Raw genomic sequence first — 57,671 nt, forward strand, 5'->3', positions numbered from 1 at the left:
GGGTTCCCCCCCCCCCGCACCGCCACATGAAGTCGCATTACGAGTTCTATCTGGACCTGCTGCGTGGCGACGACAGCGACGCCGAAGCGCATCGCCGCTTCTACGACGAATACAACGCCGTGCTGGACATGCCGGCCGAGTTCTACCTGGACACGATCCGCATGGTGTTCCAGGACTTCGCGCTGCCCAGCGGCACCTGGGAAGTCGACGGTCAGACCGTGCGACCGGCGGATATCAAGCAGGTGGCTCTCTTCACCATTGAAGGCGAGCTGGACGATATTTCGGGCCAGGGCCAGACTCGCGCGGCCATCAAGCTGTGCAAGAACATTCCGGCCGAGCGCAAGTCGCACTACACCGCGCCGAACTGCGGCCACTACGGGATTTTCTCGGGCCGCCGCTGGCGCGAAATGATCTGTCCTAAAATTGCCGAATTCATCCGGCAGTCGGCGTAGGCTTAGCCAAGCTCGAAGCCTGCCCGTGATCCTGATCTTGGGCCTCAAGCGCGCGTAATTCATCAGAGGGGTGGGTGCTGTGGCGGAAGTCGCCACGGTGCCTGCGCGGTTTGATGGGTTGCGCGCGTTGGGCTATTTGTTGGGTGTGTTGGTGCTGGGGCTAGTGTTGCCTTGGTGCCGGCGCTGCTTGATGGGTTGCGCGCGTTGGGAAGTTGGGTTCTTGCCTTGGTGGTGCCGCGCTCCACCCATCCTACGGGTGCCACGCTTCACCTATCCCACGGGTGCCACGCTTCACCTATCCCACCGGTGCCGCGCTTCACCTATCCCACGGGTGCCGCGCTTCACCTATACGGTGCCGCGTTGCAGCCATCGTACGTTTTTTTATTGCAGATTAATGAATTCTCGTTTGCTAGCGGACCGTGTTGACGCTTTGCTGCCTCAGACGCAATGTACCAAGTGCGGCTATGACGGTTGTCGGCCTTATGCCGAGGCCATCGCGGAAGGCTCGGCACCCATCAACCGCTGCCCGCCCGGCGGGGATGAGGGCATCGCCGCGCTGTCCGCGCTGTTGCAAACCCCTGCCCTGCCGCTGGATCTTGAGCGCGGCGAACCCGGTCCGCTGCTGGTCGCCCGCATCGATGAATCGCATTGCATCGGCTGTACGCTGTGCATCCAGGCCTGTCCCGTCGATGCCATCGTGGGCGCCAACAAACACATGCACACCGTGCTTGCCGATTGGTGCACCGGCTGCGACCTGTGCGTGGCGCCCTGTCCCGTGGACTGTATTCAAATGGTGCCCGCCGGACGCGCCTGGACCGCGCAGGACGCCACCATCAGCCGCCAGCGCCATCGCAACCATCTGGCCCGCGTTGAACGCCTGGCGGCCGACAATGCGCGCTTGATGGCGCCAGAAGCGCCCGCCGCCCCCAGCGCGCCCATTTCCGACGACGCGCAAAGCGAAGACCGCAAGCGCTCCGCCATTGAATCCGCGCTGGCCCGCGCCCGGGCTCGCCGCAATCCCACGCAGTCATGAACGCAGCCAAACGCCGTGAAATTTTCGCCCGCCTGCAAGCGGCCAACCCGCACCCCACCACTGAACTGGAATACGACACGCCGTTCCAGTTGCTGATCGCGGTGCTGCTGTCGGCGCAAGCCACCGACAAATCGGTCAACATCGCCACACGCAAGTTCTTCCCGCAATACGGCACGCCTGAAGCCTTGCTGGCGCTGGGCGAAGAAGGCCTGTCCGATTTCATCAAGACCATCGGGCTGTACCGCACCAAGGCCAAGAACACGATCGCCACCTGTCGGATCTTGCTTGAGCACCATGGCGGCGAAGTCCCGCAAACGCGCGAGGCGCTGGAATCGCTGCCCGGCGTGGGCCGCAAGACAGCCAACGTCGTGCTCAACACCGCGTTCGGCCAACCCACAATGGCGGTGGACACGCACATTTTCCGCGTGTCGAACCGCACCGGTATCGCACCGGGCAAGAACGTGCTGGAAGTTGAAGACAAGCTCGTCAAGTTCGTACCCCGCGAATACATCCAGGACGCGCATCACTGGCTGATTTTGCACGGCCGCTACATCTGCGTGGCACGTACGCCCAAGTGCCCGCAATGCGGGATTTCTGATTTGTGCGAATTCAAGCAGAAGACGGCGGCTTGATCTGGGATGTTTCGGGTGGATTCTTGATCATCGTAGGATGGGTGTAGCGCGCCACGACCTGCACCAAGAACAGTGACGCCGTTCGCGCGAAACCCATCACACGGACGTTGTGCCGTGGCTGAATTTGTTTAGGACTCCACCGCTGCTTGATGGGTTTCGCGCGCTATATATCAGGGTTCTTGCATAGGGCTCTGCGCGCTTCACCCATCCTACGTGCACGGCGCATTGATCGCGCTCACAGCGCTTTTGCTGCAACGCATTGCTTGTCAAAAAGGGTTTTCCCCGCCTTGCGGCGCACGTATTGTCGGCCTGCCGACAATTGCCCTTTCCGCACTGCAAAACCTATGTAAAACCCTCATGGAATTTTGATAAGGACGTCCGCATACTCGCCGGCAACTCATCGGAAAACTACTAGAGATTATTAGGATTTCCGCCCTTCGGGGGCTTGTCGCAATGACGGCAGGCAGAGACCATATAAATACAACGCTGGTGCAGCGGACATGGATGACACAATCCTGGAGACAAAAGGCCTCACCAAGGAATTCCGCGGATTCGTCGCGGTCAATGGGGTCGATTTGCGTATCAAGCGGGGCGAGATTCATGCCTTGATCGGGCCGAACGGCGCGGGCAAGACGACATGCTTCAACCTGCTTACCAAGTTTTTATCGCCTACGTCGGGAACCATCAAGTTCAACGGCGTCGACATTACCGGCGAACGTCCCGCGCAGATCGCGCGGCGCGGCATTATCCGTTCGTTCCAGATCTCGGCGGTGTTCCCTCACCTGACCGTGCTTGAGAACGTGCGCATCGGCCTGCAGCGCAAGACGGGGCTGTCGTTCCATTTCTGGCAAAGCGACAAGCGCCTGGCCAGCTTGAACGAGCCGGCCCGAGCGCTGCTCGAGCAGGTGGACCTGGGCGCCTTCGCGGACGAGACCACGGTGAACCTGCCTTACGGCCGCAAGCGCGCGCTGGAAATCGCCACGACGCTGGCGATGGAACCGGAACTGATGCTGCTTGACGAGCCCACGCAGGGCATGGGGCACGAAGACGTGCACCGCGTCACGCAACTGATCAAGCGCGTCAGCGCCGGGCGCACGATCCTGATGGTGGAACACAACATGAACGTCGTGTCCTCCATCGCCAACACCATCACCGTGCTGGCGCGCGGCTCGGTGCTGGCCGAAGGTTCGTACGCAGAAGTCTCGCGCCATCCCGCCGTGATGCAGGCCTACATGGGCACCACCGACGGCGAACTTCAAGGAGCGCACGCATGAGCACCCCGGCACTCGAAATTTCGGGCTTGCAAGCCTGGTACGGGGAATCCCATATCCTGCACGGCGTGGATATGCGCGTGGGGCAAGGCGAAGTCGTCACGCTGCTGGGGCGCAACGGCGCCGGCCGCACCACGACGCTGCGAGCCATCCTGGGGCTGACCGGGTCGCGCAAGGGTTCGGTGCGCATCCATGGCACCGAAGCCATCGACCTGCCCACCTACAAGATTGCACACCTGGGCGTGGGTTATTGCCCCGAAGAACGCGGCATCTTCGCCAGCCTGTCTTGCGAAGAAAACCTGCTGCTGCCGCCTGTGGTCGGTTCGCTGGGCGGCGGCATGTCGCTGGCCGAAATCTATGACATGTTCCCCAACCTGCAAGAGCGCCGGAATTCTCCGGGCACGCGCTTGTCAGGCGGCGAACAACAAATGCTGGCGGTGGCGCGCATCTTGCGCACCGGCGCCAACCTGCTGCTGCTGGACGAAATCTCGGAAGGCCTCGCGCCTGTCATCGTGCAGGCGCTGGCCCGCATGATCACGACCCTGAAGCAGCGTGGCTACACCATCGTCATGGTTGAGCAGAATTTCCGCTTCGCGGCGCCGCTGGCCGATCGCTTCTATGTCATGGAGCACGGACAGATCGTCGAACATTTCGAAGCCGCCGAACTTTCAGAAAAACAGGACACGCTCAACGAATTGCTGGGCGTCTAAAACAACCTGTCATCCGCCGGAACCCCGGCAACACTACACCGTAGGGAAGAGGAGTCATCCCATGAAGCTGCACACCATCACTGCTGCACTGGCCATGGCGGGCCTGGGATTTGCAGGGGCAACCGCCCACGCGCAAGGTATCTCCGACGATGTCATCCGCATCGGCTTCATCACCGACATGTCAGGTGTCTATTCCGACATCGACGGCAAGGCCGGTCTGGACGCGATCCGCATGGCGATCGACGAGATGGGCGGGACCATCAACGGCAAGAAGATCGAAGTCGTCTCCGCCGACCACCAGAACAAGGCGGACATCGCGTCCTCGCGCGCTCGCGAATGGTTCGACCAGCAGAAGGTCGATGTCATCATCGCCGGCACGAACTCGGCCACCAGCCTGGCCATGGCGGCCGTGGCCGCCGAGAAGAAAAAGCCGTTCATCGCCATCGGCGCCGGCGCTTCCGACCTGACGAACGCCCAATGTTCGCCCTACACCGTGCACTATGCCTACGACACCGTGGCGCTGGCGCGGGGCACGGGCTCCGCCGTGGTGAAAGACGGCGGCAAGAGCTGGTTCTTCCTGACCGCCGACTACGCTTTCGGCCACGCGCTTGAACGCGACACCATGAAGGTCGTCAAAGACGCCGGTGGCGACATCAAGGGCCAGGTGCGCGCCCCGCTGGGCACTGCCGACTTCTCCTCGTTCCTGCTGCAGGCCCAGGCCTCCAAGGCACAGATCCTGGGCCTGGCCAACGCGGGCGGCGACTTCAGCAATTCCGTCAAGGCCGCGAACGAATTCGGCGTCACGCAGACCATGAAAATGGCCGGCTTGCTCGTGTTCATCAACGACATCCACGCGCTGGGCCTGAAGACCACCCAGAACATGTACCTGACCACGGGCTGGTACTGGGACCTGAACGACGCTTCGCGCGCCTGGAGCAAGAAGTTCGAAAGCAAGGTCGGCCGCAAGCCGTCGATGCTGCAGGCCGGTGACTACTCCGCAGCCATGTTCTACCTGAACGGCGTGAAGGCCTCGGGCTCGGACGACGGCGACACCATCATGAAATGGATGAAGTCGAACAAGGTCAACGACTTCTTCGCACAAGGCGGCTTTGTGCGCGAAGACGGCCGCATGATCCACGACATGTACCTGATGCAGGTCAAGACGCCGGCTGAATCCAAGGCGCCGTGGGACTACTACAAGGTCGTGGCGACGCTGCCCGGCGACGAGGTCTACACCAAGTTGTCCGAATCCACCTGCAAGCTGGTCAAGAAGTAATTCCCGGCTCATGTGACCCCAAGGTGCGGCCCGGCCCAGGCCGCGACCGCACCTTGAATTTGCTCACTTCCATCCGTACGCGCAGGATTTTCAAAAGATGACTGACCTTTTTGGCATCCCTATACAGGCCTTGCTTGGCCAGCTATTACTGGGCCTGGTCAACGGTTCCTTCTATGCCATGCTGTCGCTCGGGCTTGCCGTGATCTTCGGGCTGCTGAACGTCATCAACTTCGCGCACGGCGCGCTCTACATGCTGGGCGCGTTCGTCGCCTGGATGGGGCTGTCGTACCTGGGGTTGAACTACTGGGTGATGCTGATTCTGGCCCCGCTGGTCGTCGGGCTGTTCGGCATACTCATTGAAAAACTATTGCTCAAGCACCTGTACAAGCTGGACCATCTTTACGGGCTGCTGATGACCTTCGGGCTGACCTTGCTGATCGAGGGGCTGTTCCGCAGCTTCTACGGCGTGTCGGGCCAACCCTACCCCACGCCCGCCGCGCTGCGCGGCGCGACCAACCTGGGCTTCATGATCTTGCCGAACTACCGTGGCTGGGTTGTGGTGGCATCGGTGGTGGTCTGCATGGCGACCTGGTACGTGATCGAACGCACCCGCTTGGGCGCCCTGCTGCGCGCCGGTACTGAAAACCCGCGTCTGGTCGAGGCCTTCGGCGTGAACGTGCCCCGCATGATCACGCTGACCTATGGCTTCGGCGTGGCGCTCGCGGGCTTTGCCGGCGTGCTGGCGGCGCCCGTTCTGCAGATTTCCCCGCTGATGGGGTCCAACCTCATCATCGTCGTGTTCGCCGTGGTCGTGATTGGCGGCATGGGGTCCATCATGGGCGCCATCGTCACCGGTCTGGGCCTGGGTGTGATTGAAGGACTGACGAAGGTGTTCTGGCCCGAAGCCTCCAGCACCGTCGTGTTCATCATCATGGCCATTGTTCTGTTGATCCGCCCGGCCGGGCTGTTCGGAAAAGAAAAATGAATCGTCAATTCCTGGGCTATGCGGTACTGGCCGTCGTGGTGGCCGCTCTTCCCTTTCTGGGGGTGTACCCGATCTTCGTCATGAAGATCATGTGCTACGCGCTTTTCGCGTGCGCGTTCAACTTGCTGCTGGGGTTTACCGGCCTGCTGTCGTTCGGGCATGCGGCTTTCCTGGGCAGCGCGGCCTACGCGGCCGGGCATGCGATGAAGGTCTGGGGCTTTCCCACCGAAATCGGCCTGCTGTTCGGCGTGGGCGTGGCGGCGCTGCTGGGGCTGGCGATGGGTGCGATCGCCATCCGGCGCAGCGGCATCTACTTCGCCATGATCACGCTGGCGCTGGCGCAAATGGTGTTCTTCTTCTTCCTGCAGGCCAAGTTCACGGGCGGCGAAGACGGTCTGCAAAGCGTGCCGCGCGGCACTCTGTTCGGGCTGATCGACCTGTCCAAGGACATCAACCTGTACTACCTGGTGATGGCCATCTTCGTCATCGGCTATTTCATCATCTGGCGCACCGTGCATTCGCCTTTTGGGCAAGTGCTGCAAGCGCTGCGCGAGAACGAACCGCGTGCCGTATCGCTGGGCTATGACGTCGATCGCTTCAAGCTGCTGGCCTTCGTGCTGTCGGCCGCGCTGGCCGGGCTGGCGGGCGCCACCAAGACGCTGGTGTTCGTGTCGGCCACCCTGTCGGACGCCACCTGGCAGATGTCCGGGCTGGTCATCCTGATGACGCTGATCGGCGGGCTGGGCACCTTGACCGGCCCCATACTGGGTGCCTTCATCGTGGTGCTGCTGGAGAACAAGGTGGGCGACTTCGGCCAGATGATGGCCAACCTGACCGGCGTGGAATGGTTCCTGCGGCTGGGCGAATCCGTCACCATCGTGATCGGCCTGATCTTCGTGATCTGCGTGCTGGCGTTCCGGCGCGGCATCGTGGGCGAGCTTGGCGCGTTTATCGACAGGCGCCGCGCCGCCCGCGCCTGAGGCGCGACGCGCTATCCCGACGGGGCCGCATCACGCGGCCCCGTTTGCATTTGACGCGGGCTTCCGCCCGTACAATAAAACGCACCCAACTCCACAGGTGCCTGACCATGCGAAACCCGCATCCGCTCGCCCCCGTTCTTGGCGCATTCGCGCTGGCCGCGGCGTTCATCGCCCCCACCGCCGCCGCCGCCCCCTCCTCCGCCGCCACTTGCGAAGTGGACCGCCCAGTCCGCTTTAGCGGCCTGAACTGGGAGTCCAACCTGGTGCTGGCGGGCATTGAACGCTATGTGCTGGAACACGGCTACGGCTGCAAGACCAGCGTTGAAATCGGTGAAACGCTGCCGATGCTGGCGGCGCTGCAACGCGGCGACGTGGACGTGACGCCGGAAGTCTGGCCCGGCCAGATCGAGGGCGCCTGGAAGAAGGCGCTGGCCAGCGGCAAAGTGCTGGGCGTGGGCCACGTGTACGACGCCGGCGAAGGCTGGTATATCCCGCGCTACACGGCCGAACGCCATCCCGACTTGAAGTCCGCATCCGACCTGACACGCTTCAAAGAGGTATTCATCGACCCCGAAGACCCGGGGCGCGGACGCATCTACGGCTGCCCCGCCGGCTGGGCCTGCGGCACACTGAACGACAACCTGCTGCGCGCACTGAAGCTGGACAAGGACTATTCGCTGTTTGCGCCCGGCGCGGGCGCGGCGCAGAAGGCCGCCATCGTATCGGCCTACAAGCGCAAGCGCGACATCGTCTTCTACTACTGGACGCCCACCTCGCTGGTTGGCGCGCTGGACCTGGTGAAGCTGGAACTGCCCGCCTTCGATCAGGCCGCCTACACCTGCATGACCGATCCCAAGTGCGCCAACCCTGTCGCCACGGAATTCAAACCCAACCCCGTGGTCACCGGCGTCAATGCGGCCTTTGCCAAGCAAGCGCCGAAGATCACCGAATTCCTGACCAAGCTGACGGTGCCCGATGACGCCATCGACGCCACGCTGGGCTGGCTGGAAAACGAGGGCAAGGAACCCGAGGACGCCGCGCGCTATTTCCTGAAGCAGTACGGCCCTGTCTGGCGGCAATGGATGCCCGCGGACGTCGCGGACCGCGTGCAGGCGGCACTGCAAAAGGAGTAGATTTTCCAGAGGCGGCCGGCCGCCAGCACCGGCCGCCTCCTGTATCCTGACGTTTCGGCGCCAAGGCGGCGCCCCCCGATTCAAGCGAAGGAAGATTCCAACATGGACGCCCTGTTTTGGCACGACGGTCACTGGACCACTGAAAACCCCAAATTGCTCGGCCCGGCCGACCACGCCTTCTGGATGGCCAGCATGGTTTTTGACGGTGCGCGAGCCTTCCGTGGCCTTACGCCCGACCTGGACCTGCACTGCCAGCGTGTCGTGCGTTCGGCCGAAAAAATGCTGATGAAGCCGCAGATCGGTTGGGAAGCCATCCAGAAGCTGTGCCTGGAAGCCGTAGCCAAATTCCCGGCCGGCACCGAGCTCTACATCAAGCCGATGTTCTATTGCGCCGACGGCTTCCTGCTGCCGGACGCCGACAAGACGCAATTCGTGCTGCACGTGTTCAAGGTGCCGATGCCGGGCGAGCTTGGCTTTTCGGCCTGCTTTTCCAGCTATGCCCGTTCGTGGCCGAACATGGCGCCTACCGACGCCAAGGCCTCGTGCCTGTATCCCAACGGCCAACGCGCCATCCGCGAAGCCGCCGAGAAAGGTTTCGACAACGCCATCATGCTGGACGGCGCGGGCAATATTGCCGAGTTCGCCACCAGCAACCTGTGGATCGCCAAGAATGGCGTGGTTTCCACGCCCGTGGACAACGGCACGTTCCTGAACGGCATCACGCGCCGCCGCGTGCTGGCCCTGCTGCAAGCCGATGGCGTCGAGGTGCAGGAGCGCAGCCTGACCCGCGCCGACATCGAAGACGCGGACGAAGTGTTCTCGTCCGGCAACTACGGCAAGGTGGTCCACGTGAACCGCGTGGAAGACCGCGAGCTGGAGTACGGGCCCATCGCACGCCGCGCGCACAAGCTGTATATGGACTACGCGGAAAGCACCGGCCGCAAGTAAGCGTAGGCCCCCCCGCAATACACGCGGGGTGAAAAAAATGCCGCGATCCGAATCCGGGTCGCGGCATTTTTGTTGGCCATCGAACTAGCCAGAAAGTTGGCTCAGGGTTTGGTTCAGTCCTTGTCGGCGCCCTTGCCCAAGCCCAGATAGCTTTCGATCACCTTCGGGTCGCCGGCCAGTTCGCGCGCCGGGCCATGCAGGATGACTTCACCGGTTTCCAGCACATAGCCGTAGTCCGCCACCTGCAGCGCAGCGCGGGCGTTTTGCTCGACCAGCAAGATGGCCACGCCGGTTTCGCGCAGGCGCGCAATGATGTGGAAGATCTCGCGCACGATGCGCGGCGCCAGGCCAAGACTGGGTTCGTCCAGCATCAGCAAGGTGGGCTTGGCCATCAGCGCGCGGCCCACGGCCAGCATCTGGCGTTCGCCACCCGACAAGGTGCCGGCCTGTTGCCCTCGGCGCTCGCGCAGGCGCGGAAACAGATCGAACACTTCATTGAGCGTGTCGCGCCAGCCGGCCTCGCGGGCGCGGTAGCGGCGAAATCCGCCCAGCAGCAGGTTGTCTTCGACGGACATGGTGCCGAACAATTCGCGGCGCTCGGGCACCAGCGACATGCCGGCCGCCACGCGGCGCTCGACCTGCCAGCCGGACACGTCGGTGCCCGCGTATTGCACGCTGCCGGCTGCATGGCCGGTTTGCGGCAAGGAACCCATCATTGCGTTCAACATGGTGGATTTGCCGGCGCCGTTGGCGCCGATCACGGTAACGATGCTGCCGGCCGGCACGGTCAACGACGCGCCGACCAGCGCGCCGACCTTGCCGTAACGCGCCGACAGGTTGCTGACTTCCAGCACGGGCGATTGCGTTGCGCTCATTGCACACCTCCTGCGGACACGGGCTTGGCCTGATCCGCTTCGGGCAGGTCGTCGTCGATGCCGCCCAAATAGGCTTCCAGCACCGCCGGGTTCTTTTGCACGTCGGCGGGCACGCCTTCGGCCAGCTTGGTGCCGAAGTCCATTACCACCAGGTGGTTGGTCAGGCGCATGACAAAATCCATATCGTGTTCGACCAGCAAGATGCTCATGCCTTCCGCGCGCAGTTGCTCCAGCACGCGAGCCAAGTCTTGCTTTTCTTTGTAGCGCAGGCCGGCGGCCGGCTCGTCCAGCAACAGCAGCACCGGATCAGACGCCAGGGCGCGCGCGATTTCCAGGATGCGTTGCTGGCCCAGCGCCAGGTTGCCCGCCTGTTCGTACAGGTATTCGCCCAGGCCCACGCGTTTGATCTGCTCGGCGGCCTCATGCAGCAGTTGCGCTTCACGGGCGCGATCCGAATGCAAGGCACCCGCCAGCACGCCCACGTCGGAACGCAAGTGCGCGCCCAACGCCACGTTTTCCAGCACGGTCATGCCCGGCAGCAACTGCACGTGTTGGAACGTACGGCCGACACCCAGCTTGGCGATCTCGCGCGCCGAGCGGTTGTCGATGCGCTGACCCATGAACGTGACCTTGCCGCGCGTCACCGGCAACACGCCGCTGATCAGGTTGAAGGTCGTGCTCTTGCCGGCGCCATTGGGGCCGATCAGACCCATGATTTCGCCCGAGCTGACTTTGAACGTGATGTCGTTGACGGCGACCAGCCCGCCGAATTCCTTGCGGATGGCGTCCACTTCCAACACCACCTGCCCGGCTTGGGGCCGCGCACGCGTCGGCAAAGCCGGCGCGGCAGCAGGCGGCGCAAGGTTGCGGCGCGAACCGTCAGCGCCGGTAATGCTGCCCCACCACCCTGCCAGAATGGGCCACAGGCCATTGCGTGCGTATTGCAGCATCAGGATCAGCAGCACGCCGAAGACGATCATCTCGAAGTTGGCGTTGGTGTCCAGCAGCTTGGGCAGCCAATTCTGCAACTGGTCCTTCAGCACCAGGATGACGCCGGAACCCAGCAAGGCGCCCCAGACGTAGCCCGCGCCGCCCACCACCGCCATGAACAGGTATTCGATGCCGTAGTTGATGCCGAACGGGCTGGGGCTGACGGCGCGCTGCATGTGCGCGTAGAGCCAGCCCGAAATGCAGGCCAGCAAGGCCGCCCAGACGAAGATCACGACCTTGTAGGCAGCGGTGTTCACGCCCATGGATTCAGCCATGCCCGCACCGCTCTTCAAGGCGCGGATGGCCCGGCCGGGACGCGAATTGAGCAGGTTGCGGGTGGCCCACAGCGCCAACAACACGAAGACCCAGATCAGGTAATAAATGTTGCGGCCGCTGGCCAGGGACAGGCCGAAGATACTGATGGGTTCAATGCCGGCAATCCCGTCGTGCTTACCCAACCAGTCGATATTGCCGAACAGGAAGTACAGCGACAGGCCCCATGCAATGGTGCCCAACGGCAGGTAGTGGCCGGACAGGCGCAGGGTAATCGCGCCCAGCAGGTAGGCGACGGCGGCGGTCAGCACCAGACCGACCGGCAGGGCCAGCCAGGGCGACACGTCGTACTGCGTGGTCAGGAAAGCCGTGGTGTAGGCGCCCAGGCCCACGAACGCGGCCTGGCCGAAGGACGTCAAGCCGCCCACGCCGGTCAGCAGCACCAGGCCCAGCACGATCAGGCTGGCCAAGCCGATGTAATTGAGTTGCGTCACCCAGAATTCGGGCGTGACCGGCAGCAACGGCAGGCCCGCCAGGACGACGATGAATACAGCAAGCAGAATGCGATTCATGGCGTTTATTCCTCTTCGTCCACGTGATGGGTGCTGAACGAACGCCAGACCAGAACCGGGATAATCAAGGTAAAGACGATCACTTCCTTGTAGGCGCTGGCCCAGAAGGACGAGAACGATTCCAGCACACCCACCAACAGCGAGCCGGCGGCGGCCACGGGGTAGCTGGCCAGGCCGCCGATGATGGCGCCCACGAAGCCCTTCAGGCCGATCAGGAAACCGGTGTCGTAATACACGGTGGTGATGGGCGCGATCAACATGCCGGACATGGCGCCGATGGCGGTCGCCAACGTGAACGTCAGGCTGCCGGACATGGTGGTGCTGATGCCCACCAGGCGTGCACCGCGACGGTTGACGGCGGTGGCGCGCAGCGCGCGGCCATACAGCGTCTTGCCGAAGAACAGCCACAGCGCGGTGATGAGCAGCCCGCAAGTGGCCACCACGAACAGGCTTTGCGCGGACCAGGTCATGAAGCCCAGGTCAACTTGCCCGCTGACGAACGGCGGCGTGCGCCAGCCTTCCGCGCCGAAGAACACCAGCGCCAGGCCGGTCAGCGCGAAGTGCACCGCGACCGAGACGATCAGCAGCACCAGCACCGTGGCTTCGGCCAGGGGTTGATAGACGATGCGATAGACCATCGGCCCCATCGGGATCACCAGCAACAGCGTCAGCAGCATGTTCAGCCACAACGAGTTGTCGGGCGCGGTGTAGGTCTTGGTCAGCCAGAACAGGGCCAAGGGCAGGACGAGGCTGATGAGGAAGGTCTTGGGCAGGCCGGCGAAGTTGCGGGTGCGCAGCGCGCGCACCAGCTCCATCGCCAGGCACAAGGCGCCCAGCAGCGGCAGCAGGTAGGCGGTGCCCGGCATTTTGCCGTCGACCAGCATGGCCAGGGTCAGGGCGCCGAACGCCACGAACTCACCCTGGGGAATGAAAATGACGCGCGTGACGGCGAAAACCAGCACTAGAGCCATGCCCAGGAGGGCATAGATAGCGCCGTTGACGACACCGTCTTGCAGCAGGATCAGCGCAATTGAGGAATCCATCTAACAACCTTATTGATTCTTGGTGTTCCGGCCCCGCCCGGAACACTGATACGACACACCGGCCGGAAAGGCCGGTGCGAAGCATTGCTCAGGCGCCGCAAGGTAAGCGCCAGCCACTGGCGCCCCCTTCGCGTTGCACATCCGTGGATCGGGCAATCCTGGGGAAATTACAGGTCGGGCTGATAGACCCACTTGCCGTTTTCGACCTTGACGATAACGCGTGAACGCTCGTCGAAGCCGGCGTGGGCGGTGGGCGACATATTGAACACGCCCTGCGACGCAGCCAGGTTCTTCACGCCTTCCAGCGCGTCGCGCATGGCGGCGCGGAATTCCGGCGTGCCGGGCTTGGCGCCCGTCTTCAGCGCGACCGGCACCGCGGCCACGACCAATTGGCCGGCATCCCACATGTGGCCGCCGAACGTGTTGGTGGAGTTGGCGCCGTTGGCCTTTTCGTAAGTCTCGACGTAAGCCAGGGCCGACTTCTTGACCGGGTTCGAATCAGGCAATTGGGCAGCGACCAGCAGCGGACCGGCCGGCAGGTACATGCCGTTGCAGTCCTTGCCGCAGACGCGCAGCACGTCGTTGTTGGCGGCGCCGTGCGTTTGGTAGATGGTGCCGCCGTAATTGCGGGCCTTCAATTCCTTTTGCGGCAGCGCCGACGGGGTGCCGGCGCCGGCGATCAGGATGGCGTCCGGCTTTGCGCCGACCAGCTTGAGCACCTGGCCCGTCACGCTGGTGTCGGTACGGCTGTATTTTTCGATGGCGACGATTTCAATGCCCTTGGCCTTGGCGGCCTTTTGCATCACGTCCAGCCAGCCGTCGCCGTAGGCGTCGGCAAAACCGATGAAGCCCAGGGTCTTGACCTTGGACTTGGCCATGGCGTCGGCCAGGGCGCCGGCCATCAGCGCGTCGTTTTGCGGGGTCTTGAAGACCCAGCGGCGCTTGTCGTCCACGGGTTCGACGATCTTGGCGCTGGCGGCCACGCTGATCATCGGCACCTTGGCTTCGGCGGCCACGTCAACCATGGCCAGCGAGCCCGGCGTCACGGACGTGCCGATCAGCACATCGACCTTGTCGTCGGTGGCCAGCTTGCGCGAGTTCTTGACGGCTTGAGTGGTATCGGTAGCGTCGTCCAGGACGATCCATTCGATCTTCTGGCCTGCCACTTCCTTGGGCAGCAGCGCCACGGTGTTGCGTTCGGGGATACCCAGCGAGGCGGCCGGACCGGTGCTGGACACCGTTACGCCTACCTTGATCTGCGCGCTCGCCAGGAGCGGCACGGCCAAGGCGAAAGCGGCAGCCGCCGCGGACAAGCCGAAGTGCTTGCGCATATTTTTGTCTCCTGTGGTGGCTCTTATGTGCCTCGATTGAGGCGAAGCGAGCCTAGTTAAAGTTATACAGAAAAAAATATTATAGGGTTAAAACAGTATCAGATGACGCCACGCAACTACGGTAAATCCCTGATGTGCTGCGGAAACATCGATTCAGCAAACGCATTCGTTAATGGCGAACTTGTACTAGAAAAACTTTCGGCGCGTCAGTTGGGGGATTCCCTTGGAAATCGCAGCATGCCCCAAAGCGCGCGGGCGCCGGGTTACGGTGCTGTCACCCCCGAGCGGCGGCCAAGAACCAACGCCTAACCGCTAACCGCCAACGGCTGACGACTAGCGACCCAACATCGGCCAGACGCGCTCGACCCGTGACGCCACCCACGCTGCAATGACGGCTTTGATGAGATCACCCGGCACGAACACCGCCACCGCCACCGCCGCCTTGGACAAGCCCATCTTGGTGACGGACGCCAGCCACGGCACTCCGAAGGCATACACGACCAAGATGCCGCCCACCACGCAAGCGACCACGTAGCCGCCCAGCTTCGCCCAATCCTGGGTTGCGCGCGCCGCCAACATGCGCGCCAGCCAGCCGATCACCAATGCGCCCACCACCATGCCCACCAGGAAACCGCCCGTCGGCCCAAGGAACGCGCCCAGTCCACCGCGCCCGCCGGGCAGCACAGGCAGCCCGATTGCCGCCAAACCCAGATAGAGCAGGCAAGCCAGCGCCCCACGCACCGGGCCCAGCATGGCGCCGGCCAGCATGGCGCCCAGCGTCTGCAAGGTGATCGGCACCGGAATGCCCGGCAAGGGTATGGGCGGAATCAGGCTCAGGACGACGATCAGCGCCGCGAACAGCGCGATCAGCACGGTGTTGTGGGATTTCATGGGCTTACCTTTATGGAATCAATACGGCGTGGAATCGCTACGGAGTGCAGGCAGCTCAGAGACTACGCGCATCGATGGCCTCCGCCACTTCCTGGGCGCGCTTCAAGGTCAGCACGATCAGCGGCACAATCAACGCCACGGGATGGGCCCCCAGACCACGGGCGGCCTGGGCTTCGCGGATCTCGTGAAAGTTGCGCCAGATTTCGGGTACGAAACGCAAGGCCAGCGCCAGGGCCAGCGCCACCTTGCCGGCGTCAACCAGTCCGATGCGCTCCAGCGGCATCAAGGCGCGTTCGCAGACGGCAATCAGGTCCGATGTGCGGGTCGCCAACGTTACCGCCAGTGCCAAGCCCACCATCGCGCCCACACGCAGCACCACCGCCAAGGCTTCCATCCAGCCTTGGAACAGGCCCGTGAACACGCCCACCGCCAGCAACACCCACAACAGCCCGCGCACCTGGCGCCAGACGGCAGCCGCCGAGACACCGGTCGACCACACCAGCAGGGCCGCCGCCGCGAACGCCACGCCCAGCCAGCGGGGGTCGCGCAGCACGAACAGCCCCGCCCCCGCCGCCACCAACGCGGCAAGCTTCAGCCAGGCGGGGAGCAGGTGCAGCGCCGAGCGGCCGGCAACGTAAAGCGGTTCGATCATGCGCAGTGCTCCCGGTACCAGCGCAGGGCCGCGGCGGGGGTGTCGTCGGCAGCGATCGTGCCGTCGCGCACCACCAGCACGCGGTCAAAATCTTCCAGTAATTCCAGATCGTGGCTGACGACAATCGCGTCGTGAGGCAGCGCGGCTATGGCATGGCGGACCCGGTTGCGGTTGCGCAGGTCCAATTGCGTGGTCGGTTCGTCAAAGACAATTAGCGCCGGCTCCATGACCAGCACCGCCGCCAGCGCCACCAGTTGACGCTCGCCGCCCGACAGCGTGTGGCTGCTGCGGTCGGCCAGGTGGCCCACGCCCAGCGCGTTCAATTGGCTGTCGATACGTGATTCGCGCCGCGCCTTGTCCGGTTCCAGGCGCTTCAGGCCAAACGCCAGGTCTTCGCGCACGATCGGAAACACGATCTGGTTTTCCGGGTTCTGGAATACAAAGCCCACTCGGCGGCGCACGTCTTTCAAGTCGTGCCGGGTATCCAGGCCGTCCACCCGCACGCTGCCCGCCGAAGGCACCACCAGGCCATTGACCAGGCGCGCCAGCGTGCTCTTGCCCGCGCCGTTGGGCCCGACGATACCGATGCGACGTTCGGCCAGGGTTACGCTCACCCCGCGCAACACTTCCGCCTGGGGCGTCGTCACTACCGCCTGGTCAAACTCGATTAACATGGGGCGGGATTATGCCCGAACCATTTCGGGCATCGGGACTCCAAGAGCTGATATGGAAAAAGTACGCAAATCCGACGCCGAATGGCGCGCACAACTTTCCCCCGAAGAATACGTGGTCACCCGTCAAAAAGGTACCGAACGCGCATTCACCGGGCGTTACTGGGATACGACCACGCCGGGCATCTACCGCTGCGTGGGCTGTGGCACGGCCCTGTTCGCATCCGACACCAAATTCGACGCCGGCTGTGGCTGGCCCAGCTACTTCCAGGCGCTGGATCCCGAACTGGTGCGCGAAGAACGCGACACCACCCACGGCATGGTCCGCACCGAAGTGCTGTGCAACGTCTGCGATTCGCATCTGGGCCACGTCTTCCCCGACGGCCCGCCGCCCACCGGGCTGCGCTATTGCATCAATTCCCTGTCGATGACGTTTGAACCCATAGAAGACTGAATGAAGAAGTTTCTGTTCGACCTGTTCCCGCTGTTCCTGTTCTTCATTGCCTATCGGTACACGGACATCTTCACCGCCACGGCCGTCGCCATGGCGGCCGCCGTGTTGCAGATTGTCTGGTTGAAGGTGACGGGCCGCCCCACCGAGGCCATGCACTGGGTGAACCTGACCGTCATCCTGGTCTTCGGCGGCGCCACCATCTGGCTGCACAGCGATGTGTTCATCAAGTGGAAGCCCACGGTGCTGTACTGGTTGTTCGGCGGCGCGCTGGTGATTTCCCGCCTGTTTTTCGGCCGCAACCTGATCCGCCGCCTGATGGAAAAGCAGATTCAACTGCCCGATGCGGCATGGGACAAGCTCAACCTGGTCTGGGCAGCATTCTTCCTGGTGGCTGGCGCGCTGAACCTGTACGTTGCGTTCTCGGGTCATTTCACCGAGTCGCAATGGGTCAGCTTCAAGGCCTTCGGCCTGATGGGCCTGATGATCGTCTTCGTGATCGGGCAATCGGTCTGGCTGGGCAAGCACATCCAGACAGACGAAAACGCCGGCTCGGACACCCCGCCGAGCAAGCCCTGATCCGCAACAGACGGTATCAGCCGGTCCAATAATCGGCGCGCACGCCAAGCGCGCGCGCCGGAACTTTCATATTGCCGCCATGTCAGAAACCACCGACCGCATCACCCTGATCCGGGAGCGCCTGGCCGCCCTGGACCCCGTCACACTGGACATCCTGGACGACTCGCATTTGCATGCCGGCCACGAAGGCAGTAAAAACGGCGCCGGCCACTATCGCGTGCACATCGTAGCGCCTTGCTTCACGGGGCTCTCCGCCGTAGCGCGACATAGGCTGGTGTATCATCATTTGCAAGATTTGATCCCCTATCCGATTCATGCGCTTGCGCTAGATGCCCAGGCTCCCAAATAGAAAGTAAAAGGATATTCATGAAACGCATCGTCATGCTGGCTGCGGCCTGCGTCATCGCCGTGCCTGCTTTCGCGCAGAACGTGGCCACCGTTAACGGCAAGGCCATTCCGCAGAAGAATTTGGATCAATTCGTCAAGCTGCTGGTCAGCCAGGGCGCGACCGATTCGCCGCAACTGCGCGAACAGGTCAAGCAAGAAATGATCAACCGCCAGATCTTCGTGCAAGCCGCCGAATCCAGCGGCATCGCCAAGCAAGCCGACGTTCAAACCGAAATCGAACTGGCCCGCCAAGGCATCCTGGTTCGCGCCCTGATGGCCGACTACCTGGCCAAGCACCCGGTGTCGGACGCCAAGGTCACTGCTGAATACGACAAGATCAAGCAGGAACAAGCCGGCAAGATGGAATACAAGGTCCGCCACATCCTCGTTGAAGACGAGAAGACGGCCAATGACCTGCTGGCCCAGATCAAGAGCAACAAGAACAAGTTCGACGACCTGGCCAAGAAGAACTCGAAGGACCCCGGCAGCGCCGAAAAGGGTGGCGATCTGGGTTGGGCTCCCCCGACCAACTACGTCCAGCCGTTCGCGCAAGCCGTGACCCAACTGAAGAAGGGCGAACTGGTCGACAAGCCGGTTCAGACCCAATTCGGCTGGCACATCATCAAGGTTGACGACACCCGCCCGGTGGAATTCCCGCCGCTGGACCAAGTGCGTCCGCAACTGGAAGAAATGCTGCGCCAGCAAACCCTGGCCGACTACCAGAAGCAACTGCGCGACAAGGCCAAGATCCAGTAAGCCTGGGTCAGACCCGAAACTGCCCGCCGATGCGGGCAGTTTTTTTTCGCCCGTGCGGATCGTGCGTTAGAGCCTAAAAAAAAGCTGCACGCCTTGGGCGTGCAGCTTTCTGATTTGCGCGTTGGTCTACTGCCGTTGATCTACCGTCTTTTGATCACGCCTTGCTACGACATGCCCAGCAACTCTTTCAGCGCATCTTCGTCCAGCACGGTAACGCCCAGTTCCTGCGCCTTGGTGAGCTTGCTGCCCGCCTCGACGCCCGCCACCAGATAGGCCGTCTTCTTGGACACCGAGCCGCTGACCTTGCCGCCCGCGGCCTGAATGTGCATCGACGCTTCTTCGCGCGTCCAGTTGGGCAAGGTGCCGGTCAGCACAAAGGTTTTGCCCGCCAGTGTCGTGCTTTGCGGCACGGCTTCGGCCACGGGGTTGACCCCCTGCGCCTTCAATTGCTCGATGACGTCACGGTTGTGCTGCTCGGCGAAGAAGCGGCGGATGGATGCCGCCACCACCGGGCCCACGTCCGGCACGGACGACAGCGCGTCTTCATCGGCGTCCATGATGGCGTCGATGCTGCCGAAATGCCGGGCGACGTCACGCGCGGTGGTTTCTCCAACGTGACGGATACCCAGCGCGAACAGCAGGCGGTTCAGGCCGGGTTCGCGCGCCTTGTCGATGGCAGCCACCAGGTTGTCGGCGGACTTCTGGCCCATGCGGTCCAGGCCTACGAGCTCCAGCGGGCGCAGGCTGTACAAGTCGGCCAAGGTTTTGACCCGGCCGCTGTCCACCAATTGGTCCACCAGTTTCTCGCCCAGGCCTTCGATGTCCAGCGCCTTGCGGCTGGCCGCGTGCCACAAGGTCTGCTTGCGCTGGGCGCCGCAGAACAGGCCGCCCGTGCAGCGCGCAATGGTTTCGTCTTCGAGCCGTTCAATGGCCGAGCCACAGACCGGGCAGGCCGTGGGCATAACGAATTCCTGCGCGTCGTCGGGCCGCTTTTCAAGCACGGGGCCCAGCACCTCGGGGATGACGTCACCAGCGCGACGCACGATGACCGTGTCGCCCTTGCGCACGTCCTTGCGGCGAATTTCGTCTTCGTTATGCAGCGTGGCGTTGGTGACGGTCACGCCGCCCACGAAGACGGGCTTCAAGCGCGCCACCGGGGTGATGGCACCGGTGCGGCCTACCTGGACTTCGATATCCAGCAGCGTCGTGGTGGCTTCATCGGCGGCGAACTTGTGGGCCAGGGCGAAGCGCGGCGCGCGCGCCACAAAACCCAGCACCTTCTGCGCCGGCAGCGAATCCACCTTGTAGACCACGCCGTCGATGTCGTAGGGCAAGCTGGCGCGCATCGCGCCCACCTGTGCGTAGAACGCCATCAAGCCTTCGGCGCCCGTGGCACGGTGGTTGTGCTTCAGGTTGACGGGCAGGCCCAAGGTGTGCAGCCAGGCCAGCATGGCGCCATGCGAATCTTCAGGCAGTTGCGACGCCTGGCCGACGCCCGCTGTTGCCTCGTCGAACAAGCCGCTTTGCTTGCCGGGCAGGCCCTGCACCTCGCCCCATCCATAGGCGAAAAAGCGCAGCGGGCGCTTGGCGGTGATGCGAGGGTCCAGCTGGCGCAGGCTGCCGGCCGCGGCATTGCGCGGATTGACGAAGACTTTTTCGTCACGCTTGGCCTGGGCCACGTTCAATTTTTCGAAGTCGGCGCGATTCATCAGCACTTCGCCGCGCACTTCCAGCACCTTCGGGGCCGCGCCCTGTAGCTGCAACGGAATCGCCTTGATCGTGCGGATGTTGGAGGTGACGTCTTCACCGGTCTGGCCGTCGCCGCGCGTGGCCGCCTGAACCAGCCGGCCGTCTTCGTAGCGCAGGCTGATCGCCAGCCCGTCCAGCTTCAATTCACAGAAATAATCGGCCTGCTGCGCCGGGCCCAGCAGGCCCGCCCCGCGCAAGGTATCCGTCACGCGGCGGTCGAACGCCACGACTTCTTCTTCGTCGAATGCGTTATTCAGCGATAGCATCTGCACCGCATGGCGCACGCTGCCAAAGGCAGAGACGGGCGCGGCACCCACGCGCTGCGTGGGCGATTCCGGCGTGACAAGTTCAGGGTGCTGAGCCTCAAGGGCTTCAAGCTGCCGCATCAGCCCGTCGTATTCGGCATCCGAAATCGAGGGCTCGTCATAGACGTAGTAGCGGACGTTGTGCTGTTCAAGCTCGGCGCGCAGCCGTGCCGCGGTTTCCGCGGGGTTGACCTCACCAGACACGCCGCTCATTTACGCAAACACCCGTTGAGCACGCTCGCTTCCGGCGGGCAGGCCCGCTTGTTCAAGCTGTTCGAACAGCACTTGCAGGCGTTCGTCGATAACGGTTTCCGACCCCTCGGCCAACGGCTTGCCCTGGTCATCCACCAGTTCCGCGCGCAAGCGGGCGGCTAGGTCGCGGCCCACGTCCACCATGCGGCCAAAGGCGCGCGCGTCGGCCGGTGCGCAGGGCACGTCCAGCAACAGGTAGAGGCGTTCCACGCCCCCCATGCCAGCATCGAAGGCGGCGCCGTCGGCGCGCGACAAGGTGAAGCGGGTGACGCCGTTTTCAGCGGGCCAGGCAAGACGGTTGCCGTCGGCCAGGAAACCGGTGTCGCGGGCTACGGCAAGCACTTCCGCCGCCGGCTGGGCCGAGCCCAGCAACAAGGTCAAACCCACTTGGGTGTCCAGCGCGGCGCAGGTGTCGTCCAGGCGCGCGCCCTGCTCCAGCACGGCTTGCTGGTCCGGCCCTTCGATGGTGGCGTCAAATCGTTCGGCCATGTCTTGCGCACGCGCCCAAGCCTGCGACCATTCGATGGCGGTCAGCGGGCCGCTGCGGTTGGCCAGCAATACGGCTAATTGCATCGATGCGTAGGACTCACCCGCATGCACGCGCGCACGGTGGCGGCGCTGGTCGGTTTCGGCAAATACGCGCATGGGCTTGCGGCCCACGTGACGCAGGCTTTGCATATAGGGAAGCAGGTCGGCGCCGCGCACGGGCTCGGCGAAGTTGATTTCAATGACCACTTCGCAGGCAGGATCGGGTTCTTCGGCGTCGTCGGCGTCGCTGCCCGGGTCCACCGGAGCGGGTTGGCCCGGTTGCGCGCGCGGGGCGTCCCCGCCCATGCCGGGTTCGCGGCGGCTGACGCCAGCCGCCGTGGCCGAGGAGGCGCCGGCAGCGGCGCCCGCGCCCAGCAGCGGATCCTGTTCAGACGTGGGGAAATGGCTTTGCATCTTGCGCCGGACGCGCCGGTCCTGCCACCAGTTGAATCCCAACACCAGCAGTATCAGCAAGACGCCAAGGGCTATCAGCCCGATCTGCAAATCACTCATGTGTACATCCCGCGCCACGATGCGGCGCCATTCTAAATAGAGGGTTTATGCCGCTTCGGAGGCCATCATTTGCACGGCCGAATCTATGTCTACCGCAACGATACGCGAAACCCCTTGCTCTTGCATGGTTACGCCGATCAGTTGCTTGGCCATCTGCATGGCAATCTTGTTGTGCGAAATGAATAGGAATTGGGTTTGTTCGCTCATGTTGGCGACCAGGTTCGCATAGCGTTCCGTATTGGCGTCGTCCAACGGCGCGTCCACCTCGTCCAGCAGGCAGAACGGCGCCGGGTTCAGCTTGAACAGCGCGAACACCAGCGCGGTCGCGGTCAACGCTTTTTCGCCGCCGGAAAGCAGGTGGATCGTGCTGTTGCGCTTGCCGGGCGGCTGAGCCATCACCTGCACGCCCGCGTCGAGAATTTCTTCGCCGGTCATGCTGAGCTTGGCCTCGCCCCCGCCAAAGAGCTTGGGGAAGAGCTCGCCGAAGTGGCCGTTCACGATATTGAACGTCTCTTGCAGCAGCTCGCGCGTTTCGCGGTCGATCTTGCGGATGGCGTCTTCCAGGGTCTCGATGGCGGTCATCAAGTCCTGGTGTTGTGAATCCAGGAAGCCCTTGCGTTCGCGCGAGGTATTCAATTCGTCCAAGGCCGCCAGGTTGACGGAACCCAACGATTCGATCTGACGCGAGATCCGCCCCACTTCCTGTTGCAGCCAACTGGCGCGACGCCATTCGTCGGGCTGATTGGCCAGGTCTTGCGCCAGCGCCTCGCGGTCGACTTCGCGCGCGTTCAATTGTTCGGTGAACTGTTCTTCGGCCAGGCGGGCAGCCTGTTCCTGCAATTGCAGTTCCATGATGCGCGCGCGACGCGGTTCCAGAGTCTGTTCCTGCTGCTGGCGGTCTTCGTCGGCGCCGCGCAGCAAGGCGGCCAGGTTTTCCATTTCCTGGCGCGCGCGCGACAGCGCTTCCTCGCGTTCGGCGCGGGCTTCCAGGGCGTCCTGCAAACCGGCCTGCGAGGCAGAGGCGTCCAGCTCGACCAGATCGCCCATCAGTTGTTCCAGCTCCACCGCGCCACGCTGGCTTTGGTCGGCGGCCAACTGCTGATTGCGTTGCAGGTCGGTGATGCGGACCTGGATGCCGCGCTCGGCGAATTCGGCTTCCTGGGCAGCGCGCTCCAGCTCGCGCAGGCGCGTGCGGGCGGCTTCCGCCTGGGCGGCCAGGGTTTCGCCATCGATTTCGGCATCGGCAAAACGCGACTGGTGCTCGGCGAGCTCCTCGTCCAGCGTCTCGAAGCGGGCTTCGGCTTCTTCGCGGGTGGCGCGCAGATCTTCTTCCTGGACCTTGATTTCTTCCAGGTCCTGGCGCAGACGCGACGCGCGTTCGCCGGATTGCTCCGCCTGCTGCTGCAACCGCGAATGTTCCAACTGGATGTCGTGTACGCGGCGCGTGACCTCGGCCACGCGCGTGCGCGCCGGGGCGATGGCTTGCGAGACCTGCTGCCAGCCCGCTTCGGCGCGGGCGACTGCCGCGCGCGCCTGGTCCGCGATCAACTGCTGGGCCTTGATCTCGCGTTGCAGGTTTTCGATTTCCTGCTGGCGGGCCAACAGGCCGGCCTGTTCGGAATCGGGCGCGTAAAAGCGGACGCTGTGCGCGTCGATCAGATGGCCGGCCTTGACCACGCAGGCGCTGCCGGCGGGCAAGGTCGCCCGCATGGCCAAGGCTTGCGTGACGTCGGTAGCGGTGTAGACGCCGGCCAGCCACTCGTTGAGCAGCGTGCGCAGGTCGGGGTCCGTGATGCGCAGCAGGCTGGCCAACGAAGTAAGGCCGGCGGGCGCGGGCGGCACGGGCGCCGCGACAGGCAATTGGTAAAAGGCCAGCCGGGCGGGCGGCGCGTCTTCGGCGAAGGCGCGGGCCCAATCCAGGTTGCGCACCTCCATCGAGGCCATGCGCTCGCGCAGCGCGGATTCCAGGGCGGTTTCCCAACCCGGCTCCACATGCAGCTTCTGCCACAGGCGCGACAGCCCGGCAAGCTCGTGCTTGGCCAGCCAGGGCTCCAGGGCACCCTGCTTCTGTACATCTTCCTGCAACTTCACCAAGGCCGACAGGCGGGCCTCAAGGCGAGCCAGATTCTGCGCGTCGGTCTGCGCGGCGGCCTGGGCGCGGCTGCGCTCGGCATCCGCTTCCGGCACGCGGCCTTCCAGCGTGGCCAGTTCTTCCTGGGCCTCTTGCAGTTGGTCCTCGCCCGCCAGGCGGTCGCCCGCCAGTTGTTCCAGGCGGATGGGATCCGGGGCGTGCAGCTCACGCAGTTCCTGCTGCAAGCGTTCGCGGCGCTGCTCCAGCACCTGCATCTGGCGATCGGCGTCGCGCTGGGTCTGGGCGACCAGCGCCAGGTTCTGTTCCACGCGGGCCAGGGCGGCGCGCATCTCGTCGCGGCCGGACGCGGCTTCGCGCACGCGCTGCTCAACCGAGGGCAAGCCGGCCTGGGCGTCTTCCGCGGCGGCGCGCGCCTCTTCAGTGCGGGCGGCGGCGGCGGCCAGGTCGTCTTCGGCCTGGGCGATTTGTTCAGTGCAGTGCTCGCGCTGGCTGGTCCATTCCGCGATCTGCTGCTGAAGCTGGTCGCGGCGTGACTGCAAGCGGTTGCGGGAATCCACCACATGGCGGATTTCGGCTTCCAGGCGGCTGACCTGGGCGTTCGCTTCGTACAGCGCGCCCTGCGCGGTATGCACCGCGTCGCTGGCCGCATAGTGGGCCTGGCGGCGGGATTCCAGCGCGGCTTCGCCCGCCCGCAAGCCGGCAATGGCGGCTTCGAGCTCGTTCTGGGCCTGGGCCATTTCCTGGGCCTTCTTGGCGCGCTCTTCGCGCGCCCCGGTTTCCTTCAGGAACCACAGGGAATGCTGCTTCTTTTCGCCGTCGGCCTGAAGCTCGCGGTAACGCGTGGCGACTTCGGCCTGGGCCTCCAGCTTTTCAAGCTGGCTGTTGAGTTCACGCAGGATGTCTTCAACGCGGGTCAGGTTTTCGCGCGTGTCGGACAGGCGGTTTTCGGTCTCGCGGCGGCGTTCCTTGTAGCGCGACACGCCGGCCGCTTCTTCCAGGAACACCCGCAGTTCTTCAGGGCGCGCCTCGATCAGGCGGTTGATCATGCCCTGCCCGATGATGGCGTAGCCGCGCGCGCCCAGGCCGGTGCCCAGGAAAATGTCGTGGATGTCGCGGCGCCGAACCTGCTGGTTATTGACGAAATAGCTGCTGGTGCCGTCCCGGGTCAAGACCCGGCGCACGGCGATTTCGGCGTAGGTGCTCCACTGGCCGGCGGCACGCCCTTCGCTGTTGTCGAACACCATTTCCACCGAGGCCCGGGCGGCGGGCTTGCGATTGCCTGAGCCGTTGAAAATGACGTCCTGCATGGACTCGCCGCGCAGTTCCGAGGCCTTGGCCTCGCCCAGCACCCAGCGGACGGCGTCGATGATGTTCGACTTTCCGCAGCCGTTCGGACCCACCACGCCTACCAATTGGCTGGGCACGGGAATCACGGTGGGATCGACGAAGGACTTGAAGCCGGCGAGTTTTAGCTGAGTAAGACGCACAGTACGATGACGACGGGGTGGGTTGACGAAAGGCGTTAACGGACCTGCCGCACAGATTGCAAACCGGCCCAAGAAGGGCCGGCTCACATATGGGTCGTATGATACCGCAGGCAGTCCCGGCCAAACGTCAGCAACGGTCAACTCGCGGGCAAACGCTCAATGGCTGGCGGCATGGCACCGGCTATACTCCCTGACACTTTTTGGCACGACACATAATTTTCACGCGGACTGGCCGGGCGCTGGCCAAAGAACGGGGACATTCTTGAAACGTGGTTTCTATCTGGTCATGGCCGCGCAGGCCTTCTCGTCATTGGCGGACAATGCGCTGTTCATCGCAGCCATCGCCTTGATACAGGAGCTGCACGGCCCCGACTGGTTGGCGCCCATGATGAAATGGTCGTTCGCGCTGGCCTACGTGGTCCTGGCGGCCTTTGTCGGCGCCCTGGCGGACTCCTTCCCCAAGGGCCGCGTCATGTTCTCCACGAACGCCCTGAAAGTGGCCGGCTGCCTGCTGATGTTCTCGTACGCCAGCATCGGCGTCGCCCCCGAATACCAAACCTATCTGGTGTGCGCCGCCTACGCGGTCGTGGGTATCGGGGCGGCCGCGTATTCCCCCGCCAAGTACGGCATCGTCACCGAAATGCTGCCCCCGCACATGCTGGTCAAGGGCAATAGCTGGATCGAAGGCCTGACCGTCTTCTCCATCATCCTGGGCACGGTGCTGGGTGGCTTGCTCATCTCGTCCTCGGTATCCACCGCGCTGCTCAGCCATTCGTTCATCGGCAGCCTGGTGCACACGCCGGCCGAAGCCGCCATCCTGGTGATCGCCTTTGTGTATCTGCTGGCAGCGCTTTGCAATCTGTTGATTCCGCGCACGCATGTGCGCTATCCGCCGCAGCAAAAAAACCCCGTTCGACTGATGCGCACCTTCTGGGGCTACGTCCGCGTGCTCTGGAAAGACAAGCTGGGGCAGATCTCGCTGGCTGTCACCACGCTGTTCTGGGGCGCGGGCGCAACGCTGCAGCTCATCGTCATCGAATGGGGCCGCAGCCACCTGGGCTATCAGTTGGACAAGGCGTCGATGCTGATGGGCGTGGCCGCGCTGGGCACGGTGGTGGGTTCCATCCTGGCCGGTCGAATCCCGTTGCGCCGCGCGCTGAGCGTATTGCCGGTGGGCGCCGCCATGGGGCTGGTCGTGCTGCTGATGCCGCTGGTCTATTCGCCCTGGAGCGTCTACCTGCTGCTGCTCCTCACCGGGGGGCTGGCCGGCTTCTTCGTGGTGCCGATGAACGCCCTGCTGCAGCATCGCGGCCACGTGCTGCTGTCGGCGGGCCATTCCATCGCCGTGCAGAATTTCAACGAACAGCTCAACATTCTGTTGATGGTGGCGATGTACACGCTGCTGCTGTGGCTGCAATTGCCCATCAACATCATCATCGTCATCTTCGGCACCGTCGTCGCGGTCCTGATGGTGGTGTTCATGCGCTGGAGCAAGCGCAACTTGCAGGCCGACCCCGAGCTGCATGATCAGATTGGTCAGGAAGGCCACGGGCGCGCACTGGACTCCACGCACTAAGCGGTTGATCTGAAAGAAAAAACCGGGGGATGTTAACCAACCCCCGGTTTTTTTTCGTCCTGACACCGACCCGGTATCAGACCATTTGAGATGCCAGCTTCAGGTCTTGCCAGGCACGCGCCTTTTCAGAGGGGCTGCGCAACAGGTAGGCCGGGTGATAGCTGACGATAAGCGGGATCTCGCCGTCGTCCGTCTTCAACTGATGCACACGGCCGCGCAGGCTGCCGATCGTGGCATCCGTGCCCAGCAGCGTCTGCGCCGCGAAACGGCCCAGCACCAGGATGCGTTCGGGTTTAAGCAAGGCAATTTGCCGCATCAGATAGGGGCTGCACGACGCAATTTCCTCGGGCTTGGGATTGCGGTTGCCCGGCGGACGGCACTTGATCACGTTGGTGATGAAGACATCGGTGTCGCGGCTCATGCCAACGGCGGCCAGCATGGCGTCCAGCAACTGCCCGGAGCGACCCACAAAGGGGTGGCCCTGCCGGTCCTCTTGCTCGCCAGGCGCTTCGCCCACGACCAACCAGCGGGTAGGCGTTGCCCCCTGACCAAACACCGCGTGGCGGCGCCCCTGGCACAGGCCACACGCCGTGCATGCCACGACCTGCTCGCGCAATTCGTCCAGGGTGGCGTTCTTGACGGCCTCGGCCACCGGAACACGCGGTGCTTCGACGGCTTCGTCTTCTACCGTCTTGGGAACCGGGCGCGGCGGCGGCCCGCTGCGGTTCAGGATGGATGCCGGGATGGTCGGACGCCCGGTGGCCCGCCCCGTGGGAACGATGACCTGCGCAGTTGGCTCAACCCCGGCTGCGGCAGCGGCCGGCGCGGCAGCGGCCGCCGCGGCGCCCGCAGGCGCGGTCGCTTTCGCCACAACCACCGGCGCAGACGGTTGAGCAGGCAAAACTGCTGCTGAAACAGGGGCTTGCGGCGTGGCGGCGGAAGCAATATCAACCGAAGCAGAGGCAACCGGAATCGCGGCAGGCGGAGTCGTGACGACAGGCGCCGGCCTTAGCCACAGGCGCTCCATGCCGATTTCGCGCAGCCAGATCCGTTGCAGCGGATTGACGCGCGGCGCCGTTGCGGGGGTGTGCAGACTCATGCCGCTACCTCAGTCACCGCGGCGAAGCGCTTCTGCATCACCAGCGCATCTTCGCGCGCACCCTGCTCGGCCGGGTAATACCCCCGACGCACGCCAATCTGCAGATAGCCATGGTGCTGGTAGAAACTGACCGCCGACGTATTGGACGGGCGCACCTCCAGCAACACGCCTTCCAGCCCGCGCTCACGCGCTTGCTGTTCGCACCAGTCCAGCAAGATGCCGCCCAAACCTTGGCGATGCAGATGCCTGGACACGGCGATCACCAGCAGATGCGCCACGTCGGGCGCGAACATCAAAATGCAGAAAGCCGCTACCTTGCCCTCGCGCCGCAGCACCCAGGCGCCGTAGCCCGAGGCCAGCGCGTCCGCGAAATTGCCACGCGTCCAGGGAAACGCCTGTACCTGCGCTTCCAGGGCCACGACCTCGTCCAGATCGGCTTGCGTCAGCGGCTGCGGGGTTTCGGGAGTCAGGGGGGCCTGGGGCGCCAGCGTGGGCTGAGCCTTGGGGTTGCCGCCCTCGCCGCGCATGCGCTCGGCGGTGGTAAACGCAACCTTGTCGCGTACATACAGCGGCGCGGCGGCTTCGGGCGGCAGCGCTTCGCCGCGCAGCCAGCCCTGGCGCGCCAAACGGGCCACGCTGGCAGCCTCCGGGCGCAACGCATCCGGGGCACGGCGCCACGCGGCGGGCGGATTCATGTCGGCGGCGTAGGCATCCCAGGCATCGCCCGCCAGCAGCGGCTGCAGCGGCTGGCCCACCTGGGCCGACCACTGGCTCAGATAGTGCGCCGTCCAGGCAACGACCTCGGCCGCCGCGATCAGCAAGGGGGCTTGCAGCACGTCCCAGCCGGCGTCTTCAGGCGCTGCGGCCTCCTGGCGGCGGTAGACGGCAAGATAAACCTCGTTCATGCGGGCATCCAGCGCGACAATGATGGCGTCTGCCGGCGTCGCCTGGGACACCTGGGCGGCGACGGCCTGATGGGACACCACGGGCACCACGGGAATACCCAGCCCCAACCCCATTCCTTGCGCCACCCCGCAAGCCACGCGCAAGCCGGTAAAGCCGCCCGGACCCTGCCCAAACGCCACAGCGTGCAGCGCGCCGGGGGCCAAACCGGACTCGGCCAGCAGTTCGCCCGCCATCGGCAAGAGCCGTTCCGCGTGCTCTTGAGACCCTTCGTGCTCGCGCGTCGTGACCTCCAGGCGGCCATCGACCGCGCGCAAAAGGGCCACCCCACAACGGGACGAAGACGTTTCCAAAGCCAGCAGGTTTAGTTCCATAGATGCAGATTGTACGAAATACGGCGGCTTTGCCCCCGGTTGTAAGGGGGATTTCAACCATGGTTCGCAATGTGTAATATCTTGTGAACGCCCACTAGCCGCTGGTTCTTGTCACTGTTACATTTCCGGCCATGAATACGCAAAACACCACCCCCACCCGAAAAATCCTCGTCGTCGACGATGATCCGCGCTTGCGCGATTTGCTGCGCCGGTATTTGTCCGAGCAGGGATTCAACGTTTTCGTTGCCGAAGACGCCAAAGAGATGGGCAAACTCTGGCAACGCGAGCACTTTGATTTGCTTGTGCTGGATCTGATGCTGCCCGGCGAAGATGGCTTGTCCATCTGTCGCCGGCTGCGCGGTGGCCACGACAATACGCCCATCATCATGCTCACGGCCAAGGCGGAAGAAATCGACCGCATCGTGGGCCTGGAAATGGGCGCGGACGACTACCTGTCCAAACCGTTCAACCCCCGGGAACTGCTGGCACGGATCAACGCGATCCTGCGCCGCCGCGGCACTGAGGAGCATCCTGGCGCCCCCAGCCAGGAGAACGAATCCATCGCCTTCGGCCCCTACGTGCTGAACTTGTCCACCCGCACGCTCACGCGCAACGGAGAACAAGTGCCCATCACCACGGGTGAATTCTCGGTGCTCAAGGTGTTTGCGCGCCATCCGAAGATTCCCCTGTCCCGCGACAAGCTCATGGAACTGGCGCGCGGCCGCGAATACGAAGCTTTCGATCGCAGCCTTGACGTTCAGATCTCGCGCCTGCGCAAGCTGATCGAACCCAATCCGTCCAAGCCCGTGTTCATCCAGACCGTTTGGGGTCTCGGATACGTGTTTGTGCCGGACGGTGGTAGCTGACCGAGTCGCCCGCCCTGGGCAGGAGCGCAGCCTCGTGCCCCGCTTGCGCAGAACCTTCAGGAACCTGACTTCACGTTTGCGGCTCGGCTTGTTCGGCCGCACGTTCCTGCTGCTTGCCGCGCTGATGCTGGTCAGCCTGGGCGCGTGGCTACAAGTATTTTTCAGCATGGAGCTGGGACCGCGCGCCAATCAAATGGCGCAGCGGGTGATCACGGCCGTCAATATCACGCGCACGGCGCTGATCTATTCTCAGAACGGCGAACGCAGCAAGCTCCTGCTTGACCTGGCCACCAACGAAGGCATTCAGGTCTATCCGCGCGAAGTCACCGACTTTGCCGAAGCCCTTCCCGACGACGACTACTGGCAACGGGTGGCCCAGCACATCCGCACGCGCTTCGGCCCGGAAACCCAGATCGCCTGGGGGGTGAACCAGGTACCCGGCTTCTGGGTCAGTTTCCAGATTGAAAAAGACCTGTACTGGCTGGTGTTCGAGCGAGAGCAGATCGGGCTGACCGGCGGGATCGAATGGCTGGGATGGGGCGCCACGGCGTTGCTGCTTTCCCTTGTCGGCGCGGCGGTCAGCGTGGGGTTCGTGAACCGGCCCCTGTCGCGGCTCGCGCGCGCGGCCCAGGTGCTGTCGCGCGGGGAAACGCCCGCCGCCTTGCCGGAGCAAGGTCCCCTGGAAATCCGCGACTTGAACGCCTCGTTCAACCGGATGGCAAAGGACTTGCGGCAAGCCGAGGCCGATCGCGAGCTGATGCTGGCGGGGATCTCACACGACCTGCGGACCCCGCTTGCGCGCATGCGGCTGGAAATCGAACTTAGCGGCGTGTCGGAAGACGCGCGCCAGGCCATTGACGAAGACCTGGGCCAGATCGACCACAGCATCGGGCAACTGATGGAATACGCGCGGCCGGCGGGCTCGCTGCCGCAATTGGCAACGGACATTTCGGCCGTGCTGGCTGAACTGTACGAACGCGAGCGCAGCCACACCGCGTCGCTGGGCGGCGACCTCGAGGCGTCGCTGGAACCCGGGCTACGCGCCCGGATCACGGCGCTGGATTTGAAGCGCGTGGTCAGCAACTTGATCGAAAACGCCCGCCGCTATGGTCGGTCCAGCGACGGCATGGCCCATCTTGTCATGACGCTGCAAGCCGAAGGCGGCATGATCGTGATCGAAGTCTGCGACCGTGGCCCGGGCATCGCGCCCGAAGATGTCGACCGCCTGCTGCGGCCCTTCTCGCGCGGCGAGGCGGCTCGCACCGGCGTAAGCGGCGCGGGGCTGGGTCTGGCCATTGTCGAACGCCTGCTCAAGCACGTTGGCGGCTCGCTGCGGATGCTGCCGCGCGAGGGTGGCGGACTGACCGCGCGGATAGAGTTGCCCAAAGCCAAGTTTAGGAATTATCAATTAGACAACGATAATCCATAGCGTAGAATTTATGGTTTGAGGCACTGCCTTATCTCCACCAACAACTACTGGGAGTAAACATGAAAACTGTTGGCGACAAACTCGAGCCCTTCAAGGTCACCGGCGTCAAGCCCGGCTTCAACCAGCACGAAGAAAATGGCGTGTCGGCGTTTGAAGACATCACCGAAAGCTCGTTCCCCGGCAAGTGGAAGGTGATCTACTTCTACCCGAAAGACTTCACGTTTGTGTGCCCGACCGAAATCGTCGGCTTCAACAAGCTGGCCAAGGATTTCGAAGACCGCGACGCCGTCCTGCTGGGCGGCTCCACCGACAACGAATTCGTCAAGCTGGCATGGCGCCGTGAGCATCCGGACCTGAACAAGCTGGGCCACTACCAATTCGGCGACACCACCGGTGCCCTGATCGACCAACTGGGCGTCCGCGAAAAGGGTGCTGGCGTTGCCCTGCGCGCCACGTTCATCGTTGATCCGGACAACACGATCCAGCACGTTTCGGTGAACAACCTGAACGTCGGCCGTAACCCGGAAGAAGTTCTGCGTCTGCTCGACGGTCTGCAAACCGACGAACTGTGCCCGTGCAACCGTACGGTTGGCGGCGCCACGCTGTAATTTCCAGCCCGGCCCGGAGTCTGCTTGCAGGCTCCTCGCTGGGCTTTCATTGCGCTAGATTATAGGTAAAAACTATGGAATTTCTTACCACCATTAAGGAACAACTCCCGGATTGGGCCAAGGATATCCGCCTGAATCTGGACGCCGTGATTGCCCGTTCGACCCTGGCGCCCGAAGACGCCGTGGGCGCCGCCCTGTCGGCCGCGTATGCAGCCCGCAGCCCGGTGCTGGTCGAAGCCTTCAAAAGCGGGCTGTCGGAAGGCGACGCCAACGCCGCGCTGACCGCGTCCGCGCTGATGGGCATGAACAACACCTGGTATCCCTATGTGGAAATGACCGGTGACGCCAACCTGAAGAGCCTGCCCGCCCAGTTGCGCATGAACGCGTACGCCACCCATGGCGGCGTCGAGAAAAAGCGCTTCGAACTGTTCGCGCTGGTCGCTTCGATCATTGGCAAGTGCCATTTCTGCGTGGCATCGCACTATGAAAACCTGAAGAACGACGGCCTGTCGACGGAACAACTGCGCGACGCCGGCCGGATTGCCGCGGTAGTCAACGCCGCCGCCCTGGCGCTGGCCGCACAGGGCAAGTAAGCCAGTCCGAAGGATCGCTCTGAAAGCCCGGTGTGAAAGCCCGGGCTGAAAACGACAAAGCCCGCCTGTGTAAAAACAGGCGGGCTTTTTGTCGCTTGGCCTTATTTGCCAGGCACGACGTTTAATTCTGCGCCGGCTTCACCGGTGCCGTCGGCAGCCCATTGGCCACCCAGGCTTCCATGCCGCCCCGGTACCAGTACGCATCCCAACCCAGCGTGCCGACGCGCAAGGCCGCGTTATACGACGATCGATCATTCATGCTGGCGCCCATCAGCACAATGGGCACGCCGCGATTGCCGCCCGCCTTCTTCAACAGCCAGTCATCCAGCGCGCCTTGCAGGTGGTCCTTGACGCTGCCGTCCGACCCCGCGTCGGCCAGCGGATAAGCGATGGGCAGCGTATCGCGCAGCCCGCTGGTATCGACGATGACAATATTCTTGTTGTTCGTGATCAGCGGCACCAGGTCCTTGGTCGTGATGACCTTGGCGCGGTAATGCTGAATCGGCGTCGGGCCTTTATAAGGCGCCGTGAACAGCAAGGTGGTGGCCGGCACGCCGCTGTCCTTCAGTTCATCAAAGGCGCCGGTCGGGGCAGCAGCGCCCTGCCCTTGGCCCTGTCCCAGCCCTTGCCCTTGACCTTGACCTTGACCTTGACCTTGACCTTGTCCCGCGGGCGCTTGCTGGCGGGGCGGCGGCGCCGAACCATCCTTGGCGACCACTTCGCCGCCCACCGTGCCCATTTCAATGTCCGAAATCATCACGGCGATGTTCTCGATCAGCTCGTAGCACATGGTGATCGAGCCTTCGCGCGGGCTGTACCAGGCGTTCAGCTTGCCGCAGTCCTTGAAGACCACGTTCACGGGGCGCGGCAGCACATACGTCTTGCCCAAGAGCTTGATGTTCTCGCTGATGGCGTCCGACAGATGCTTGGCGAACAAGTTGCCGATCTTGCGCGTGGACGGTTCAAACACCACATTCACCGGCGCCCCAGGCGCGTTGGCGGGCTGCAAGCCATCCGGCGTCCAGGTTCCCACGCGGGTATGAGGCGCCAGGATCTTGCGCCAGGCGCGATTCTGCTTGTTGAATTCGTCGGTGCAACGCGCCTTGGTGCGGTCTTCAAAGCCGGTCTGGCGCACGACGGATTCAAACACTTCGGGGTTGCCGCCGTACATGATGCACAGCATGTTGCGAAAGCGCTTCAGGTCGCCGGTGTGCTCGTCCTGCCATGCCGAGGGGGCCTGGCCCTTGCCCTCGGAAAGCTTGCCGCTGTAGTACCACTGCAAGGAGGCGTAGGTGGCGGCTTCGCGGGCCATGCGGTCCACGTCCTTGTTGCCCGACGGGTACATGGTGGGTTCCACGATCTGCAGCGCGGCGTAGATATCCACCGCGTCTTCTTCCGCGCCGGTCGACGGCAATTCCAGTTCGCCGATCAGGGCATGGCCGAATTCGTGCATGAAAATGCTCTTCATCAGGCCGATGTACACCGCGACGATACGCTCGGTGTCGCCGCCAAAACGGGGGTACGGACCCGCGCCTTGCAAGCCGGAATTATTGCTGCCTTGCGCCGGTGCCGACTGCGGCGGCGCAGCGGGCGGTGCCGTGTTCTGCGGACTGGCGCCCGCGCCGCCACCACGAGGAGGCAGCCCGGCCCGAGGCGGCAGTCCGGCAGGCGGCGGATTTGTCGCGGCTTGCGGGGTGCCCTTATTGGTGGTGATGGCGAAGTCCGCAACGCCGAACGTGCCAACGTCATACGCCATGATGCCGATGTCACCGCCCAGCGCGGGCACATCGGCAACGTCGCCGATCTTCTGGCCATTCACGATGAAGCGCGCGGCGCCCGGCACTTCAACCACTTTGATGCGGTCCGACCCGTCCAGCTTGGCCACGTTGGGCACCGAGCCGAAATCGCGGCGGTTCTGGCCTTCCAGACAGAAGAGCTGCGTATTCTTGTCCGCCGAAATCTCAAGCAGGCATAGGCTTTTGCGCGGGCGGTTGTTCAGCACAACGCCGATGGAAGCCTTGGGGTTTTGTGAACTGACGACGACATTGACGTCGGTGATGCGGCCGGCATCCGGCGCGGGGCCGACATTCACGTACAGCGTTTGCTCGCTGCCGGGCGTGCCCTTGTTCTGCAAGGAGAACCAGCCATCCTGCACCCCTGCCGTCCAACCCTGCAACAACTGCTGTCTGACCGTGCCCGCCAGGGGCCCAAGCTGTTGTTCAAATTCGGCGTGCGCCGGAGCGCACACTGCACCAAGGACGAAAAGCAGGGCTGCGCCACGTAAATGCATCCGAATATCTCATGTGATCAGATTTAGATAGCGCGCAGAATATTCCGAATCATATGGACCCGCTTATGCATTTGTTAAAGATGTATGCCAACGTAAATGGCAGGTGCCATCAGGCGTTTGTGCGGGCCAGCAGCGTGACGACAGTCGCGGCAATGCCTTCCTTGCGGCCCAAATAACCCAGGCCCTCGTTGGTCTTGGCCTTGATGTTCACGTCGGCCTCGGCCAGCCCGGTATCGGCGGCGATGTTCTTCACCATGGCGGGCGCGTGCGGGCCAATCTTGGGAGCTTGCGCATGCAGCGTCGCGTCGATGTTGACCGGCGTCCAGCCCGCGGCGCGCACCCGCGCCATGGCTTCGCGCAACAGCACACGGCTGTCCGCACCCTTGAATGCGGGATCGGTATCCGGAAAATGCCGCCCGATGTCGCCCAGCCCTGCCGCGCCCAGCAGCGCATCGGTAACGGCGTGCAGCAGCACGTCGGCATCGGAATGGCCCAGCAAACCATGCGTGTGCGGGATCGTGACACCGCCGATGATCAGCGGCCGGCCTTCGACCAAGGCATGCACGTCAAAGCCCTGCCCAACGCGAAAAGGAATGCTCATAGCCATTTTTCCATCAGTTCGAAATCATCCGGCCACGTCACCTTGAAATTGCGCAAGGCGCCGGGGACCAGCAATGGCGCGTAGCCCGCCGCCTCTAGCGCGGAGGCTTCGTCGGTAACGGTCACGCCATTCACGGAGGCCGCCGTCAGCGCATCGCGCAGCACGCCGGCCCGAAACATTTGCGGCGTCTGCGCCAGCCACAGCCCATTGCGGTCCAGCGTGCGTTCGACGCGATCGCGTCCGCCCTTGACGGTGTCGGCCACCGGCAACGCCAGCAGGCCGCCCACCGGGTCAGCCAGGCAGGCGTCGATCAAGCGGCGCAACGCGCCTTCTGGCAATCCGGGGCGGGCGGCATCGTGCACCAGCACCCAGGTATCGTCGGCCACGCCGCTATCGGCCAGCGCGCCGGCCACGGTATCGGCCCGCGTCGCGCCGCCGCACGCGCGCCAAACGGTGCGCGGCAAGCCCGCCAGCGCCGCGTCCACCCAGCCATCGCCCGGCGTCACCGCCACCCGCACCTGCGACACGCGCTCATCGGCCAGCAGCGCGCGCACCGCATGGCGCAGCATGGGCTGTCCGGCCAATGGACGATATTGCTTGGGCACGGGCTCGGCGCCGGGCTGGCTGGCACGGACGCCGACGCCCGCGGCGGGAACGATTGCAATGATTGAGTCAGACATGGTGCGGTGATTTTATAATCTTCCGCTTGATGCCTGCTTCCAGCCTGATGCCCACCCCCACTTCCCCCGCCACCGCCGCGCCGCCCGTCCCCGCGACCGCCTCAACTTTGTCCGCGCTGAAACCCGGCGCGCGCTATGCGCAGCCCCGGCCGCCCGGTTCGGGAGACGCCTGGCTGCTGGCGGACTTGGCCCGTCAGGCCTCCGCGCCCGTGGTCATCCTGACCGCCGAGCCGGTGGAGGCCCAGCGGCTGGCCGAAGAGATCCAGCTATTCGCGCCTGACCTGCGCGTCAGCCAGTTGCCGGACTGGGAAACGCTGCCCTACGACGCCTTTTCCCCGCACCAGGATCTGATTTCCCAGCGCCTGCACACGCTGCATTCGCTGATGATGAAGACGGTGGACGTGCTGACGGTGCCTATCACCACCGCCTTGTATCGCCTGGCGCCGCCGTCGTTCCTGGCCGCCTACACGTTTTCGTTCAAGCAGAAAGACAAGCTGAACGAAGCGGCCCTGCGCGCGCAGTTGACGCTGGCCAACTACAACCACGTGACCCAGGTCACCGCGCCGGGCGAATTCTGCCTGCGGGGCGGCCTGATCGACCTGTTTCCCATGGGTTCGGTTGTGCCTTACCGGCTGGACCTGTTCGACGACGAGATCGAAACCATCCGCAGCTTCGACGTGGACACCCAGCGCAGCCTGTACCCCGTGCGCGAAGTCCAGTTGCTGCCCGGCCGCGAGTTCCCCATGGACGAAGACTCGCGCACCCGTTTCCGCGCCCGCTTTCGCGAAATTTTCGAGGGCGATCCGTCCCGCGCCCTGCCCTATAAAGATATCGGCAACGGCATCCCGTTCGCCGGCGTCGAGTACTACCTGCCGCTGTTCTTCGAAGAAACCGCCACGCTATTCGATTACCTGACCACGGGCACGGTCACCGTCACCGTCGGCGATATCGACGACGCCATCCAGCGCTTCAATCAGGACACGTCCAGCCGCTACAACTTCCTCAAGAGCGACCGCGAGCGCCCCGTGCTGCCGCCTTCGGCGTTGTTCCTGGATAACGAAACGCTGTACACGCGGCTAAAGGAATTTCGCCGCCTGTCCTTGACCGCCGGCGACCCGCATCCCGATTTCCGCGCCGTGCCCGACGTCAGCGTGGCGCGCCGTTCCGACGACCCCATCGCCAAGCTGCGCGCCTTGGTCCAAACGCGCGAGACCCGCGTATTGCTATGCGCCGACTCCGCCGGCCGGCGCGAGACCCTGGTGCAGATGCTGAACGAATTCGGCGTCACGCCGGACGCGCAGCCCGACACGATCGAAGCCTTCCTGGCGTCGGACGCCAACTTCGGCATCGTAGCCGCGCCGCTGGCCACGGGCTTCGGCCTGCCTCAGGCCAATCTGGCCTTCCTGACCGAAAACGACCTGTACCCGGGCCATGCCAACACGGGCCGGCGTGGCAAGCGCGACCAGGAACGCGCCAGCAACGTCGAAGCCATGGTGCGCGACCTGTCCGAACTGCGCGCCGGCGACCCCGTCGTCCACGCGCAGCACGGCATCGGCCGCTACCACGGGCTGGTCAACATGGACATGGGCGAAGGCGAGATGGAATTCCTCCATCTTGAATACGCCAACGGCAGCACGCTCTACGTGCCGGTGTCGCAACTGCACGTGATCGCACGCTACAGCGGCGCCGACCCCGACGCGGCGCCGCTGCACCAACTGGGTTCCGGCCAGTGGGACAAGGCGCGCCGCAAGGCCGCCAAGCAAGTGCGCGACACCGCCGCCGAACTGCTGGCGCTGTATGCGCAGCGCGCAGCGCGCGAAGGCTTCGCGTTCAACCTGCCTTTGAACGATTACCAGGCGTTCGCCGAGGGCTTCGGCTTCGAGGAAACCGTCGACCAGCGCGCCGCCATCGAAGCCGTGATCGCCGATATGACGTCGGGCCGTCCGATGGACCGCTTGGTCTGCGGCGACGTGGGCTTCGGCAAGACCGAAGTGGCCTTGCGCGCCGCCTTCCTGGCCGTGGCCAACGGCAAGCAGGTCGCCCTGCTCTGCCCCACCACGCTGCTGGCCGAACAGCACGCGCAAACGTTTTCTGACCGCTTTGCCGATTGGCCAGTGCGCGTGGTGGAACTGTCGCGTTTCCGCTCCGCCAAGGAAGTGGCCGCCGCCGTCGAGGGCATCAACGACGGTCGGGTCGACATCGTGATCGGCACGCACAAGATCCTGTCCAAGGACGTGAAATTCAAACGCCTGGGACTGGTCATCATCGACGAGGAACACCGCTTTGGCGTGCGCCAGAAAGAAGCGCTGAAAGCGCTGCGCGCCGAGGTCGACGTGCTGACGCTGACGGCCACCCCCATTCCGCGCACGCTGGGCATGTCACTGGAAGGCATCCGGGATTTCTCCGTCATCGCCACCGCGCCGCAAAAGCGCCTGGCCATCAAGACCTTCGTGCGCCGCGAAGACGGCAGCACGCTGCGCGAAGCGCTCTTGCGCGAACTCAAGCGCGGCGGCCAGTGCTACTTTCTGCACAACGAGGTGGAAACCATCCACAACCGCCGCGCCCGCCTGGAAGAACTGGTGCCGGAAGCACGCATCGCGGTCGCGCACGGGCAGATGCCCGAGCGCGAGCTGGAACAGGTAATGAAGGGCTTCTACCAGCAGCGCTACAACGTGCTGCTGTGTACCACCATCATCGAGACCGGCATCGACGTGCCCACCGCCAACACCATCGTGATCCACCGCGCCGACCGCTTCGGGCTGGCGCAGTTGCACCAGTTGCGCGGCCGCGTGGGCCGTTCGCACCACCAGGCCTACGCCTACCTGCTGACGCCCGGCGAAGACGCCATCACCACCAATGCCAAAAAGCGCCTGGAAGCGATCCAGGCCATGGAGGAACTGGGGTCCGGCTTCTACCTGGCCATGCACGACCTGGAAATCCGCGGCACCGGCGAAGTGCTGGGCGACTCGCAGTCGGGCAACATCCAGGAAGTGGGCTTCTCGATGTACAACGAGATGCTCAACGAAGCCGTGCGCGCGCTGCGCGCGGGCGAAGAGCCCGATCTAGACGCGCCCTTCAACCTGGCCTGCGAAGTCAATCTGCATGCGCCGGCCCTGCTGCCGTCCGACTACTGCGCCGACGTGCATGCGCGCCTGGGCATCTACAAGCGCCTGGCGCACGCCGCCGACGAAGACGACCTGATCCGCATCCAGGAAGAACTGATCGACCGCTTCGGCAAGCTGCCCGAAGCCGCGCAAACGCTCTTGACCTCGCATCGCCTGCGCCTGGCCGCGCAGCCGTTGGGCATCGTCAAGATCGACGCCAGCGAAGCCCAGGCGCTGATCCAGTTCGGGCCCAAGACCAGCGTCGACCCGGCCCGCATCATTGAACTGGTGCAACGCCAACGCAACATCAAACTGGCCGGACAGGATAAATTGCGCGTTGAGATCAAAGCCGCGCAGATCCCCGCCCGCTCAGACGCCATTCGCGCCGTGCTGCGTGCCTTGAAGTAAATCCACGACCTTCTCACTTTTCTTATGACCACCCATCACCTTGTCGTCCAATCCCCCGGCCTTCGCATCGAACAGGCCGAGCAACTGGCCGCCATGGCCCAGGCCCAGGGCGTGGCGCGCATCAGCAACACCGCCGCCCGCTTGCTGGACGTTCAGCACGACGCCCTAACCCGCGCCGAAGTGGTGGCCTGGGCCGAACAGCACGGTGTCGATGTGGCGTTCGTGCCGGCCGGGCTGAAGCTGTCTGACTGCAAAGTGCTTGCGATGGACATGGATTCCACGCTGATCAACATCGAGTGCATCGACGAGATCGCGGGCGTGGTGGGTGTGAAGGACAAGGTGTCCGAAATCACCGAAGCCGCCATGCGCGGCGAAATCAAGGACTTCGCTGAAAGCCTGCGCCGCCGCGTCGCGCTGCTCAAGGGCGTGCCGGCCGAGGCGCTGGAACAGGTCTATGTGGAAAAGCTGCGCCTGAACCCCGGCGCCGAACGGCTCATCTCCACCGCGCAGGCAGCCGGCATCAAAGTGCTGCTGGTATCGGGCGGCTTCACCTTCTTTACCGACCGCCTGCGCGAACGCCTGAAGCTGGACAGCGCCCACGCCAACACGCTGGAAATCGACAATGGCCTGCTGACCGGCCACGTGCTGGGTGACATCCTGGACGCGCAGGCCAAGGCCGTCTACCTGCGCGAGTTCGCGCGCACGCACGGCGCCACCAAAGACCAGATCATCGCCATGGGCGACGGCGCCAACGACTTGCTGATGCTGGGCGCCGCGGGCTTCCCCGTGGCGTATCACGCCAAGCCCGTGGTGCGCGAGCAAACGCGCTTCGCCTTGAACGTCACCGGGCTGGACGGCGTGCTGAACTGGTTTGAAAGCTGATTTCGCCCGGGTTTCAACACGCAAAAAAATAGCCACCGATCAAGGTGGCTATTTCCATTTCCACGTCCGCTCAGTAGCGCATCTTCAGCGTCAACAACGCCGCGCGGCCGGTACCCAGCGCCGCATAGTGCGCCGCGTAGGCCTTGGTGTAATACGTTTCGTCGAACAGGTTCAGCACGTTCAACTGCGCCGAGTAGTGTTCGTTGAATTCGTAGGCCGCCATAGCGTCGAAACGCCAGTACGACGGCACCCAGCGTGCCTTGGGCGTGCCGTTGGCATTGCGGGTGGCGTCTGAATTGCCGTAGACCTTGTCCACGTAATACGCGCCGCCGCCCACCGTCAGCTTGGGCAGCACCTTGTAGGTGGTCCACAGGCTGAAGGCGTTGCGCGGGGTGTTGGGCAGGTCCTGACCGACGGCGCCGCTGTTGTAGGCGCCCTTGGTCATTTCGCTGTCCATGAAGGTGTAGCCGCCGAACACGTTCCACTTGGGCGTGATGTTGCCCGAGAAGCCCAGCTCAATGCCGCGCACCTTGGCCTCGCCCACCTGCGCCACTTCGGTGGCGGAAACGGCCACGCTGGTGTTCTTGCGGATGTCGTGGAACGCCGCCGCCGACAGCGTCAGGCGATCGTCGAACACCTGCCACTTGGTGCCTACTTCCACCGTGCGGCTTTTCTCGGGTGCCAGCGACGACGTGCTCAGCGACGTGGCGTCGCTGGTGGCGCTGGCCGCAATGGCCGAGGGCGTGGACGAGGTGCCGTAGGTGACGTAGATGGTGCCGTTGGGCAAGGGCTTGTACGCCAGGCCGACCTGGTAGTTGAACAGGTTGTCGTTGCGGCTGGTGCTGTAGAACGACGGCGTGCCTGCTGGGTCGTTGCGGCCGGCGGCGATGTTGCTGCCGCTGGTGCGGTAGTTGTCCCAGCGCGCGCCCAGGCTGGCTTGCCACTGCTCGTTGAACTTGATGGTGTCAAACCCGTAGACCGCCAAGGTGTCCGTGTTGTAGCGCGCGGGGTTGTTGTTGCGGGTCAGGGTGCCCGGGTAGTCGGTGCCGGGGTCCGGGTCCCACAAGGACGCGCACAGTGCCGGGTTGGCGTAGGTGTTGACGCCCGCGGCGCTCGTCGCGGTCACGCAGTTGCTGCCGCCCGAGGGCACGCCCGATTCCTTGTAGCCGTCCTTGTTCTGCTTGATGTTGCTGTATTCAAAGCCCAGGTCGAAGGTGTGCTTCAGGCTGCCCGTGTCGAATTCGCCGGTCAGGTCGGTCTGGTTGGCGAAGGTCTTTGTGACGTAGTAGCCCGACTTCAGCGCGCGGTACACCAAGCCGTTGGCCACGTTGCCCTTGCTGTCGTCCGGGTTCGTCGCCGCAAAGTCCGTGGTGCCACGGCCGTAGCGGGTCACGTTGCGCAGTTGCAGCTTGTCCGAGAAATCGTGCTGGAAGTCGACCGTGGCGACATCGTCACGGGTCTTCATGAAGTCGCGGTCGGTCAGGCCATAGAAGGTCTTGCGGCTCACGCCCATCGTCTCCGTGACCGGCTGACCCGTCTTCGGGTCATACGGAATGGAGTAGTCCGGCATGCTGTCGTCTTGATAGTGGTAGTAGCTGAGCGTGATGCGCGTCGGCGTGCCCACGCCCAGCATCAGCGACGGCGCCACGCCCCAGCGCTCGAAGTCCACGGCGTTGTCGCGGCCGGCCACATCGCCCTTGTTGCCCATCACGTTCAGGCGAAAGGCGGCCTTGTCGGCCAGGCGCCAGTTGCTGTCGATGGTGCCACGGTAATTGTTGTCGGTGCCGATCTGCGCGGTGGCTTCGGTGAAGTCGGTCGTCTTGGGCGCCTTACTGACCATGTTGATACTGCCGCCCGCGCCGCCCCGGCCGGAATACACCGAGTCCGGGCCCTTGATCACTTCCACCTGCTCCAGGTTGAAGGTGTCGCGCACCTGCGTGCTGGAATCGCGGATACCGTCCAGGAACAGGCTGCTTGCGGAGTTCTGCCCACGGATGATCGGCAGATCGCCGCCCGGGCGGCCGCCTTCACCGGCGCCGAACGTAATGCCCGGCGAATTGCGCAACACGTCCTGCAAGGTCGACGCGGCCTGATCCTGGATCACCTGTTTCGGCACCACCTGCACCGTGCGCGGGGTGTCCAGCAACGGGGCGGTCATCTTGGGCGACGGCACCGTTGTGGTCTGGTAGGAAGAGCCCTCGCCCTCCACCCGCACCGGCGCAAGCTGCGTGACACCCGAATCCGCGGACTGCGCGGCGGCATAGGGGCTGATGAACAGGGCGGGCGCCGCTATGGCCGCGGCAAGCGAGGTAGCGAGCGTATTCAGCGAATACGAATCTTGGGGCTTCAAACCAGCTTCTCCAGAATGTGAATAGCAACGATTCTTATTTTTTTACCGGTTGCGATTTTGATCCTGAACGCTGAAAGCTGCCTGAACGCTGGCCGCGCCCGTCGCTAAAAGATGAAAAAACAACAGTTGCCAGTTGCTAACAGGGACACGTCCCCCAGCCACCACAACGGCCGCCATAGGGCGCGGCCACAAGCGTGGCGCAATTCACATCCCCAAAACAAAAACGCCCCAGACGGGGCGTTAGTGGCTTTGGCGGGCGCTCAGACCCGCAACCGCGGGTGCCGCTTGAACAGATAGCGGTAGACGAAGCCGGGATAGGCCAGCACCAGATACAGGCTGAGGGTAATGGCGTAGAACTCCCACGTCTGGGCAAAGCGATTGCCCAGGGTGGATTCGAATGCAAAACCCAACGCGCCAACCAGGGCGTAAAACACCAGCACTTCAACCAGACGCATCCAGAACGGCTTGACCGCCACCGCCCCACCCTGCTTCCAGGGCAAGACGGCGAATACACGTTCGGTCAGGAACGGCAGGTTGGCGCTGACCAGCGCCAACGCGATCAACAGCCATACCGCCAGCGTCTGGTTCATGGCTGTATTCCGCTTACAGGCTCAGCGACGAACGAATCGCCTGTACGCACAGCGCCATCAGGCCACCGGGCAACAGGCCCAGCACCAGCATCATGGCGCCGTTGATCGACAGCAGGCCGCGTTGGCCGCAGGTGGCGACGATCGGGGCGGCATCGGCCACCGGCTCGTCGAAGTAAACAACCTTGACGACACGCAGGTAATAGAACGCACCGATCAGCGAGAACAGCACCGCGATCACGGCCAGCGTCACGTGGCCCGCGCTGATCAGCGCTTGCAGCACGGCCAGCTTGGCGTAGAAGCCCACCAGCGGCGGAATGCCGGCCAGCGAGAACATCAGCAGCAGCACGATGAGGGCATGCCACGGGCTGCGGCGGTTCAGGCCCTTCAGGTCGTCGATGTGCTCGCACTCGAAACCCTGGCGCGACAGCAGCAGCACGATGCCGAAGCTGGCCAGCGTGGTCAGCACGTAGGTCAGCATGTAGAACAGCGACGCGCCATAGGCGGCCGACGACAGTTCCGGCTTGCCCTCGACCGCGCCCGACATCAGGCCCAGGAGCACGAAGCCCATGTGCGAAATGGTCGAGTAAGCCAGCATGCGCTTGAAGTTGGTCTGCGCGATGGCGGTCAGGTTACCGATCGCCAGCGACAGCACGGCCAGGATCATCAGCATCGGCTGCCAGTCGGCGGCCAGGCCATGCAGGCCGTCCACCAGCAGGCGCAGCGTGATGGCGAAGGCGGCCAGCTTGGGCGCGCCGCCCAGGATCAGCGTGACGGCGGTCGGCGAACCTTGATAGACGTCCGGCACCCACATGTGGAACGGCACGGCGCCCAGCTTGAACGCCAAGCCCGACACCAGGAACACGATGCCGAACACCAGCGCCATCTTCTCGGCCTTGCCGGCGGCGATGACCTTGGACACTTCGGCCAGGTCAAGGTGACCCGTGGCGCCGTAGACCATCGACATGCCGTACAGCAGGAAGCCCGAGGCCAACGCGCCCAGCACGAAGTACTTCATGGCGGCTTCGGTGGCGACGACGTCATCGCGGCGCAGCGCGATCAGCGCGTACAGCGCCAACGACATCAGTTCCAGGCCCAGGTAGATGGAGATCAGGTTCCCGGAGGAAATCATGACCATCTGGCCCAGCAGCGCGAACAGCGTCAGGACGTAGAGCTCGCCGCCCTTGAGCATGTCACGCACTTGCGCGTAGACACGGCCATAGACCAGCGTGGCGCCCACGGCGATGTAGGACGCGATCTTCAGCAGGTGCGACAGTTCGTCGGTGACGTACAGACCATGGAAGGTCGCGCCCTTAACGCCGTTCATCCATTGCACGGCCGACACGACGGTCAGCGCGCCCAATACCAGCAGGGTCAGCAGAAACGTCGGCTTGCGCTCGGGGTGATTGCTGACCGCGTCGACGAGCAGGATAGCCAGGCCGGAAACCAGCAGAAGGATTTCCGGCGCCGCCAGGGCGAAATCGATTTGGGATTGCATCATTGTCTTGTCTTACAGTTTCGAGACGGCAACGTGTTGCAGCAGGGCCTCGACCGAGACGTGCATGACGTCGGTAAAGGGCTTGGGATAGATCCCCATGTACAACACGGCGATCGCCATCACGCCAAGAATCACAAATTCGCGGCGGTTGATATCGGTCAGCTCGCGGACGTGGTCATTGGCGATGTCGCCCAGGACCACACGCTTGACCATCCACAGCGAATACGCAGCACCCATGATCAGGGCGGTAGCCGCCAACAGGCCGATCCAGAAGTTGTGCTCGACCGCGCCCATGATCACCATGAACTCGCCGACGAAACCGCTGGTGGCCGGCAGGCCGCTGTTGGCCATCGAGAACAGGATGAAGAACGTGGCGAAGCGCGGCATCACGTTGACCACACCACCGTAATCGGCGATCTGGCGCGAGTGCATGCGGTCGTACAGCACGCCGATACACATGAACATGGCGCCCGACACGAAGCCGTGGGAAATCATCTGCACGATGGCGCCTTCGACGCCGGCCGTGTTGAAGATGAAGAAGCCCAGCGTCACGAAACCCATGTGGGCAACCGACGAGTAAGCCACCAGCTTCTTCATGTCTTCCTGGATGATCGCCACCAGGCCGATGTAGATCACCGCGATCAGCGACAGCGTGATCATCAGGCCGGCCAGGCTGTGCGAGGCGTCGGGCGTGATCGGCAGCGAGAAGCGCAGGAAGCCATAGGCGCCCAGCTTCAGCATGATCGCGGCCAGCACGATGGAGCCGCCCGTGGGCGCTTCCACGTGCACGTCCGGCAACCACGTGTGAACCGGCCACATCGGCACCTTCACCGCGAACGCCGCCAGCAGCGCCACGAAGATCAGGATCTGTTCGGTCTGGCCCAGCTTGACCTGGTGCCAGGTCAGGATGTCGAACGAACCACCCGATGCGTGCCACAGGTAGATGAAGGCGATCAGGGTCAGCAGAGAACCCATCAGCGTGTACAGGAAGAACTTGAATGCCGCGTAGATACGGTTATCGCCGCCCCACGCCCCGATGATGATGTACATCGGGATCAGCGTGGCTTCGAAGAACACGTAGAACAGCATGCCGTCCAGCGCGGCGAACACGCCCACCATCAGACCCGACAGGATCAGGAAGGCGGCCATGTACTGCGCCACGCGGCTGGTGATGACTTCCCAGCCGGCCAGCACCACGATGACGGTGATGAACGCGGTCAGGAGGACGAACCACAGCGAAATGCCGTCGATGCCGAGGTGGTAATTGACGTTGAAGGCTTCGATCCACGAGGCCTTTTCCACGAACTGCATGGCGGCCGTGGTGTTGTCAAAACCGGTGTAGAGCGGAATCGTGACGAGGAAACCGGCAACGGCGCCAGCCAGCGACAAGCCGCGCGCCAGACCGGGACGGTCGTCACGGCCCACCGCCAGCACCAGCAGGCCGAATACGATCGGGACAAAGATCGCAAGCGTGAGCCAGGGGAAAGTGTTGGATGCCATCTCGCTTGCCATCATTGGGGAATCAGCACAAAGAAAGTCACCAGCGCCATGATGCCGATGATCATCGCGAACGCGTAGTGATAGATGAAGCCGGACTGCAGGTGACGGCTGACCGCTGCCACCCAGCCCACGACGCGGGCGCTACCGTTGACCAACAGGCCATCGATGATGCCGCGGTCGCCGGTCTGCCACAGGCCACGGCCCAGGGCGCGCATGCCGCGAGCAATGATCTGCTCGTTGACCCAGTCCACGTAGTACTTGTTTTCAAGCACCTTGTTCACGCCGGACAGGTTGGCCTTGATGGCGGCCGGAACCTTGGGATTGATCAGGTAGCAGTACCAGGCAATGACGAAACCAGCCACGACCAGCCAGAACGGCAGGGTCTGGAAGGCATGCAGGCCGTAGGCAACCCAGCCGTGCCATTCTTCTTGCAGTTCGTGCATGGCCGGATGCTGCGGCAGCACCGTGATCACGCCGTTGAAGAACTTGCCGAACAGCATCGGGTCAACCGCCCAGGCGCCAACCAGCACCGACGGAATCGCCAGCAGGATCAGCGGCAGCGTCACCACCCAGGGCGACTCATGCGGCTTGCCGCCATGATGGCCGTGGCCGTGATCGTCGTGACCGTGGTCGTCATGGGCATGGTCGTCGTGGCCATGGCCGTGACCGTGGTCGCTGGTGTCAAAGCGTTCCTTGCCGTGGAAGACCAGGAAGTACACGCGGAACGAGTACAGCGAGGTCACGAACACACCGATCAGCACGGCGTAGTACGCGAAGCTTGCGCCCCAGACGTTGGCGTGGCCGGCCGCGTCGATGATGTTTTCCTTCGAGTAGAAACCCGAGAAGAACGGCGTGCCAACCAGTGCCAGCGTGCCCAGCAGGAACGTGATCCAGGTGATGGGCATGTACTTGCGCAGGCCGCCCATGTTGCGGATGTCCTGGTCGTGGTGCATGCCGATGATGACCGAACCCGCGCCCAGGAACAGCAGCGCCTTGAAGAAGGCGTGGGTCATCAGGTGGAAAATGGCCACCGAGTAGGCCGAGGCGCCCAGCGCGACGGTCATGTAACCCAGCTGCGACAGCGTGGAGTACGCAACAACGCGCTTGATGTCGGTCTGGATGATGCCCAGGATGCCCAGGAACAGCGCGCCGATGGCGCCGATCACGATGATGAACGACAGCGCCACGTCCGACAGTTCGAACAGCGGCGAGAAGCGCGCAACCATGAAGATACCGGCCGTCACCATGGTGGCGGCGTGGATCAGCGCGGAGATCGGGGTCGGGCCTTCCATCGAGTCAGGCAGCCAGGCGTGCAGCGGAACCTGGGCCGATTTGCCCATGGCGCCGATGAACAGGCAGATACACGCCACCGTCAGCAGCATCCAGTCAGAACCCGGCAGGGTCATCGCGGCCAGCTTGTCGGCTTGGGCGAAGACTTCGCCGTAGTGCATCGTGCCGGCGTACGCGAACAACAGGCCGATACCCAGCACGAAGCCGAAGTCACCGACGCGGTTGATGAGGAATGCCTTCATGTTGGCGAAGATGGCCGTCGGGCGGGTGTACCAGAAACCGATCAGCAGGTACGACACCAGGCCCACTGCTTCCCAGCCGAAGAACAGCTGCACCATGTTGTTCGACATCACCAGCATCAGCATGGAGAACGTGAACAGCGAGATGTACGAGAAGAAGCGCTGATAGCCGGGGTCATCAGCCATGTAGCCGATGGTGTAGATGTGCACCATCAGCGACACGGACGTCACCACGACCATCATCATGGCCGACAGGGGATCGATCAGGAAGCCGATTTCCAGCTTGGTCTGGCCGATCAGGCTCCAGGTGTAGACCGCGCCGTCAAAGCGCAGGCCGTTCAGGACGTCGCCCAGCACCACCACCGAACCGATGGCCGAGATGAGCACGCCAAGAATCGTGATGACGTGGGACGCGCGGCGGCCGATGGGACGGCCCAGGAAGCCGGTGCCGAAAAGGCCCGCGAGAATTGCTCCGGCCAGCGGTGCCAGCGCGATGAGCAAGTAGAGATTGGGTGAGCTAGACATTTTCTTCCAATACCCCGTCAGCCCTTCAGGCGATCGAGTTCGTCAACGTTGATCGTGTTCAGGTTGCGGAACAGCAGCACCAGGATGGCCAGGCCGATCGCCGCTTCAGCGGCGGCCACGGTCAGGATGAAGAACACGAACACCTGGCCGGCGGTGTCGCCGAACCAGCTGGAGAACGCCACGAAGTTCATGTTGACGGCCAGGAGCACGAGCTCGATGGACATCAAGAGAATGATCAGGTTGCGGCGGTTCAGGAAGATGCCGAAGATCCCGATGGCGAACAGGATCGCCCCAAGGATCAGATAGTGGGCCAGCGTCAGCGTCATTGTTTTTCTCCTTGGGGCGCGGCGGCGGCGCCGGACGAGGCATCACGCTTGGCTTGGGCACGCTCGCTCTGGGCGGGCATGTTGACCATGCGGAAGCGGTCCTTCGAGCGGACGCGCACGGCGGCAACCGGGTCGTTGTACTTCACGTCGCGGCGGCGGCGCAGCGTCAGCGCAATCGCGGCGACCATGCCCACCAGCAGCAGCGCGGCGCCGACTTCAATGGCGTAGACGTACTGCGTGTACATCACTTCGCCCAGCGCGCGAGCATTGTTGTAGTCGCCGGCGACCGGGGCTTGCGGACCCGCGCCATACCAGGTGGAACCCAGCACGAACGACATTTCCAGCACCAGCACCAGACCGATCACCAGGCCAAGCGGCAGGTAGGTCTTCATGCCCTGGCGCATGGCGTCCATGCGGATGTCCAGCATCATCACGACGAAAAGGAAGAGCACCATCACGGCGCCCACGTACACCAGCACCAGCAGCAAGGCCAGGAATTCAGCGCCCAGCAGCATCCACAGCATGGCTGCGTTGGAGAATGCCAGGATCAGGTGCAATACCGCGGTGACCGGACTGCGCGCGGTGATCACGCGGAATGCCGCGATCACCAGCACGGCGGCCAGTATGTAGAAAAGGACAGTGGTAAAAGTCATGGATCAGACCCTGGGCTTCAACGGTAAGGAGCGTCGTCGGCCCGGCGGCGGGCGATGTCGGCTTCGTAGCGGTCGCCCACGGCGAGCAGCATGTCTTTGGTGAAATACAGGTCGCCGCGCTTTTCACCGTGGTATTCGTGGATATGGGTTTCCACGATCGAGTCCACGGGGCAGCTTTCCTCACAGAAGCCGCAGAAAATGCACTTGGTCAGATCGATGTCGTAGCGCGTGGTGCGGCGGGTGCCGTCCTCGCGTTGGTCCGATTCGATGGTGATCGCCAAGGCCGGGCACACGGCTTCACACAGCTTGCACGCGATGCAACGCTCTTCCCCGTTGGGGTAGCGGCGCAACGCGTGCAGGCCGCGGAATCGCGCCGACGTGGGCGTCTTTTCCTGCGGATAACGCAAGGTGACCTTGCGCTTGAAAAAGTACTTGCCCGTCAGGCGCATGCCCTTGAGCAACTCGGTCAGCATCAGGCTGCCGAAGAAATCTTTGATCGCTTCCATATCCTGCCTCTGCCTGGCGGCTTAGCGCCAAATGTTCCAGGGCGTCTGCATCCAGATCGCCACCACGACCAGCCAAACGCCGGTCAGCGGGATGAAGATTTTCCAACCCAAACGCATGATCTGGTCATAGCGGTAGCGCGGGAACGATGCGCGGAACCACACAAACAACGAGACCACGAAGAATGTCTTCAGACCCAGCCAGATCCAACCCGGAATCCAGGTCAGCGGCGCGATGTCGATCGGGGAAGCCCAGCCGCCCAGGAACATGATCGACGCCATGCACGACAGCAGGATCATGTTGGCGTATTCACCCAGGAAGAACAGGGCGAAGGCCATACCCGAGTACTCGACCATGTGGCCAGCCACGATTTCCGATTCGCCTTCGACCACGTCGAACGGGTGGCGGTTGGTTTCGGCCACGGCCGAAATCACGTAGATCACGAACAGCGGCAACAGCGGCAGCCAGTTCCAGGACATGAACGTCAGGCCCTTTTCCGCAAACCAGCCGCGGTTCTGGACATTGACGATTTCGGACATGTTCAGGCTGCCCGACACCAGCAGCACCGTGACGAGCACGAAGCCGATGGCCAGTTCGTAGGACAGCATCTGTGCCGAAGCGCGCAGCGCGCCCAGGAAGGCGTACTTGGAGTTCGACGCCCAGCCCGCCACGATCACGCCATACACGCCGATAGACGTGATGGCCATGATGTACAGCAGGCCGGCGTTGACGTTGGCCAGCACGATATCAGGACCGAAGGGCACCACCGCCCAGGCGGCCAGCGCGGGCATCAACGTGACCACGGGGGCCACGATGAACAGCACCTTGTTGGCCTGGCTGGGAACCACGACTTCCTTGGTCAGCAGCTTGAACACGTCGGCAAACGGCTGCAACAGCCCCTTGAAACCGACGCGGTTCGGACCCATGCGCACGTGCATGGCGCCGATCATCTTGCGTTCCCAGTACGTCAGGTACGCAACGCACAGAATGATCGGCACGGCGATGATCACAATCTTGATGAGGGTCCAGAGGACCATCCAGACCGTCGGGCCCAGCAGCTCCTGCCCGTGGCTCTCAAGAACATTAAGCCATTCCATCAGGCACGCTCCACGCTGAGTTGACCGAATGCGCCACCCAGGGCTGCGGTGTTATCAAAGGCTGCGGAAATGCGCACGGCGCGGTCGGCCACGGCATCATCCTGCACGGTTTCGAGTTCGACGGCGCCTTGCGCACCCGCCACGCGCACCTTGACCCCGGCCGTCAGGCCCAGGCTGGTGAGCGTGCGGCCGTTCATGGCGGCAGCCGGCTTCTTCGAGGCCGGGGACGCTTGCAGCGGCTCCGAACGGCGAACCATGGCGTCGGTGCGGTAGATCGGCACGTCGGCCACGCGCTCCAGGCCGGTCAGTGCCTGACCCAGGCCCAGCGGCGCCTTGACGTCGTTGGACAGGCGGCCTTCGATGCCACCGGCCAGCGCGGCGTCGCGCACCGATTCCGACGTTTCATCGTCAAAGCCGGCCAAATGCAGCACGTTGCCCAATACACGCAGGACCTTCCAGCCCGGACGGGTCTGGCCCAACGGCGTGACCGTGCCCTTGAAGCTCTGGGCCAGGCCTTGCGCGTTGACGAAGGTGCCCGAGGTTTCGGTGAACGGCGACACCGGCAGCATGACGTCGGCCCATTCGGCGGCGGCCGAGCGGTAAGGCGTCAGGGCCACGGCGAATTGCGCGCCACGCAGCGCGGCGATGGCTTGCTGGCCGTTGTCGGCATCCAGCAGCGGCTCGGCGTGCAGCACGATGTAGGCCTTGAGCGGCTCGGCCAGCATGGCGGCGGCGGTCTTGCCGCCCTTGCCCGGAACGGCGCCGGCCAGGTAACCGCCGACGGTGTTGCCGCCGGAAGTCAGGAAGCCGAACTTGCCACCGGCCAGGTTCGCCACGGCGCGGCCGTTGGCGGCCAGCGTCGAAGCTTGGGCGCTGGCGACGGCCAGGTTGCCCAGCAGCACGGCGGTGTTGGCGCCGGAAGCCAGGCTGGCGGCGATGATCTTGGCGTTTTCGCCCGGGGTGACCGAGGCGAATTCGGCCGGCACGGCTTGTTCCTTGGCTTGCGCCAGGGCAACGGCCACTTCAGCCAGCGCGCGCGGCAGCTCGGACGGCGCCACGGTGATGCGGGCGGCGATGGGCATCAGAGGATCGTCAGCGGCGCTGTCGACCATCAGGATCTGCGTACCGCGCTTGGCGGCTTGACGCAGGCGTTGCGCCATCAGCGGGTGATCCTTGCGCAGGAACGAGCCGACGACCAGAACGCGGTCCAGGTTGTCGAGTTCAGCGATGGGCATGCCCAGCCACGGTGCACCGGTCAACGCGGCGTCGAAAGCCGGGTCGGTCTGGCGCAGGCGGAAGTCGATGTTCTCGGAACCCAGCGCGCGGACCAGGCGGCCCAGCAGCGCATATTCTTCGGTGGTGGCGTATTCCGACGCCAGCGCGCCGATCTGGCCGGCGCCGAAGCTATCGCGAACACGCGACAGGCCTTGAGCCACGGCTTGCAGCGCGTCAGCCCACGAGGCTTCCTGCCACTTGCCGTCGGTGCCCTTGATCATCGGGGCGGTCAGGCGGTCGTCGCTGTTCAGGCCTTCGTACGAGAAGCGGTCGCGGTCGCTGATCCAGCATTCGTTGACGGCTTCGTCTTCGAACGGCACCACGCGCATGACGCGGTCGCCCTTGACCTGGACCACCAGGTTGGCGCCCAGGCTGTCGTGCGGGCTGACCGAGCGGCGGCGAGCCAGTTCCCAGGTGCGGGCGCTGTAGCGGAAGGGCTTGGAGGTCAGCGCGCCCACCGGACAGATGTCGATCATGTTGCCCGACAGTTCGGACTCGATCGAGCGGCCGACAAACGTCGTGATCTCGGAGTGTTCGCCACGGCCCAGCATGCCCAATTCCATGACGCCGGCGATTTCCTGGCCGAAGCGCACGCAGCGGGTGCAGTGGATGCAGCGGCTCATTTCCTCGGCGGAAACCAGCGGACCCAGATCCTTGTGGAAGACGACGCGCTTTTCCTCTTGGTAACGCGAGGAAGAGCCACCGTAACCCACGGCCAGATCCTGCAACTGGCATTCGCCGCCCTGATCGCAGATCGGGCAGTCCAGGGGGTGATTGATGAGCAAGAATTCCATCACCGACTTCTGAGCGGCGCGAGCCTTTTCAGAGCAGGTGTGGACGACCATGCCGTTGGTCACGGGCGTGGCGCAGGCGGGCAGCGCCTTGGGCGCTTTTTCCACTTCAACCAGGCACATCCGGCAGTTGGCCGCGATGGACAGTTTCTTGTGGTAGCAGAAATGCGGCACGTAAAGCCCGACTTTCTGAGCGGCATGCATGACCATGCTGCCTTCGGGCACTTCGACCTGATTGCCGTCGACGGTTAGTTCAACCATTGCTGTTCCTGAGACCTACAGATATTGCGGGACCACACAAGACTTATGCTCGATGTGGTGCGCGAATTCGTCGCGAAAATGCTTGAGGAAGCCACGGACGGGCATGGCGGCGGCGTCACCCAGGGCGCAGATGGTGCGGCCCATGATGTTGCCTGCCACGTTGTCCAGCAAGTCCAGATCTTCCGGACGGCCGTGACCGTTTTCGATGCGATGCACCATGCGGTAGAGCCAGCCGGTGCCTTCGCGGCACGGCGTGCACTGGCCGCAGCTTTCCTCGAAATAGAAGTACGACAGACGCAGCAGCGACTTCACCATGCAGCGCGTTTCGTCCATGACGATCACCGCGCCAGAACCGAGCATCGAGCCGGCCTTGGCGATGGAGTCATAGTCCATCGTGCATTCCATGATGATGTCGGCCGGCAGCACCGGGGCGCTGGATCCGCCAGGGATCACCGCCTTCAGTTTCTTGCCGCCGCGCATGCCGCCCGCCAGTTCCAGCAGGGTCGAGAACGGGGTGCCCAGCGGAATCTCGTAGTTGCCGGGGCGTTCAACGTCGCCGGTGATCGAGAACAGCTTGGTGCCGCCGTTGTTCGGCTTGCCGACTTCCAGGTAAGCCTGGCCGCTGTTGCGGATGATCCACGGCACGGCCGCGGACGTTTCGGTGTTGTTGATCGTGGTGGGCTTGCCGTACAGGCCGAAGCTGGCCGGGAACGGCGGCTTGAAGCGCGGTTGGCCCTTCTTGCCTTCCAGCGATTCCAGCAACGCGGTTTCTTCGCCGCAGATGTAGGCGCCGTAGCCGTGGAACGCGTGCAGCTGGAAGCTGTAGTCCGAACCCAGGATCTTGTCGCCCAGGAAGCCGGCGGCGCGCGCCTCTTCCAGCGCTTCTTCGAAGCGTTCATACACTTCGAAGATTTCGCCGTGGATGTAGTTGTAGCCGACGCTGATGCCCATGGCGTAGGCCGCGATCGCCATGCCTTCAATCACGATGTGCGGATTGAAGCGCAGGATGTCGCGGTCCTTGAACGTGCCCGGCTCGCCTTCGTCCGAGTTGCAGACGAGGTACTTCTGGCCGGGGAACGCGCGCGGCATGAAGCTCCACTTCAGGCCGGTCGGGAAGCCCGCGCCGCCACGGCCGCGCAGACCCGACGCCTTGACTTCGGCGATCACGTCTTCCGGCTTCATGCCGGTGGTCAGGATCTTCTTCAGGGCTTCGTAGCCGCCGCGCTTGACGTAGTCTTCGAGGCGCCAGTTGGCGCCGTCGACATCAGCCATGATCTGCGGCTGGATGTGGCGGCCGTGCAGGCACATCGAATTGGACACGTCGTTCAGCGGGTTGGGGGCGAGCCCCTGCGCGAACTGCTTGTACAGGTCGGGCGCGTTCATGCCGACTCTCCTTGCACCTTGAGGGCCGCGACCAGCGCGTCCAGCTTCTCGTCGGTCATGCGCACGCACATATGCTTGTTGTTCACGATCAGCACGGGGGAATCGCCGCAAGCGCCCATGCATTCGCCTTCAACCAGCGTGAACTGGCCGTCGGCGGTGGTTTGGCGGTAGTCGACACCCAGCTTGCGCTTGAGGTATTCGCCGGCACGATCGCCATCGCGCAAGGCACAGGGCAGGTTCGTGCAGACGGCGATCTTGTTCTTGCCGACGGGCTTGACGTCGAACATGTTGTAGAACGTGGCGACTTCCTGCACCGCAATGGGCGGGACGCCAATGTAATTGGCCACATCTTCAATGGTTTCGGTAGCCAACCAGCCCTTCTCTTCTTGCGCGATGGCAAGCGAGGCCATGATGGCGGACTGCCGCTGGTCGGCCGGGAACTTCGCGAGTTCTCGGTCGATTTTCTGGTAGGCCTGTTCGGAAAGCAGCATAGTTTGAATCCGGGTTATGCGGGCGTGCTCGTGACTGTCTGGGCGGATCAGCGATCGATCTCGCCGAAAACGATGTCCTGCGTACCAATGATGGTGACGGCGTCGGCGATCATGTGACCGCGCGACATCTCATCCAGCGATTGCAGGTGGACAAAGCCGGGGGCCCGAATCTTCAGGCGGTAAGGCTTGTTGGCGCCGTCCGACACCAGATAGATGCCGAACTCGCCCTTGGGGTGCTCCACCGAGGCATAAGCCTCGCCCGGGGGCACGTGGAAACCTTCGGTGAAAAGCTTGAAGTGATGGATCAGCTCTTCCATGTTGGTCTTCATGGCGGTGCGCTTGGGCGGGGCGATCTTGTGATTCTCGATCATGACCGGACCCGGGTTGTTGCGCAGCCATTCCACGCACTGGCGGATGATGCGGTTACTTTCACGCATTTCAGCGATGCGGACCAGGTAGCGGTCGTAGCAGTCGCCGTTGACACCCACGGGGATGTCGAAATCAAGCAGGTCATAGACTTCGTAGGGTTGCGTCTTGCGCAAGTCCCAGGCGACGCCGGAGCCGCGCAGCATCGGGCCGGTAAAGCCCAGCGCCTTGGCGCGATCGGGGTCAACCACGCCGATGCCCACCAGACGCTGCTTCCAGATGCGGTTGTCGGTCAGCAGCGTTTCGTACTCGTCGACGCAGGCCGGGAAGCGGTTGGTGAAGTCTTCGATGAAGTCCAGCAGCGAGCCCGAACGCGCGTCATTCATGATGCGCATTTCTTTGTCGCCGCGGTATTTGCTGGTGTCGCCGTACTGCGGCATCGTGTCCGGCAAATCACGGTAGACGCCACCCGGACGGTAGTAAGCCGCGTGCATGCGCGCGCCCGAGACCGCTTCGTAGCAGTCCATCAGGTCTTCGCGTTCACGGAAGGCGTACAGGAACACGGCCATGGCGCCCACGTCGAGTGCGTGCGAACCCAGCGACATCAGGTGGTTCAGCAGGCGCGTGATTTCGTCGAACATCACGCGGATGTACTGCGCGCGCAGCGGGGCTTCAACGCCCAGCAGCTTTTCGATGGCCATGACGTAGGCGTGCTCGTTGCACATCATGGACACGTAGTCCAGGCGGTCCATGTAGGGCAGCGCCTGGATGTAGGTCTTGTGCTCGGCCAGCTTTTCGGTGGCGCGATGCAGCAGGCCGATGTGCGGGTCGGCGCGCTGGATGACTTCGCCGTCCAGTTCCAGCACCAGGCGCAACACACCGTGCGCGGCCGGATGCTGAGGACCGAAGTTAAGCGTGTAGTTCTTGATTTCTGCCATGATTTAACGCCCCAAGCCGTAGGAGTCTTCGCGGACCACGCGCGGGGTGATCTCGCGCGGATCGATCGTGACCGGCTGGTAAATGACGCGCCGTTGTTCGGGGTCGTAACGCATTTCGACGGTGCCCGACAGCGGGAAGTCCTTGCGGAACGGATGACCGATGAAGCCGTAGTCGGTCAGGATGCGGCGCAGGTCGGGGTGACCTTCGAAGACGATGCCGTACAGGTCGAACGCTTCGCGCTCGAACCAACCCACGGCCGGCCAGCATTCCATCAGCGACGCCACGATCGGGAATTCGTCGTCGGCGGCCCAGGTGCGGACACGCAGGCGCCAGTTGTTCTCGATGGACAGCAGGTGAATCACCACG

Annotated in this window: 49 protein-coding genes and 1 pseudogene (1 of these 50 cut by a window edge); 21 read left to right on the forward strand and 29 right to left on the reverse strand. The window is 63.7% G+C overall.

Going from position 1 to position 57,671, the window contains the following annotated elements; translation table 11 throughout:
• The 10 genes and pseudogenes from ACE04A_RS08805 to ACE04A_RS08850 form a co-directional block, all read left to right on the forward strand.
• Positions 1–452: pseudogene (locus ACE04A_RS08805) on the forward strand (polyhydroxyalkanoate depolymerase); the annotation flags it as partial.
• Positions 453–846: 394 nt separating this feature from the next.
• Complete coding sequence (rsxB, locus tag ACE04A_RS08810) at positions 847–1,485, forward strand: electron transport complex subunit RsxB (RefSeq protein ID WP_259251913.1); 639 nt, start codon at positions 847–849, stop codon at positions 1,483–1,485.
• Complete coding sequence (gene nth, locus ACE04A_RS08815; RefSeq protein WP_100857347.1) at positions 1,482–2,117, forward strand: endonuclease III; 636 nt, start codon at positions 1,482–1,484, stop codon at positions 2,115–2,117. The genes rsxB and nth overlap by 4 nt, the downstream gene beginning before the upstream one ends.
• A gap of 500 nt (positions 2,118–2,617) precedes the next feature.
• Positions 2,618–3,391: an ABC transporter ATP-binding protein gene (locus ACE04A_RS08820; protein WP_447988137.1), complete on the forward strand. Its 774-nt coding sequence runs from the start codon at positions 2,618–2,620 to the stop codon at positions 3,389–3,391.
• On the forward strand, positions 3,388–4,098 hold the full coding sequence (locus tag ACE04A_RS08825) for an ABC transporter ATP-binding protein (protein WP_006223796.1): 711 nt from the start codon (positions 3,388–3,390) through the stop codon (positions 4,096–4,098). The genes ACE04A_RS08820 and ACE04A_RS08825 overlap by 4 nt, the downstream gene beginning before the upstream one ends.
• 61 nt (positions 4,099–4,159) lie before the next feature.
• Positions 4,160–5,374 (forward strand): ABC transporter substrate-binding protein, encoded by a 1,215-nt coding sequence (locus ACE04A_RS08830; RefSeq protein ID WP_279995922.1) that lies wholly within the window; start codon positions 4,160–4,162, stop codon positions 5,372–5,374.
• Positions 5,375–5,471: 97 nt separating this feature from the next.
• Positions 5,472–6,359 carry a branched-chain amino acid ABC transporter permease gene (locus ACE04A_RS08835; RefSeq protein ID WP_485820049.1) on the forward strand — a complete coding sequence of 296 codons (888 nt, stop codon included), beginning with the start codon at positions 5,472–5,474 and terminating at the stop codon, positions 6,357–6,359.
• The gene (locus tag ACE04A_RS08840; protein WP_100857351.1) at positions 6,356–7,339 is read left to right on the forward strand and encodes a branched-chain amino acid ABC transporter permease; all 984 of its coding nucleotides are present in this window, start codon (positions 6,356–6,358) and stop codon (positions 7,337–7,339) included. Before ACE04A_RS08835 ends, ACE04A_RS08840 begins: the two co-directional genes overlap by 4 nt.
• Before the next feature lie 107 nt (positions 7,340–7,446).
• Positions 7,447–8,472 carry an ABC transporter substrate-binding protein gene (locus ACE04A_RS08845; RefSeq protein WP_485820050.1) on the forward strand — a complete coding sequence of 342 codons (1,026 nt, stop codon included), beginning with the start codon at positions 7,447–7,449 and terminating at the stop codon, positions 8,470–8,472.
• A 102-nt stretch (positions 8,473–8,574) separates the two neighbouring features.
• Entirely contained in the window at positions 8,575–9,420 is an 846-nt protein-coding gene (locus ACE04A_RS08850) for a branched-chain amino acid aminotransferase (protein ID WP_448718571.1), read from the forward strand.
• Positions 9,421–9,533: 113 nt separating this feature from the next.
• Here the strand turns inward: ACE04A_RS08850 and ACE04A_RS08855 are convergent, their stop codons facing one another.
• From ACE04A_RS08855 to ACE04A_RS08885, 7 genes are all read right to left on the reverse strand, one after another.
• A complete protein-coding gene (locus ACE04A_RS08855) occupies positions 9,534–10,295 on the reverse strand; it encodes an ABC transporter ATP-binding protein (protein WP_100857353.1) in 762 nt (253 codons plus the stop codon).
• A complete protein-coding gene (locus ACE04A_RS08860; protein ID WP_259251923.1) occupies positions 10,292–12,130 on the reverse strand; it encodes a branched-chain amino acid ABC transporter ATP-binding protein/permease in 1,839 nt (612 codons plus the stop codon). Before ACE04A_RS08860 ends, ACE04A_RS08855 begins: the two co-directional genes overlap by 4 nt.
• Positions 12,131–12,135: 5 nt before the next feature.
• Positions 12,136–13,173, reverse strand: coding sequence for a branched-chain amino acid ABC transporter permease (locus ACE04A_RS08865; RefSeq protein ID WP_259251924.1), 1,038 nt, complete (start codon positions 13,171–13,173; stop codon positions 12,136–12,138).
• A 167-nt stretch (positions 13,174–13,340) separates the two neighbouring features.
• Positions 13,341–14,504: an ABC transporter substrate-binding protein gene (locus ACE04A_RS08870; protein ID WP_485820051.1), complete on the reverse strand. Its 1,164-nt coding sequence runs from the start codon at positions 14,502–14,504 to the stop codon at positions 13,341–13,343.
• 333 nt (positions 14,505–14,837) lie between these two features.
• Positions 14,838–15,395 (reverse strand): biotin transporter BioY, encoded by a 558-nt coding sequence (locus ACE04A_RS08875; RefSeq protein WP_438860275.1) that lies wholly within the window; start codon positions 15,393–15,395, stop codon positions 14,838–14,840.
• A 55-nt stretch (positions 15,396–15,450) separates the two neighbouring features.
• Positions 15,451–16,047, reverse strand: coding sequence for an energy-coupling factor transporter transmembrane component T family protein (locus ACE04A_RS08880; RefSeq protein ID WP_448718573.1), 597 nt, complete (start codon positions 16,045–16,047; stop codon positions 15,451–15,453).
• On the reverse strand, positions 16,044–16,721 hold the full coding sequence (locus tag ACE04A_RS08885) for an energy-coupling factor ABC transporter ATP-binding protein (protein ID WP_485820052.1): 678 nt from the start codon (positions 16,719–16,721) through the stop codon (positions 16,044–16,046). Before ACE04A_RS08885 ends, ACE04A_RS08880 begins: the two co-directional genes overlap by 4 nt.
• A 52-nt stretch (positions 16,722–16,773) precedes the next feature.
• Between ACE04A_RS08885 and msrB the strand changes: the two genes are divergently transcribed.
• The 4 genes from msrB (at position 16,774) to ACE04A_RS08905 (ending at position 18,891) form a co-directional block, all read left to right on the forward strand.
• Positions 16,774–17,172, forward strand: coding sequence for a peptide-methionine (R)-S-oxide reductase MsrB (msrB, locus tag ACE04A_RS08890; protein ID WP_100857360.1), 399 nt, complete (start codon positions 16,774–16,776; stop codon positions 17,170–17,172).
• A complete protein-coding gene (locus ACE04A_RS08895; protein WP_438860274.1) occupies positions 17,173–17,748 on the forward strand; it encodes a septation protein A in 576 nt (191 codons plus the stop codon).
• 79 nt (positions 17,749–17,827) lie between these two features.
• Positions 17,828–18,097, forward strand: a complete 270-nt coding sequence (locus ACE04A_RS08900; protein WP_100857899.1) for a BolA family protein — start codon at positions 17,828–17,830, stop codon at positions 18,095–18,097.
• Positions 18,098–18,114: 17 nt separating this feature from the next.
• On the forward strand, positions 18,115–18,891 hold the full coding sequence (locus ACE04A_RS08905) for a peptidylprolyl isomerase (RefSeq protein WP_100857362.1): 777 nt from the start codon (positions 18,115–18,117) through the stop codon (positions 18,889–18,891).
• Between the two features lie 164 nt (positions 18,892–19,055).
• Here ACE04A_RS08905 and ligA read toward each other — a convergent pair whose 3' ends face one another.
• The 3 genes from ligA to smc are packed head-to-tail and all read right to left on the reverse strand — an operon-like array spanning position 19,056 to position 25,817.
• Entirely contained in the window at positions 19,056–21,158 is a 2,103-nt protein-coding gene (gene ligA, locus ACE04A_RS08910; protein WP_448718576.1) for an NAD-dependent DNA ligase LigA, read from the reverse strand.
• Positions 21,159–22,238 (reverse strand): cell division protein ZipA C-terminal FtsZ-binding domain-containing protein, encoded by a 1,080-nt coding sequence (locus tag ACE04A_RS08915; protein ID WP_447988132.1) that lies wholly within the window; start codon positions 22,236–22,238, stop codon positions 21,159–21,161. It abuts the gene before it with no gap.
• Positions 22,239–22,283: 45 nt separating this feature from the next.
• Positions 22,284–25,817: a chromosome segregation protein SMC gene (gene smc, locus ACE04A_RS08920; protein ID WP_279995915.1), complete on the reverse strand. Its 3,534-nt coding sequence runs from the start codon at positions 25,815–25,817 to the stop codon at positions 22,284–22,286.
• Between the two features lie 262 nt (positions 25,818–26,079).
• Here smc and lplT point away from each other — a divergent pair, with 262 nt between their 5' ends.
• Entirely contained in the window at positions 26,080–27,393 is a 1,314-nt protein-coding gene (lplT, locus tag ACE04A_RS08925; RefSeq protein ID WP_100857366.1) for a lysophospholipid transporter LplT, read from the forward strand.
• Between the two features lie 76 nt (positions 27,394–27,469).
• On the opposite strand, the gene ACE04A_RS08930 is transcribed toward lplT, so the two are convergent.
• Positions 27,470–28,492, reverse strand: a complete 1,023-nt coding sequence (locus ACE04A_RS08930) for a uracil-DNA glycosylase (RefSeq protein ID WP_448718577.1) — start codon at positions 28,490–28,492, stop codon at positions 27,470–27,472.
• Entirely contained in the window at positions 28,489–29,769 is a 1,281-nt protein-coding gene (tsaB, locus tag ACE04A_RS08935; RefSeq protein WP_448718578.1) for a tRNA (adenosine(37)-N6)-threonylcarbamoyltransferase complex dimerization subunit type 1 TsaB, read from the reverse strand. Before tsaB ends, ACE04A_RS08930 begins: the two co-directional genes overlap by 4 nt.
• 131 nt (positions 29,770–29,900) lie before the next feature.
• On the opposite strand from tsaB, the gene risA reads away from it, so the two are divergent.
• The 4 genes from risA to ACE04A_RS08955 all read left to right on the forward strand — a co-directional run bounded on the left by risA (position 29,901) and on the right by ACE04A_RS08955 (position 33,265).
• Entirely contained in the window at positions 29,901–30,635 is a 735-nt protein-coding gene (risA, locus tag ACE04A_RS08940; protein WP_003813882.1) for a response regulator transcription factor RisA, read from the forward strand.
• A 34-nt stretch (positions 30,636–30,669) separates the two neighbouring features.
• Positions 30,670–32,064, forward strand: a complete 1,395-nt coding sequence (risS, locus tag ACE04A_RS08945) for a sensor histidine kinase RisS (protein ID WP_259251942.1) — start codon at positions 30,670–30,672, stop codon at positions 32,062–32,064.
• A gap of 59 nt (positions 32,065–32,123) precedes the next feature.
• Positions 32,124–32,672: a peroxiredoxin gene (locus tag ACE04A_RS08950; RefSeq protein WP_006217982.1), complete on the forward strand. Its 549-nt coding sequence runs from the start codon at positions 32,124–32,126 to the stop codon at positions 32,670–32,672.
• 74 nt (positions 32,673–32,746) lie between these two features.
• Complete coding sequence (locus ACE04A_RS08955; protein WP_006223770.1) at positions 32,747–33,265, forward strand: carboxymuconolactone decarboxylase family protein; 519 nt, start codon at positions 32,747–32,749, stop codon at positions 33,263–33,265.
• A gap of 121 nt (positions 33,266–33,386) precedes the next feature.
• Here the strand turns inward: ACE04A_RS08955 and ACE04A_RS08960 are convergent, their stop codons facing one another.
• From ACE04A_RS08960 to ispD, 3 genes are all read right to left on the reverse strand, one after another.
• Complete coding sequence (locus ACE04A_RS08960; protein WP_448718579.1) at positions 33,387–35,555, reverse strand: DUF4344 domain-containing metallopeptidase; 2,169 nt, start codon at positions 35,553–35,555, stop codon at positions 33,387–33,389.
• Between the two features lie 109 nt (positions 35,556–35,664).
• Complete coding sequence (ispF, locus tag ACE04A_RS08965; RefSeq protein WP_279995911.1) at positions 35,665–36,156, reverse strand: 2-C-methyl-D-erythritol 2,4-cyclodiphosphate synthase; 492 nt, start codon at positions 36,154–36,156, stop codon at positions 35,665–35,667.
• A complete protein-coding gene (gene ispD, locus ACE04A_RS08970) occupies positions 36,153–36,836 on the reverse strand; it encodes a 2-C-methyl-D-erythritol 4-phosphate cytidylyltransferase (protein WP_259251945.1) in 684 nt (227 codons plus the stop codon). Before ispD ends, ispF begins: the two co-directional genes overlap by 4 nt.
• A 47-nt stretch (positions 36,837–36,883) precedes the next feature.
• Between ispD and mfd the strand changes: the two genes are divergently transcribed.
• Together mfd and serB are read left to right on the forward strand one after the other, a co-directional pair.
• Positions 36,884–40,348, forward strand: coding sequence for a transcription-repair coupling factor (gene mfd / locus ACE04A_RS08975; RefSeq protein WP_447988128.1), 3,465 nt, complete (start codon positions 36,884–36,886; stop codon positions 40,346–40,348).
• A 24-nt stretch (positions 40,349–40,372) separates the two neighbouring features.
• On the forward strand, positions 40,373–41,230 hold the full coding sequence (serB, locus tag ACE04A_RS08980) for a phosphoserine phosphatase SerB (RefSeq protein ID WP_448718581.1): 858 nt from the start codon (positions 40,373–40,375) through the stop codon (positions 41,228–41,230).
• Between the two features lie 70 nt (positions 41,231–41,300).
• On the opposite strand, the gene ACE04A_RS08985 is transcribed toward serB, so the two are convergent.
• From ACE04A_RS08985 to ACE04A_RS09050, 14 genes are all read right to left on the reverse strand, one after another.
• Positions 41,301–43,580 carry a TonB-dependent receptor gene (locus ACE04A_RS08985; RefSeq protein WP_448718582.1) on the reverse strand — a complete coding sequence of 760 codons (2,280 nt, stop codon included), beginning with the start codon at positions 43,578–43,580 and terminating at the stop codon, positions 41,301–41,303.
• Between the two features lie 260 nt (positions 43,581–43,840).
• On the reverse strand, positions 43,841–44,170 hold the full coding sequence (locus ACE04A_RS08990) for a DUF2818 family protein (RefSeq protein WP_100857376.1): 330 nt from the start codon (positions 44,168–44,170) through the stop codon (positions 43,841–43,843).
• Between the two features lie 13 nt (positions 44,171–44,183).
• Positions 44,184–45,668: an NADH-quinone oxidoreductase subunit NuoN gene (gene nuoN, locus ACE04A_RS08995; protein ID WP_259251949.1), complete on the reverse strand. Its 1,485-nt coding sequence runs from the start codon at positions 45,666–45,668 to the stop codon at positions 44,184–44,186.
• A gap of 9 nt (positions 45,669–45,677) precedes the next feature.
• Positions 45,678–47,180, reverse strand: a complete 1,503-nt coding sequence (locus ACE04A_RS09000) for an NADH-quinone oxidoreductase subunit M (protein ID WP_259251950.1) — start codon at positions 47,178–47,180, stop codon at positions 45,678–45,680.
• On the reverse strand, positions 47,177–49,219 hold the full coding sequence (nuoL, locus tag ACE04A_RS09005; protein WP_485820053.1) for an NADH-quinone oxidoreductase subunit L: 2,043 nt from the start codon (positions 49,217–49,219) through the stop codon (positions 47,177–47,179). The genes ACE04A_RS09000 and nuoL overlap by 4 nt, the downstream gene beginning before the upstream one ends.
• Before the next feature lie 17 nt (positions 49,220–49,236).
• Positions 49,237–49,545: an NADH-quinone oxidoreductase subunit NuoK gene (nuoK, locus tag ACE04A_RS09010; protein WP_006217969.1), complete on the reverse strand. Its 309-nt coding sequence runs from the start codon at positions 49,543–49,545 to the stop codon at positions 49,237–49,239.
• The gene (locus tag ACE04A_RS09015; protein WP_448718584.1) at positions 49,542–50,198 is read right to left on the reverse strand and encodes an NADH-quinone oxidoreductase subunit J; all 657 of its coding nucleotides are present in this window, start codon (positions 50,196–50,198) and stop codon (positions 49,542–49,544) included. The genes nuoK and ACE04A_RS09015 overlap by 4 nt, the downstream gene beginning before the upstream one ends.
• A 17-nt stretch (positions 50,199–50,215) precedes the next feature.
• Positions 50,216–50,704: an NADH-quinone oxidoreductase subunit NuoI gene (nuoI, locus tag ACE04A_RS09020; RefSeq protein ID WP_006217967.1), complete on the reverse strand. Its 489-nt coding sequence runs from the start codon at positions 50,702–50,704 to the stop codon at positions 50,216–50,218.
• 21 nt (positions 50,705–50,725) lie between these two features.
• Entirely contained in the window at positions 50,726–51,799 is a 1,074-nt protein-coding gene (gene nuoH / locus ACE04A_RS09025; RefSeq protein WP_050448546.1) for an NADH-quinone oxidoreductase subunit NuoH, read from the reverse strand.
• Positions 51,799–54,126, reverse strand: coding sequence for an NADH-quinone oxidoreductase subunit NuoG (nuoG, locus tag ACE04A_RS09030; protein ID WP_100857382.1), 2,328 nt, complete (start codon positions 54,124–54,126; stop codon positions 51,799–51,801). The genes nuoH and nuoG overlap by 1 nt, the downstream gene beginning before the upstream one ends.
• 15 nt (positions 54,127–54,141) lie before the next feature.
• Positions 54,142–55,509 carry an NADH-quinone oxidoreductase subunit NuoF gene (nuoF, locus tag ACE04A_RS09035; RefSeq protein ID WP_485820054.1) on the reverse strand — a complete coding sequence of 456 codons (1,368 nt, stop codon included), beginning with the start codon at positions 55,507–55,509 and terminating at the stop codon, positions 54,142–54,144.
• Positions 55,506–56,000, reverse strand: coding sequence for an NADH-quinone oxidoreductase subunit NuoE (gene nuoE / locus ACE04A_RS09040; RefSeq protein WP_006217963.1), 495 nt, complete (start codon positions 55,998–56,000; stop codon positions 55,506–55,508). The genes nuoF and nuoE overlap by 4 nt, the downstream gene beginning before the upstream one ends.
• A gap of 47 nt (positions 56,001–56,047) precedes the next feature.
• Positions 56,048–57,304: an NADH-quinone oxidoreductase subunit D gene (locus ACE04A_RS09045; RefSeq protein ID WP_006217962.1), complete on the reverse strand. Its 1,257-nt coding sequence runs from the start codon at positions 57,302–57,304 to the stop codon at positions 56,048–56,050.
• Positions 57,305–57,307: 3 nt separating this feature from the next.
• On the reverse strand, positions 57,308–57,671 hold the 3' portion of the coding sequence (locus tag ACE04A_RS09050) for an NADH-quinone oxidoreductase subunit C (RefSeq protein WP_100857384.1). It continues 263 nt past the right edge of the window; 364 of the gene's 627 nt are visible here — the last part of the coding sequence; its start codon lies off the right edge, out of view — the gene reads right to left on this strand; its stop codon occupies positions 57,308–57,310.

The sequence above is a fragment of the Achromobacter colocynthidis genome (genome assembly GCF_057334535.1).

Bases quoted from the DNA above. Each gene is read 5' to 3' on its own strand.
- ACE04A_RS08845 (WP_485820050.1), top strand. From the start codon at position 7,447: ATGCGAAACCCGCATCCGCTCGCCCCCGTTCTTGGCGCATTCGCGCTG.
- ACE04A_RS08825 (WP_006223796.1), top strand. From the start codon at position 3,388: ATGAGCACCCCGGCACTCGAAATTTCGGGCTTGCAAGCCTGGTACGGG.
- msrB (WP_100857360.1), top strand. From the start codon at position 16,774: ATGGAAAAAGTACGCAAATCCGACGCCGAATGGCGCGCACAACTTTCC.
- ACE04A_RS08855 (WP_100857353.1), bottom strand. From the start codon at position 10,295: ATGAGCGCAACGCAATCGCCCGTGCTGGAAGTCAGCAACCTGTCGGCG.
- ACE04A_RS08870 (WP_485820051.1), bottom strand. From the start codon at position 14,504: ATGCGCAAGCACTTCGGCTTGTCCGCGGCGGCTGCCGCTTTCGCCTTG.
- ACE04A_RS08955 (WP_006223770.1), top strand. From the start codon at position 32,747: ATGGAATTTCTTACCACCATTAAGGAACAACTCCCGGATTGGGCCAAG.
- ispD (WP_259251945.1), bottom strand. From the start codon at position 36,836: ATGTCTGACTCAATCATTGCAATCGTTCCCGCCGCGGGCGTCGGCGTC.
- ACE04A_RS08830 (WP_279995922.1), top strand. From the start codon at position 4,160: ATGAAGCTGCACACCATCACTGCTGCACTGGCCATGGCGGGCCTGGGA.
- nuoF (WP_485820054.1), bottom strand. From the start codon at position 55,509: ATGAACGCGCCCGACCTGTACAAGCAGTTCGCGCAGGGGCTCGCCCCC.
- ACE04A_RS08930 (WP_448718577.1), bottom strand. From the start codon at position 28,492: ATGAGTCTGCACACCCCCGCAACGGCGCCGCGCGTCAATCCGCTGCAA.
- ACE04A_RS08880 (WP_448718573.1), bottom strand. From the start codon at position 16,047: ATGATCGAACCGCTTTACGTTGCCGGCCGCTCGGCGCTGCACCTGCTC.
- ACE04A_RS08990 (WP_100857376.1), bottom strand. From the start codon at position 44,170: ATGAACCAGACGCTGGCGGTATGGCTGTTGATCGCGTTGGCGCTGGTC.
- ACE04A_RS08885 (WP_485820052.1), bottom strand. From the start codon at position 16,721: ATGTTAATCGAGTTTGACCAGGCGGTAGTGACGACGCCCCAGGCGGAA.
- ligA (WP_448718576.1), bottom strand. From the start codon at position 21,158: ATGAGCGGCGTGTCTGGTGAGGTCAACCCCGCGGAAACCGCGGCACGG.
- ACE04A_RS08860 (WP_259251923.1), bottom strand. From the start codon at position 12,130: ATGAATCGCATTCTGCTTGCTGTATTCATCGTCGTCCTGGCGGGCCTG.
- nuoG (WP_100857382.1), bottom strand. From the start codon at position 54,126: ATGGTTGAACTAACCGTCGACGGCAATCAGGTCGAAGTGCCCGAAGGC.
- mfd (WP_447988128.1), top strand. From the start codon at position 36,884: ATGCCCACCCCCACTTCCCCCGCCACCGCCGCGCCGCCCGTCCCCGCG.
- ACE04A_RS08950 (WP_006217982.1), top strand. From the start codon at position 32,124: ATGAAAACTGTTGGCGACAAACTCGAGCCCTTCAAGGTCACCGGCGTC.
- nuoL (WP_485820053.1), bottom strand. From the start codon at position 49,219: ATGTCTAGCTCACCCAATCTCTACTTGCTCATCGCGCTGGCACCGCTG.
- ACE04A_RS09045 (WP_006217962.1), bottom strand. From the start codon at position 57,304: ATGGCAGAAATCAAGAACTACACGCTTAACTTCGGTCCTCAGCATCCG.
- rsxB (WP_259251913.1), top strand. From the start codon at position 847: ATGAATTCTCGTTTGCTAGCGGACCGTGTTGACGCTTTGCTGCCTCAG.
- ACE04A_RS08960 (WP_448718579.1), bottom strand. From the start codon at position 35,555: ATGCATTTACGTGGCGCAGCCCTGCTTTTCGTCCTTGGTGCAGTGTGC.
- ACE04A_RS09000 (WP_259251950.1), bottom strand. From the start codon at position 47,180: ATGATGGCAAGCGAGATGGCATCCAACACTTTCCCCTGGCTCACGCTT.
- ACE04A_RS08865 (WP_259251924.1), bottom strand. From the start codon at position 13,173: ATGGATTCCTCAATTGCGCTGATCCTGCTGCAAGACGGTGTCGTCAAC.
- ACE04A_RS08915 (WP_447988132.1), bottom strand. From the start codon at position 22,238: ATGAGTGATTTGCAGATCGGGCTGATAGCCCTTGGCGTCTTGCTGATA.
- ACE04A_RS08875 (WP_438860275.1), bottom strand. From the start codon at position 15,395: ATGAAATCCCACAACACCGTGCTGATCGCGCTGTTCGCGGCGCTGATC.
- ACE04A_RS08850 (WP_448718571.1), top strand. From the start codon at position 8,575: ATGGACGCCCTGTTTTGGCACGACGGTCACTGGACCACTGAAAACCCC.
- serB (WP_448718581.1), top strand. From the start codon at position 40,373: ATGACCACCCATCACCTTGTCGTCCAATCCCCCGGCCTTCGCATCGAA.
- nth (WP_100857347.1), top strand. From the start codon at position 1,482: ATGAACGCAGCCAAACGCCGTGAAATTTTCGCCCGCCTGCAAGCGGCC.
- nuoK (WP_006217969.1), bottom strand. From the start codon at position 49,545: ATGACGCTGACGCTGGCCCACTATCTGATCCTTGGGGCGATCCTGTTC.
- ACE04A_RS08905 (WP_100857362.1), top strand. From the start codon at position 18,115: ATGAAACGCATCGTCATGCTGGCTGCGGCCTGCGTCATCGCCGTGCCT.
- risA (WP_003813882.1), top strand. From the start codon at position 29,901: ATGAATACGCAAAACACCACCCCCACCCGAAAAATCCTCGTCGTCGAC.
- nuoE (WP_006217963.1), bottom strand. From the start codon at position 56,000: ATGCTGCTTTCCGAACAGGCCTACCAGAAAATCGACCGAGAACTCGCG.
- nuoI (WP_006217967.1), bottom strand. From the start codon at position 50,704: ATGGAAGCGATCAAAGATTTCTTCGGCAGCCTGATGCTGACCGAGTTG.
- ACE04A_RS08835 (WP_485820049.1), top strand. From the start codon at position 5,472: ATGACTGACCTTTTTGGCATCCCTATACAGGCCTTGCTTGGCCAGCTA.
- nuoH (WP_050448546.1), bottom strand. From the start codon at position 51,799: ATGGAATGGCTTAATGTTCTTGAGAGCCACGGGCAGGAGCTGCTGGGC.
- ACE04A_RS09015 (WP_448718584.1), bottom strand. From the start codon at position 50,198: ATGACTTTTACCACTGTCCTTTTCTACATACTGGCCGCCGTGCTGGTG.
- ispF (WP_279995911.1), bottom strand. From the start codon at position 36,156: ATGAGCATTCCTTTTCGCGTTGGGCAGGGCTTTGACGTGCATGCCTTG.
- nuoN (WP_259251949.1), bottom strand. From the start codon at position 45,668: ATGATGCAATCCCAAATCGATTTCGCCCTGGCGGCGCCGGAAATCCTT.
- ACE04A_RS08820 (WP_447988137.1), top strand. From the start codon at position 2,618: ATGGATGACACAATCCTGGAGACAAAAGGCCTCACCAAGGAATTCCGC.
- tsaB (WP_448718578.1), bottom strand. From the start codon at position 29,769: ATGGAACTAAACCTGCTGGCTTTGGAAACGTCTTCGTCCCGTTGTGGG.
- ACE04A_RS08900 (WP_100857899.1), top strand. From the start codon at position 17,828: ATGTCAGAAACCACCGACCGCATCACCCTGATCCGGGAGCGCCTGGCC.
- ACE04A_RS08895 (WP_438860274.1), top strand. From the start codon at position 17,173: ATGAAGAAGTTTCTGTTCGACCTGTTCCCGCTGTTCCTGTTCTTCATT.
- ACE04A_RS08840 (WP_100857351.1), top strand. From the start codon at position 6,356: ATGAATCGTCAATTCCTGGGCTATGCGGTACTGGCCGTCGTGGTGGCC.